The organism is Pseudoalteromonas sp. SG43-1 (genome assembly GCF_014164415.1).
In the GTDB taxonomy this organism is placed as follows: Bacteria; Pseudomonadota; Gammaproteobacteria; order Enterobacterales; family Alteromonadaceae; genus Pseudoalteromonas; species Pseudoalteromonas distincta.
On the sequence record NZ_JACJFD010000033.1, the window covers coordinates 1 to 48,508 of the forward strand.

The following is a 48,508-nucleotide window of genomic DNA, read 5'->3' on the forward strand; positions in this document are numbered from 1 at the left end:
AGTATGTTCGTTAATCATAATGTGCCCTCAAACAAGATTTGAAGATCTGATCATGACATTGAGATTTAGTTCAAAAAAATCCCCGCTAATTTCTTAGCAGGGATTTGTGTATAAGAGACAGCTTTTTAAGTGGCTTTGTTGTTTTTAATTTGTGTAAATTTATGAATAAGGAAGGCTCACTTGTACGTTTAAGCCGCCCTCTATTTTGTTATGTAAACTTATATGCCCTTGGTGCGCTTCTGCTATTTCTCTGCATAAAGCTAGCCCTAAACCACTCCCCGTACTTTTTGTAGAATAAAAGGGCACTAAAGCATTTACCATTACTTGCTCGCTCATTCCTTTGCCGCAGTCACTCACATTTATAACACATGCTTGGGGTACAAACTCGACCTGAATATGTATTTCATTGGCGTTGGAGCCTGACTCGTGTGAATTTTTTAATAAGTTTATCAGCAGCTGCTCGAGTTGTGTTTGATCAGCTTGTAATTCATTGTGTGAATTTTTTATTTCGTAGCTAAATTGCCAGTGGTTTTTTAAATTATTGAGGGTGTTTTGCCAGTTAACTCGCGTTTTTTGTGGCTGCGGTAATTTAGCAAACTTGCCATAGCCTTGTACAAATTCAGTTAAGTGACTAATTCGCTCATCAATAGTTGCAAATACACGGGCAAGACGAGGCTCTTCAACTTTATTTGCGAGCAATTGTGCGCTGTGTAGCATGGATGACATAGGGCCGAGTGAATTATTTAATTCGTGGCTAATAATGCGTATTACTTTTTTCCACACCGCAACTTCTTGGCGACTAAGTTCACGGGTTAACTGTTTAAATATATATAAATGATGCTTTTGATTATTGAGTAAAAACTCCCCAGTGGCTAAATGCCAAGTTTGCGAGTCTTGATTCTCTATTTCTATATTAAAGAGGCCATCAATACCGTGCTCTATAGCTGCTACTAATTGCAGAGGCGAATTTTCGAGTAATTTACTTAGTTGCATACCTTCAAGGCGAGTTGCGCTATTAAATAAACTACGGCTAATTAAATTACTAAATACCACCGTATTATTATCATTGACCAGCAATAACGCTTGCGGCGAGCTTTGCAATACTTTATCAAGCATTAACTCGCGCTGGTAAATCCATTGTTTTTCTTGGCGAAGCTGTTTTGCGGTTTGATTATAAAGTTGGCATAGTTTTCCAAGTTCATCATTACTTTTATACGCTAGTAAGCTGGAGAGCTCACCATCTTTAAAATTAAGTAATCCGGTTTCAAGCGATTGCATGCCAAGCTTTATTGGCTTGGTGAGAGTTCTTGAAAGCAGAGTGCTAAATGTAAGCGTTAGTAATATTAAAAACAGAGTGTAGTAAATATCAAAGCCACTTAGCGCGGCAATAATAACAACAGGCAGCGCGCTACAAAGCCCGCAAATTAATACAACCTTTTGGCTTAGGGTAAAGTGGTTAATAATGTTTGGCATTAATAATCAATACCCATTTTTTGTAACCGCCTGTAAAGTGCTTGTCGGCTTAAACCAAATTCACGGGCGACTTTGGCTATAACACCTTGATGAGCGCGCATTGCGTGTTCTATTTCCTGTTTGGTCGGCTCTGCTTTTGCTTCTTGTTGAGCAGTGACCGGTGACGATAGTGCAAAGTCATCGACTTTAAGCGCACCTGTAGGTTTTAGTACCGCTACACGCTTACAAGCGTTTTCTAGCTCTCGAACGTTACCTGGCCATTTGTAGTGTTGAAGTGCTTGCTCTGTGTTTATAGTCAGCTCTCGGTGAGGTAAAAAATGGCTAATAAGTGCTAAAACATCATCTTGTCTTTCGCTTAGGGCAGGCACATTGAGCTCAATTACATTAAGGCGATAATATAAGTCTTCCCTAAATCGACCTTGTTGAATTGCTTGTAGTAAGTTTTCGTTAGTGGCCGATATAACCCGCACATTTACCTTTCGTGTTTGTGTTGAGCCTAAACGTTCAAACTCGCCGGTTTGTAGTACGCGTAGTAATTTTATTTGTCCTGAAAGTGGTAAATTACCAATTTCATCTAAAAATAACGTACCGCCATCAGCTGCTTCAAATCGACCAATACGTTGTTTGGTTATCCCCGTATATGCACCGGCTTCAGCGCCAAAAAGTTCGGCCTCTATAAGTTCTTGTGGTAGTGCACCGGCGTTTACCTTAATAAAAGGTTGCGATACAAGCGGGGAGTTTTTTTGAATAATATGCGCAATACACTCTTTACCACTCCCATTAGGGCCTGTAATTAATGCAGATATATCAGATTTAGCCACTTGAAGCGCCATAGTAACCAGTCGTTCCATCGCAGTACTTTTAAATATTAGCCCAGCAAGGTCTGCATTTTTAAATGTACCTTCACGTTCTTGTTGATGGCGATTATGCGTCGCCATTATTTTTTTAGCACTGCCTAGCTCTATTAAATTACTGATACAAACTAGTAGTTTTGCATCATCCCAGGGTTTTGGTAAGTAATCAGCAGCACCTGCTTTTACAAGCTCAATGGCGGTGGCAAGTTCGGTCCAGGCTGTAATAAGTATAATAGGTAGGTGTGGGTTTATTTCTCGTAGTTCATAAAACAACGCTTTACCTTCTTCGCCAGAGGTGGTGTCGCTGGTAAAGTTCATGTCTTGAATTACAAGCTCAATTCGTTGATAGCGAACTATTTGCAGAGCATCAAATGGATTTGTTGCAGTGACTACCGAAAAGTCGTGGATCTCGAGCAACAATGAAAGTGCGTCGAGTACTGCTTGGTTATCATCAACAATGAGTATTTTATGAGTCATAGGTTATTTTTATAATTTTTTAATGGCTACACTGCCTTACTAAGCAGTGTAGCATAGTGATTTACATATTATTAAATAGTGCGAGTTGCGATACTGGGCGAAATATTGGCAGCGCGTTTGGCCGGCGCTAATACTGCAAGTAAACTCATTAAAAATACGGCAATGGCGGTAACGGCTATATAACTTGGCGGTAGTGCGGCTACAGAAAAATACTGCATTAACATTTTCCCAAGTAGTATTGCTGTTACTACACCTAAGGCTAAACCTAGGCTACAAATTAATGCATTTTCTACTAAAAAGTAGCTAACAATAGCTGACTTTCTTGCGCCAAGTGCTCTGCGTGTACCAATTTGCTTAGTACGTTTGCTAATATTAAATAAGGTTAAGCCAAAAATACCGAGAGCGGTTATAAGTACTAAAATAGTGATTAATACTATGAGCATGCGCATCATAAGGCGATCTTGAGCGGTATACTCATTTTTTAATTCATCAAGCCCTTTAATGTTGTTAATAACGCGTTTGCTGTAATTTTCGAGCATAGCATTTTCTATTTCTTTCATTACAGCTGCTCGCTGACCAGGCTTAGTACGAACGGCAACTTGTGCATAACTTGCTGCTTTAATATAAGGAATAAATGCAAGATTATCGGGTTTACTGTCTTTGAGCCACGGGCCTTTCATTTTTCCGATCACGCCAATAACTTTAAGTGGTAGGTCGCCAAAATAAACTATTTTCCCTAAACCATCTCCATCAGGGTAGAGCTCATCAAGTAAGGCTTTAGTGACTATAGTGACGTTGGTACGCTTTTGTGTAATTTCGTTTGTAACGAGCACTTCATCTTCGGTAAAGTTTCGCCCTGCAATTAAGTTAACGCCGTAGGTATTAATTGCGTGGTCATCTATAAAAATATAAGCGGTCCTGACACTTAGGCCTTCTTGTGGAGCAGGTTTTAAATTAAAGCTCGAAGCGCTGCCCCCCCCTGATAGCGGAATACTACTGCTTAATGCGGCATCAACTACGCCTGGCATTTTTCTAAGCATGCTTTCATCAAGCTCAAACTGCTGGCTTAAGTTAATATCAGTACCAAAGGTCATTACATTAAACTTAAATATATCTTGTTCAGGGTAGCCCGTTTCTTGGTTTAAATAACTAATTCTATCTTGAATGATAAATGCAGCATTACTGACGATAGCTGTGGTAATTGCAATTTGAATTAGCAGTAATACAGCGCCCACCTTTGAGCGGCATAAGGCGTTAAATATAGGTTTTATTTCTAACATTGTGACATTCCTTATTGGCTCTTAAGATAAATAGCAGGATTGGTTTTACACACTAACCAAGCTGGGTACAAACCAGCTAAAATGCAGGTTGTAATTGCAATCAATGGGGCGCTCAATAGCATGGTTAAATCCATTGTCGCTAAGTTTTCATAGTAGTCGTAGCTTTGCCCTACGCCCATTAAGCCAAGTTGTGCTAGTACAATTCCTAGCATGCCACCTATAAAGCCAAGCATGGCGACCTCAACTAAGTGCTGTAAAAATATTTGCCATTTACTAGCACCTAATGCGCGTCTTACACCTACTTCTGGCGCTCTGCGTAAAAACTTAGCTAAAAGTAAACCTAAAATATTGGCTAAGCAGACACCTAAGAACATAAAGCTCAGGCCCACTAAAATTTTATTGTCTTCGGTGACGACGTTGTTGTATTGCATCCATTGGTTTACATCGCGAAGTTTATACTCAAGTTCTTTACGATTAAATCGACCACGTTTTTGTTGTTCTTGCATATAGGCTAATAAGTAATTTTGATAGGCTTGTTTTTGTTCAAGCGTATTTAGCTCTGCCCAAAACTGAATCCATACTTGCTCAGATTGCAGTTTATCTGCAAAGGTTGGTGTGTTTTCGTGTTTCCATCCATTGCTATTGCCCCAACTTACTAGCTCTTTTGTCTTTATTAAGTTAAAGGGCATAAATAACTCTTCTACTTGATTAAATGCACCGTTATTTAAATCATAATATTTAATATTGAGAGGCCAATGGTTAATAACACCAACTACTTGATAGCTTGCATCATCTAAATAAATCAGTTCTCCGACAGAGTTTTTTCCTGCAAATAGTTTATCGTTTATCTCTTGGGTAATAACAACCACAGGTGCGGCAGAGTCTTCTTGCTCTTTGCTCCAAGCCCCTCCGTATAAAAATGACAAATTAAACATGCTAAAAAAGTCAGGCGTTGTCATGCGAGCATTACCTATAAAAGGTTTTATTTTGTCGGAGTCTAGATAAACTGAAAAGCCGGTACGCATCATAGCCACTTTTTTCTCTGGCGTGGGTGCGTTTAATAAGTTCTCTGCATCTTGGTAGGTCAATTGCAGTGGCATGTTATCTTCTGTCCACCACGTACTACCATCGTCCATTATTTGTAATTGCACACTGTAAAGTTGGCTGCTTTTTTCTGGGATAGGATCGGCCGACATCATGTGATAAACACTAAGGCTGGTCATTGTTATGCCTATACCTATCGCAATGGCCAGTACCATTAAAAAGCTAACCAGTGGGGTGCGCTTGAAGCTGCGCCAACTTAAATCTAAATAATGAATAAACATTAGTTAAACCCCCGATGCTGTTTTTATAGTTTGCGCGCCTTGATAAAGTGTAAAGTCGGCAAGTTGCCCATCAACTACTTGAATATTACGCGGAGCACGGCGGGCTAATTCGCTATCATGCGTTACCATTATTATAGTGGCACCGTCGCGATTTATTTGCTCAAGTAACTCCATAACTTGGCGAGCCATTAAGCTGTCAAGGTTACCTGTTGGCTCATCGGCAAGTAAAAAACGAGGTTCACCAGCAAGCGCACGAGCTATTGCCACACGTTGTTGCTGGCCACCGGAGAGTTGCTGAGGTAAGTGTTTAGCGCGAGATGCTAAACCAACTTGTTCAAGGCATTGCTCAATTCGACGTTTTCGCTCATTTGCTTTAATCCCTCTATAGCGAAGAGGAACTTCTATGTTTTCATATAAATTTAAATCGGGGATCAAATTAAAGCCTTGGAATATGAAGCCAATTTTTTGATTCCGTAAATCAGCACGTTGGTTATCGTTTAGGCTGCCAACATTAACGCCATCTAACAGGTACTCACCTTCGTTAAAAGGCTCGAGCATACCTGCAATATTTAAAAAGGTTGTTTTTCCTGAGCCGCTAGGACCGGTAACAGCAATAAATTCGCCTTCCTTTACTTGCAGGTTAAAGTCTCGAAGCGCATGGGTTTGTACCATTTCTGTTTGGTATACTTTACTTACATTGTTCATTTGTAACATGGTTGTTCCTAATTATTTTTAGCGTTGGTTGAGAACGTCTGTTTAATTTAATAAAATCGTATCGGCTTGCTTAAAGTCGCTGTAGCTTGAAATAATAATTTCATCGTTTTCTTTAACACCGCTTAAAAGTTCAACCGCATTAATGCTGGTGGCGCCGATTGTAATAGGTATACGCTTTGCAATATTGCCTTCTACCTTATAAGCAAAAATTCCGCCTTGCTGCATAAAAGCGCCGCGTTTTACCTGCATTACACCTTCTCGGTTGTCGAGTAAAATACGTGCAGTTAAGCGTTGGTTTTGACGGATGTTGTTAGTAACACCTTTAAATCGGACGCGTGCTGTTACTTCACGATTATTAACTTCTGGTGATATTGCGGATAAATTCCCCATCACTGTTTCATTGCCTAACTTAAGCTCTACTTCCATACCGAGTCCTAATTCGTTGGCGTAACTTTCAGGTACTTGAAGTTCCGCTTCGAAATTACTTAAGTCGACGAGAGTCATAAGAGGTTGGCTTTGCGTCACTGCGGCTTTTTGTTGCACTAATAGGTTACCCACGATCCCTGTAACGGAAGCCTTAATAGATAGGTTGCTTACTTTTCTGATTAAATCATCAACAATAAGTTGCTGGCGGGTTACATCACTTTTAGCTGCTTGTAGTTCAAAGGCGAGCGTGTCTTTGGCAAGCAATACCTCTTGTTGTGCATGCTTATATGTGAGCTTTGCACGTGATAAATCATCAACTGCTTTTTCAAGATCAATTTGGCTAATTAAGTGCTTTTGTATTGATAACTGCGCCCGGCGATTTTCGCGCTCAGCGGCGTTAAGCTCAACTTGTGCCATATCAAGTGTTTTATTTAAAGTGAGTGTTTGGCGTCTTGCTTGCAAATGCTGCCTTTGCTGCTCGCCTTGTAGTCGTTTAAGTACAGACTCCTGTTGCTTTAATTCGTTAGTTAACTCAGGGCTTTGCAGCAGAGCAAGTGTGCCCCCTTGCTTTACTGTATCGCCGGCCTTTACTTTTAAATCTATAAATCCACGTTCTGGACTGTAGATTTTAGGAGCATTAGCAGCAACAATTTTACCACTGGCGGCAATATCTCGAATGAGCGCTTTAACATGTACTTTTGCAACCTGTACTTTTGAGCGGCTAATAGAGCTTTTAGCGCTATGGTTAGTTAAAAAAATATAAGCAACTGTAGAGACCACAATGAAAACAATCGCAGTGATTATCGCGTATTTTTTATAGCTTATAGGTGCCTTTACTTGTACGTCTTGTGCGCTGGTATCTTTAATCATTTAATTCCCCCTACATTGCTTTTATGTATTTTTCGCACAGCAGTAATAAAGCTGCTGTGCAAATGGCGGCAATAGGAGAGAGCAAAAATAAGCTTAGAGTAAACATGGTAATTCCAATTAGCGATTATATGTAAAACTATACGATTAATATGCCAACTACTATCACATTGATATTAAAGTACTTTTTATTTTTTTTTTTGAAAATGATGTCCGCGGACAGTTTTTATGTCCGCATCGGACACCGCTTTAAATAAAAATTCACTATTAATGTACAAAAAAGGACATGAACTTTCATAACTATACTAATGAGCAGCAATAATCGGGGATGTTAAGCCATTAAAGTAATGAAATAGCATAAAACTATCTAAATGTTAACTGAATAGCTCTTCATTTATTGAATACTTATTCACTTTTGCTTGCCTTTACGTTTACGTAAGCTGCGACTTTGAGCGCTTGTGTTTTTTACAATATGTTAAACTTGACACCAGTGTCATGAAAAAATAGTGGTTAAAATAACGCTAAATGTTAAAAATAATGATAAAAAGAAATCTTGCTATGAAGTGAGAAATATTCAAGAATGTGAATATGTATTCAAAGTGCTATTGACTCTATTTAAGATAGAGGCTAGTTTTGTCCGTCTGTTAGCAAATCGTCGAGCAGTTCATCCACGCTAACAGTGCAGCAAGGGGAGGGGTCTATGTTATACGACTCAAAGTTAGAAAAAGAAAATTGTGGCTTTGGCTTAATAGCCCAAGTTAATGGTCAAGCTAGTCATAGGCTTATTCGTACTGCTATTACGGGGCTTGATCGCATGCAGCACCGTGGCGGTATATCTGCCGATGGTAAAACAGGTGATGGCTGTGGTTTATTATTACAAAAACCAGATAGCTTTTTCCGTGCAATTGCCAGTGAACATAATTGGCACTTAGGCAAAAACTACGCAGTGGGTATGATATTTTTAAATTCAGACCCTGTTTTAGCACAAGCTGCAAAACAAATACTTAGCGAAGAATTAGAAAAAGAAACGCTAAATATTTTAGGTTGGCGTGTTGTACCAACCGACCCATCTATGTTGGGTCCTATTGCTGTACAGCAATTACCAGGTTTTGAACAAATTTTTGTTAGCGCGCCAGAAGGTTGGCGTTCTAAAGACTTAGAGCGTCGCTTATATGTAGCACGCCGCCGCGCTGAAAAGCGCATTGTTGATGATGAAGCTTTCTATATCGCAAGTCTATCTGGTTTGGTAACTATCTATAAAGGCTTAATGATGCCTGCGGATTTACCTAATTTTTACCTAGATTTAGCTGATATTCGTATGACGAGTGCAATTTGTGTTTTCCATCAGCGCTTTTCTACTAATACTCAGCCGCGTTGGCCTTTAGCTCAACCTTTCCGCTATTTAGCACACAATGGTGAAATTAATACTATTGAAGGTAACCGCCAGTGGGCACGCGCACGTTCTTATAAATTTGCGTCACCGCTTATTCCTGATTTACAAAGCGCAGCGCCGTTTGTAAACGAAACCGGTTCTGATTCATCAAGCCTAGATAATATGCTTGAGCTATTTTTAGCTGGCGGCATGGATTTATTCCGCGCTATGCGTATGCTCGTGCCGCCTGCATGGCAGAAAAACCGTGCAATGGACGACGATTTACGTGCATTTTACGACTTTAACTCTATGCATATGGAACCATGGGATGGCCCGGCAGGTATTGTTATGTCGGATGGTCGTTTTGCGGCGTGTAACCTTGACCGTAATGGACTTCGCCCAGCACGTTATGTAATTACACAAGATGGTTTTATTACGCTTGCATCAGAAGTGGGTATTTGGGATTACACTGCCGATGAAGTGGTTGAAAAAGGCCGTGTTGGTCCAGGTGAATTATTAGTTATTGATACTAAACTTGGCAAAATCTGGCACTCGGATGAAATCGATCAAGATTTAAAATCTCGCCATCCTTACAAGTCATGGCTTGAAGAAAACGTTAAACGTTTAGTTCCATTTGAAGAACTTACTGAGCAAGACGCTGGTAATCGCTCATTTGATGACGAAACGCTAGCTAAATATCAAAAAATGTTTGGTTATACCAACGAAGAGCTTGATAGCGTTATTCGTGTAATGGGTGAAAACGGCCAAGAAGCGACAGGCTCAATGGGTGATGACACGCCATTTGCTGTGCTTAGTGAAGGGCATCGTTCACTTTATGATTACTTCCGCCAAAAATTTGCGCAAGTAACAAATCCACCTATCGATCCACTACGTGAAAACCATGTAATGTCGCTTGCAACCTGTATTGGTAGTGAGCAAAACGTATTTAACGAAACAACGGGCCACGCTAAGCGCCTACAGTTTGATACACCAATTTTAATGTACGCAGATATGCAGCAGCTATTAAATGCTGATGAAGCGCACTACAGCTACTGTAAAATTGATATTACCTACACAGTTGAAGAGGGTTTAGAAAACGCGGTTACGCGTATTTGTGACCAAGCACAAGAAAAAGCAGCTGCGGGCTGTATCATGCTTATTTTAACTGACCGTAACTTTGATGAAATAAATTTACCAATTCCAGCAGCTATGGCTGTAGGTGCGGTACAAAAACGCTTAGTTGATAACAACTTGCGCTGTGAATCAAATATTATCATTGAAACTGGCAGCGTGCGAGATGCGCACCAATTTGCTGTGCTATTAGGTTTTGGTGCTACGGCAATTTATCCATACCTTGCGTATGAATCGCTAGTTGCGATGAGCGACAGCAAAATTATTGATAAGTCGTATTGCGAAGTGACCCTTGCTTATCGTAAAGCCATTAATAAAGGCTTGTACAAAATTATGTCTAAAATGGGCATAAGTACGGTTGCGTCTTATCGTTGTTCAATGTTGTTTGAAGCGGTGGGATTATCTGATGCGATTATTGAAATGTGCTTTAAAGGCGTTGCAAGTCGCATACAAGGTGCATGTTTTACCGACTTTGATGACGATCAGCAAAGTTTGCACAAACTTGCTTTAAGTAAGCGTAAATTATTAAGCCACGGTGGTTTATTTAAGTACGTTCACGGTGGTGAGTATCATGCTTATAATCCAGATGTTATTCAAACACTGCAAAAAGCGGTTCGCTCAGGTGATTATAAAGACTACAGTGCGTACGCTGATTTAGTTAATAATCGTCCAATTGCGACTTTGCGCGATATGTTAGCGCTTAAATTACCTGAGCAAGGTATAAGCATTGATGAAGTAGAGTCTGCAGAAAACCTATACAAGCGTTTTGACTCAGCAGCAATGAGTATTGGTGCGTTATCACCAGAAGCGCATGAAGCGCTAGCAATTGCAATGAACCGCTTAGGTGGTTGTTCAAACTCGGGTGAAGGCGGTGAAGATAAACTGCGTTATGGTACAGAAAAAAACTCGCGTATTAAGCAAGTCGCTTCAGGTCGATTTGGTGTAACGCCTCATTACTTACGCAGTGCTGACGTTATTCAAATTAAAGTAGCGCAAGGTGCAAAACCAGGCGAAGGTGGACAATTACCAGGTGAAAAAGTAACGCCGTATATTGCTAAGCTTCGTTATTCGGTACCAGGTGTTACGTTAATTTCGCCACCACCGCATCACGATATTTACTCAATTGAAGATTTAGCACAGCTAATTTTCGATTTAAAACAAGTAAACCCTAAAGCACTTATTTCTGTAAAACTTGTTTCAGAGCCAGGTGTGGGAACCATTGCAACAGGTGTTGCTAAAGCATATGCCGATTTAATTACTATTTCTGGCTACGATGGCGGTACAGGCGCAAGCCCACTTACTTCTGTTAAATATGCGGGTAGCCCATGGGAGCTTGGACTTGCTGAAACACAGCAAGCACTAGTTGAAAATGGCCTTCGTCATCGCATTCGCCTGCAAACAGATGGTGGCTTAAAAACAGGTTTAGATATTATTAAAGCGGCAATTTTAGGTGCTGAAAGCTTTGGTTTTGGTACTGGTCCAATGGTTGCCCTTGGGTGTAAATACTTACGTATTTGTCACTTAAATAACTGTGCGACCGGTGTTGCAACACAAGACGAAACACTTCGTCAAAAGCATTATCACGGCTTACCAGAAATGGCGATGAACTACTTTAAGTTTATAGCGCAAGAAGCGCGTGAAATTATGGCTAGCCTAGGCGTTGCAAATTTAACTGACTTAATTGGCCGTTTAGATTTATTAGAAGAAATTGAAGGCAAAACTGCAAAGCAGAAGAAAATTGATTTATCGTCTGTTATTGCTCAGCCGAACAACCCAACTGGCGAAACGCTTTATTGTAGTGCGCCTAACAGTTCGCATTATCTAGGTAAGTTAAACGAAAGTTTATTAGCTAAAGCGCAAGAGGCAATTGATACGTCAAGCGGTATCTCGCTTGTGAGTCGTATTTGTAATACTGACCGCTCTGTAGGTGCAATGCTTTCGGGTTATATTGCTGATAAACACGGTAATCAAGGTATGGCGGCAGACCCCGTAGCAATTGAATTACACGGTACGGCGGGTCAATCGTTTGGTGTTTGGAATGCCGGTGGTCTTGAAATGACATTGGTTGGTGATGCTAACGATTACGTAGGTAAAGGCATGGCAGGCGGTAAGTTAGTTATTCGTCCACCACTTGGCTCATCTTTTGAAAGTCATAAAGCAACCATTGCTGGAAACACATGTTTGTACGGCGCTACAGGCGGAAAACTTTTTGCAGCGGGTTGTGCCGGTGAGCGCTTTGCAGTTCGTAACTCAGGTGTGCAAGCGGTTGTTGAAGGTGTAGGTGACAACGGTTGTGAATACATGACCGGTGGCGTTGTGTGTGTACTTGGTAATGTAGGTGTTAACTTTGGCGCGGGCATGACTGGTGGTTTTGCTTATATTTTAGATGAGCGAAATGATTTTGAAAAACGCATTAATCCAGAGCTTGTAGAAATAGTAACACTAGACGAATTAACGTCACATCAAGAGCATTTACGCGGCTTAATTGCTGAGCATTTAGAGCTTACGGGTTCGTGCAGAGCTGAAAGCATTTTAGCTAACTTTGAACTGTACTTACCGATGTTCAAATTAGTAAAACCAAAATCAAGCGACGTAAAAAGTTTACTCGGGCATCGCGCTCGCAGTAGTGCCGAACTACGTGTTCAGGCGCAATAAGGGGGCAGTATGAGCGAAAATGTATATCAATTTATAGACGTGCAGCGTGTAGACCCACGCAAAAAACCAATCTCGTCACGTAAAAAATCTTTCGTAGAAATTTACGAACCCTTTTCAGAGAATCAGGTTAACTCACAAGCTGATCGTTGTTTAGATTGTGGTAACCCGTATTGTGAGTGGAAGTGCCCAGTACATAACTACATTCCACAATGGTTAAAGTTAATACGCACAGGTCGTATTATAGAGGCAGCTGAGCTTTCACATCGTACAAACAGTTTACCAGAAGTGTGTGGCCGCGTTTGCCCACAAGACCGCTTGTGTGAAGGCTCGTGTACATTAGATGAAGAGTTTGGTGCGGTTACAATTGGTAATATTGAAAAATACATTACCGATGAGGCATTTAAAATGGGCTGGAAGCCTGATATGTCTTATGTAACTTGGACCGACAAAAAAGTAGCTATTATTGGTGCAGGCCCAGCTGGTTTAGGGTGTGCTGATATTTTAGTTCGTAACGGCGTAAAACCAGTGGTGTTTGATCGTCACCCAGAAATTGGCGGACTACTCACGTTTGGTATTCCTTCTTTTAAACTTGAAAAAGAAGTGATGCAAAAGCGCCGTGAAATTTTCACTGAAATGGGCGTGGAGTTTAAGTTAAATGTTGAAGTAGGTGTTGATATTACGCTTGATCAAATTTTAGCTGATTACGACGCCGTATTTTTAGGAGTTGGTACGTATCAAAGTATGCGTGCAGGTCTTGAAAATGAAGATGCACCAGGTGTTCACGATGCACTCCCGTTCTTGATTGGTAACACTAACCGTGTAATGGGCTATGACGAGACTAAGCAGCCGTGTATTGATATGGCTAACCAAAAAGTAGTTGTACTTGGTGGTGGTGATACAGCGATGGACTGTGTGCGTACGTCTATTCGTCAAAATGCTGCAAAAGTAACGTGTGCTTATCGTCGTGATAAAGAAAATATGCCTGGTTCTAAACGTGAAGTTAAAAACGCCAAAGAAGAAGGCGTTATATTTACCTATAACGTTCAGCCTAAAGGCATTGTATTGAACGATAAAGGTAAAGTAACTGGCGTTAGAATGGTTAAAACTAAATTAGGCGAACCTGACGCAAATGGCAGAAGTCGTGCTGAAGAAGTACCTGGTTCAGAGCATGTGATAGAAGCTGACCAAGTTATTATGGCATTTGGTTTCCAGCCTCACAAAATGGATTGGTTAGAAAAATACGATGTAGAAATAAATCACTGGGGCGGCATTAATGCACCAGAACAGGGTGAATTTACACATCAAACAACGAACCCTAAAATATTTGCTGGTGGCGATATTGTGCGTGGTTCAGATTTAGTGGTAACCGCTATTTTTGAAGGACGTAATGCTGCAGAAGGTATTATGGATTACTTAAAAGTTTAATTGTTCGTATTAATAAAATAAATAAGAAGCAAGCCAACTGGCTTGCTTTTTTTATTGTTTTATTCGAATGTAATGTCAACGTAGTTAGCCACAAACGGTATTATATTAATATCACCTGTAGCATAGCTTTCTTTAGCGACACCTTGAGCTTTTACCTTTAGTGTAACTACCAAGAGGGATTATTATGCTTTAGTGTGGGTGAGCTTGTTTCGAGCTAAATACGGATGCTTAGGGCATCTATTAAGCAGCCTTGAGGGTTAATTCATACATCAAACTTTACGCTTTACTTAACCAACTCAAGGGGGCAGGCATTTACTTATAGCAACTCGAGTTTTTTGGATTTTCAGTAGTACTAGCTAACGTTATTTGGCCATAATCTGTAGCTTCTTTTGTTGCTTAATATGCTATAACTCTTGTTTGCATCGTTGTATAAATACTTTGATTTGAAGAGTTAATTGATTGGTTGCTTGGCTCAATACATATATACAGCACCGTTAATACCATCTTTAACTACGTGTGTTATATCACTACTATTACTCAGTACTATTAGTGCGGGTAGTGCGGGAATAAAAAAGTAAACTTATTTATTTTTTAACTCTTAATATTATTGCATTATCCCTAACAAAGCTAAGTAATGGTTAAAGTATTCGCTTTTATCAACCCGAAATAACTAATCTTAAGAGTTGATTTAAATATAAAGTTGGTTCATTATCGCACGCTGTTTACGGTTTGCTTACTTTTTGTCTACAAGTAAGCTTTTATATATTAATAAAATAAATAGAAATTATGTACGAATATTCAAACAAGTCGGAAAGGAAACTCATTGTTCGATTCTTCTCTTCAATAGGGTTTATAGCAACGTTTTCTATGGCTAGCTTAGCATTTATTAATAGCAGTTATTTATTAGCGTGTACCTTGGTGGTTTCTTCGTTTGTTTATTTATTGGCATTTAGCATAAGTAGGGGAGTAGAGAAGTCAGGCACTGTAATTTTATACAACCTTTATGCACTAATGTTTTACCTAGTCCTCACTGGTGGAGCACAAGGAACAGGGCCTATATGGATATTCATAGTGTCTCCTGTTACTTATTCAATACGCGGACTTAAGCGAGGTACATTTGATATAATTTTGTTTTTATTAGCGATTGTTTTAGGCTTTTACTGCGCTGATACATTCAATATATATGACTATAGTCCGGAACAGTTTCCTATCAGAATTATACTCGCTTTTATAATTGTCGCGTCGCTGAGTGGCTACTACGAGTTTTCAAGAGAAAAATACAGCAGTAAAATAATTGCTTTGAGTCAAAAGAATGAATTTTTAGCAACTATAGATCCACTCACCAACCTGCCAAACCGTCGCTATACCATGAATAAGCTTGTGGCTTTCAAAAGTGAGCTGAAAGATAATCATACTCCTTTTGTAATTTTATTAGCTGATGTAGATAATTTTAAAAAGATTAATGATCAATTCGGCCATGATTTTGGCGATGAAGCACTTATTCAGTTAGCTAAAACCTTTGATAAAAGTATTCCAAAAAATGCGATTGCATCACGTTGGGGCGGAGAGGAGTTTTTAATTGTTATTCCAGATGCAACAGTTGAGCAGGGGGAGCAAGTTGCAGAAAAAATCCACAACACCCTTAAAGCTTCAGTTGTGAGCTTATTTTCAGATAGTACCAATATTACGCTAAGTATTGGTGTTATCTCTGCAAGTGCCGAACGCTCAATTGATCTTGATATCAAGCGTGCTGATGAACTACTTTATAAAGCAAAAGCGCAAGGTAAAAACAGAACGTGTTCTTCTTAAAAGTTTATCTACTTTAATCCATTGAAAACGAATCAAGTGATGGCTTTATTTTAGCCTTTCTGCGCTTTACGCTCATGTAACACATTGCATTACAGACAATCTGCATTGTAATTAATAGCCAATAACTTATGCCTAAGTCACTTAGGTTATTTATTTTTTCGCTAGTAAAGTAATAGGCTACAGCGATTATCTGAAGAACTAAAAAGCTATTTAAAAACCTCAGTAAACGCTGTTTAAAGTAAGTATGCTTATATTTACTAAAAATAATTAAACAGCTGCTTAGCGCTAATAAAAACCAACTTAAAATGATACAAAAATTAACTAAAGTACTGTGCATTATTTAATCCTTCAAAGCTCTATTAACCAATGTTAGGCATGGGCCATTATTAGTTCTTTAGCATTCGCTTTAGCTGTTTTACTGATATTATCACCACCAAGTAAGCGAGCTATTTCATTAATACGACCATCTTTATTCAAAGGCAGCATATGAGTGAACGTTTCGCCTTGTGCTATTTCTTTAGCTACAAAAAATTGTTGGTGTGCGCTACTAGCAACTTGCGGTAAATGGGTAACACAAATCACTTGAGTAGACTTACCTAACTGGCGCAATAGTTTGCCTACGGCTGATGCTGTAGGGCCAGAAATACCTACATCAACTTCATCAAAAATAAGCGTTGGGGTTGTTACTTTTTGGGCAATAATTACCTGTATAGCAAGGCTAATTCGCGAAAGCTCACCACCTGAGGCTACTTTAGCTAACGGCTGAAGTGGTTGCCCCGGATTAGTTGATACTAAAAACGACACATTATCGTACCCTAAGCTATTAGGTGCGCGGCTACTCTCTTGAGTTAAAGCTATTTCAAATACACCGTTTTCCATCGATAAATTAGCCATGCTTTCACTTATTAGTGTGTTAAGTGTATTAGCATACTCATAGCGACTTTTACTTAGTTCATCGGCAGCTTGCTTATAACTAATTAACGCGCTTTCTATTTCTGACTCTAGTTGCTCCAGACGATTACTATTATTACTTATTGACTCAAGCTCCTGAGCAATCGATTGATGAAACTCAACAAGCTGCTGTGGTTTTATGTGATGCTTACGCGCTAAATCCATCGCACCGCTTAGTCTATTTTCTACTTCACCTAAACGAGCAGGATCTAAATCTGCTTGCTCAGTATAATTTCGAACTTCACGGCTTGCTTCTTCAACTTGTACTGCGGCTTCACTAAGGAGCGCTGCTACGCCGGCTAAGCTTTCGTCGTATTGAGCCAGCTCAGCGAATTGTTGGGCACTGTGCTGCAGCATTGAACAAGCATTTTGTTCATCACTTTCATATAAGTATTGTAATTCACGTTGGCACGATTCTAATATTGTTTGGCTGTTACTAAGTTTGTAATGCTCGGCCTCAATTAAATCAAACTCACCTTCTTGTAAGGCAAACTCATCGAGCTCTGCAACTTGGTATTCTAACAATTGTTTTTGCGCTGCTTGTTGCTGCTGTTGTTGCTCTAAATGTTTAAATTCTTTTTGTAAGTTAGCAAACTGTTTATAGTTGTTATTTACATCATTTACTAAGTGGTGATGCCCTGCATAGGCATCTAAAAGCTGTAACTGATGCTCAGCTTTTAATAAGTGTTGGTGGGCATGTTGTCCATGAATAGATATTAAATATTGACCAAGTTCTTTTAATTGTGATGCGGTAACGGCACTGCCATTAATATAGCTTTTACTGCGTCCATTTTTGCAAACAACACGACGTAATAAACATTCATTATCGTCATTGTTTAGCATATGTTGCTCTAAAAACGATTGAGCTAGCGGTAAATCTGTTAGGTCAAATTGAGCGCATACTTCTGCTTTATCAGAGCTTGGGCGCACTGCTGATGCTTCAGCTCGTTCACCTAAACATAATGATAGCGCATCAATAGCAATAGATTTACCAGCACCTGTCTCGCCAGTGATCGCGGTCATACCGCTGCGCCATTCTGTGCTTAAATTACTAACAATTGCAAAATTTTTAACTTCTAAACCAATTAACATACTGTTTATCCATCCAGTCAATTAACTGTTAATTTATACAGTGTTTTGGTTTTTTGCAAATTAATTTTTTATTATTTATGCAACGCTTACATCTTGAGTAAATTGTGTATCAGAAGTTTTTGGGGAGGTATCAATTTGATCATCAACAATATCAGTAGCTTGTATAATGTCTTCGGTTTTAAGTAGCCCGATAAGTGGAGGTAAAGTATTTAGGTAAAAACTCTTATTGTATAAAATTCCTTGCTGAGGTAACTCAGATACAAAGTACTGTATATTATCAATCAATGGCTGGATTATATTCGTTTGATTAGTTTTAATTAACTCGTTGGACAACGTATTAATTAGTAGGTCAGCGGTATCTTCAAGTTGTTGCAAATTCTCGTCTGTATGCGATTGCACAACAAAAAAATTATTTACAATAGCTTGAATACGAGGAACGTATTTTGGGCGAATTATTTTAGCATCAAGAAGATCATTAAGCTTTGCTTTAAGGCGTGAATTTACATGCGAAACCCGTTCATTAAATAGTTTTTTTCTAGCTTCGATTGCTTTTTTGCGATTACTCTCAATTTTGAGGTAACTGTATAAAAGTGTAATTAATAGCAGTAAAGCAAAGAATACTACATAAGTCATTGCTACTCGTTCCTAAATTATTTGATTATTATTTTAAGCCGCCATTTTGCTTTATAGTACTAAATTTGGCAATAAAATTAGTACAAACGACTACCCCAATTTAATTTTGTACGTAAAACGTTGTAGTACGAGTAATTTTTTGGATGAATTAAGCGCAGTTGTTTATCCGCTTTTTTAATTACTACCTCATCGCCGGGTAATACGGCAAGCACAACATGGCTGTCGCAACTTACCTGTAGGCTATCTGTATTTTCTAGGCTTAGCTTTAAGCGTACTTCGTTATCGGCATCGACCACTAAAGGTCTACTAGATAAGGTATGAGGAAACATAGGCACTAACGATATTGCATTTAGCTCTGGCGTTAAAATTGGCCCGCCACCTGAAAGTGAATATGCCGTAGAGCCAGTAGGGGTTGATACTATTAAACCGTCAGAGCGCTGAGAAAACACAAAGTCATTATTTATAAAAGCTTCAAACTCAATCATATGCGCTACTTTATCGGCATGGAGTACCGCTTCGTTAACGGCTGAGTTTGCACTCTTTAATTCATTGTGGCGATATACTTCTACTTCTAATAAAAAGCGTTTTTCTTCAAGGTACTCACCACTGAGGACTTGCTCTAAGCTCGCTTCAAACCCTTCAGGGTTTAAATCAGTTAAAAAGCCAAGGTTACCTCTATTTACTCCAATTACAGCAATGTTAAAGCGCGCAAGCACGCGTGCAGCACCAAGCATGTTACCGTCACCGCCAACAACAATAGCTAAATCGGCTTGTTCTCCTAAGTCGACTAACTTAACAAGTTTGTCATGCGGGATATCGTCTAATTGACTCCCTGTACGTTTTTCTACTATTACCTCAAAACCAAGCGCAAGTAAAAATGTATGTAAGCGCTGAAGGGTAGCAGCGGCTCCCGGGTGATTAGGTTTGCCAATTAGGCCTATGGTATTAAAAGGAGAGTCCATAATGTACGCACAAAAAGATTTAATAATTGTAGAGTAACTCAAAACAGAAGTGTTTGAAAATACAGATTATAGCAATATTATAAACCTCCAATTTTATTCGCAGTCAGTTAACTGCACGACTTGAAAAACAACTAAACGCCCCGATATCTCTTTCATGCAACAAGATGTAGATACCATGAAACTAAACTCACGAGATCAGCAAATTTTTTCAGCTGTTATGAACATGTACTGTAATGGTGAAGGCTTGCCTGTTCCATCAACAAAAATTGCCAAGCTCAAAGGCATGGCAGTATGCTCGGCTACGGTTCGTAATGCTATGGCTCGCTTAGAAAAAGTGGGGCTATTGTATTCACCTCATACATCTGCAGGACGAGTGCCCACAAATGAAGGGTTTGATTATTGGTTTGACGAGTTTTTTCCACTCGCTGACATTGCTAATTATTGGCAACCAGAGCAATCACAACTCGTTGAACTAGCACATGGTTTGAGCCAAAAATACCAAATATGTTGTTGTGTTGGTTTACCACAAGTCAGCTCGCAGCAAGTGTTTAGAGTAGAGGTGCTTGATTTTGATTCTACCGACTGGCTTATTCTATTAATAGACAGGGCTGGGCAGAGCCACAACATTTGTATTGATAAACCTCATGATTCGTCAGATTCTGTTCGTTATCAGTTTGCAACATGGTTGAACACCGTATTTAGCCAACAAACTCTTATGGAGGGTTTGTATCGTATGCAGGCGATGGCAAATACAGCGCCTCGAAATTGTCATGATTCGCTTAATCAATGGACGCGACAGCTAAGTCAAAAATTAGGCTCAGATAATAGTATTGTAGTTGGCGAAAATTACCTCTATAAACAAATCGATTGTGAGCAAAGTTTAAATATTGGTGTTTCGTTTTTAAATTATGTAGAAGATAAACTCGCTTTTAAAAACGGTGTATCGGTACTTAATAGCGAAAAATTGCCTTTTACTGAGTGTGATGAATTGATCGTAATAAGCGTGCCGTACTTTCAAAATCAAGAATACCAAAGCCGCTTTTGTATAATTTGCCCTAAATCAGCGCAAATCGAAGAAATAATTCGAGAATTTAAATTAATTGAGGCATCTAACTCTTGAATCTTTTTATTCAATCCCCATAATTACCGCAGTTGTAAAGAATTGGAGCACGTATTTTATGTCTGAGCAGACACAAAACCCTGAGCAAGAAGTAGAATTAAACGAAGAAATTTCTAAAATGCAGGCTGATGTAGAAGCAGCAGTAGAAGCCGCTGATCAACATGCAGAAGAAGAGCAAAGCCCTGAAGCAGAAATAGCTATGCTATATGCAGAGCTTGAAGCTGCTAAACAAACTATTGCTGATCAAAAAGATGGTGTTGTTCGTGCTGCAGCAGACGTAGACAACATTCGTCGTCGTGCAGCACAAGATGTAGAAAAAGCGCATAAGTTTGCACTAGAAAAATTTGCTAACGAATTACTACCTGTAATTGATAATCTTGAGCGTGCTATTGAGTTTTCTGATAAAGAAAATGAGACTTTAAAGCCGTTGCTTGAAGGTATCGATATGACAGTTAAAAGCTTTAACGATGCTGTTGCAAAGTTTGGTGTTGAAATTGTAAACCCACAAGGTGAGCAGTTTAATCCAGATTTTCATCAAGCAATGTCAATTCAACCAAGTAACGATGTAACACCTAATACAGTACTTGCTGTTATGCAAAAAGGTTACACATTGAATGGTCGTTTATTGCGCCCTGCAATGGTTATGGTTTCTAAAGCTGCTGACGCTTAACTAATTTAAGGTTATTAGCTTTGATAAAATGCCTCATATTGAGGCATTTTTTTTGTCTATTTTATAGTGAATTAACTGTACGAGCATAGTAAGCAAAACAGCGCTAAACATTAAACTTGAAAACGGCACTGCGCTTTTTGCATGCATAATAGCCAGTAGTGGGCCAACTAATGCGCCACTGCCAAAACGAAGTGTGCCAATTACGGCCGTTGCCGTGCCTGTGTTTTTTTCAAACTTCATTAATATTAGCGAGTCAGCATTACTTGCAGTGACGCCTAAGCTCATCATTAATGGCGCAATAGCAGCCACAATATAATAAAGTGATAAATGCAATAAGCTAAATGTTAGCAAAGCCAGCCCCGATACAAATCCAAATGTAAGCCCAATATAGAGCATTTTCCGAGAGCCCAGCCTTGGTACAATTCGCGTATTTAAAAAGTTACCAAACATCAGCGCCATTACGTTAAAGGCAAATAACACACCAAATAATTGTTCTGACACTTCATATAAATCTAAATAAATAAATGGTACTGAGGTCAAAAAGCAAAAAAATCCAAACGATACAAACATAGAACTGAGTATGTCGGCACGTGCATCTTTATTACTGAGTACTGTTTTATAGCTATCAAAAAATAGAGCGAGACCCTTTTTTTCGTTTTTGTGAATAGGAATATCGATTAGATACACTTGCACAAATGCCAATATTAAAAAGCTATACCCAGCAAGAACCAAGAATATTGTTGACCAAACAGAAAATCCTAAAATAAACGAACCAACAGAGGGGGCAACTAACGGCGCTACCATCATAATCATCGACACATACGACATTCCCTTAGCTGTATTTTGCTGATAAATATGGCGAATAATACCCGGCACTACTACCGTTGCTGCCGCTCCCGTAAATGCTTGCACTGCTCTAAGAGTCCAAAAAGCATGGATTTCGGTGGTAAATGCCAGTGTAAGTGAGCTTGCACCAAATAAGGTTAAGCCGATACGTGCAAGCTTACGGCGGCCAATTTGATCGGCAATCGGGCCAAAAAATAGCATCCCTAATGAATAGCCTGCTAAGTAAATACTCAACGATATTTGTACATTGGGCATATTAGTGTGTAAATCGTTTGCAATTACCAGCATGGCAGGTAAGTACATATCTATCGCCAATGGCGTAATCGCCACGATACTGGCTAATAAAGGCAATAAAATACGGGTATTAAAAGACGAGGCTGAGGCGTCCATGTGTAAACTCAACAATCACTAAAAACAAGGGTTATAGTGTAACAGGGCATTGTATTTGGATAAACTTAGTTTGCCCGCTAAGTTTATCGTCATATTGCTTTTTTTTAATATAACGGTACATAAAGCAAATATTTTAAATTGGTACTGTGTTTGCTATTCTACAAGCAATAAAAAATTCATTACTTAAGAGAATTATCATGAAAAAACTAGTACTTGCAGTATTAGCGACAGCCGTTTTAGCCGGTTGTAAAACGTCACCAACAGGACGTACTCAAATAGCGCTTTACTCAGATCAACAAATGAGTGAAATGGGTACTGCTAGCTTTGCAGATATGAAAAAAAGCCAACCAATTAATAAAGATGCTAAAACAAATTCTTATGTAAATTGTATTGCTGAAAAAGTAGTGGCTGTATTACCAAAAGAATACGCGTCGCAAAATTGGGAAGTAGTAGTATTTGAAGATGAATCTGCTAACGCTTTTGCACTACCTGGTGGTTACATTGGGGTTCATACGGGCTTACTAAAAATAGCCACCAATCAAGACCAACTAGCAACAGTACTAGGGCACGAAGTAGGGCACGTAATTGCTGAGCATTCTAATGAGCGTGTTTCACAAAGCTCTATTTTAGATACCGGTATGCAGCTTGGTAGTGCTGCACTTGAAATGGGTAATATTCAATACCGTAACGAAATTATGCAAGGCTTAGGTTTGGGCGCACAATATGGAGTTGTTTTACCATTTAGCCGCTCTCACGAATCAGAAGCCGATACTATAGGTCTGGATTTAATGGCACAGGCGGGGTTTAATCCACAAGAGTCGGTTACACTTTGGGAAAATATGAGTGCAGCGGGCAGCGGTACAACCCCTGAGTTTTTATCTACTCACCCAGCGCCAAGTAACCGTATTAAAAATCTACAAGCGCAAATGAGTAAAGCACTTAGCGAGCAAAGCACTGCTAAAGCACAGGGTAAAAACCCACAATGCACACTGTAGTTAAGCGCTTTACTATTTGAAGTAGTGTACGTTTAGTATTAATGCGTAATTAAAATAAAACCCCTGTAAGTATTTTACCTACAGGGGTTTTATTTTAGTTTTTAAGCGTGGTTATTCAGCAGCAAGTGCTTGTTTAAATACATTTTTAAAGCGTTCGAAATCTTCAATGTGCGGCAAGTGCCCTAAATTATCCAGTTCAAATAATTGTGCGTCAGGGATAAGTGTGGCAGCGTGTTTGCCTAATTTATCATATCGACCAAGCTCGTAATCAACACCGTCTTTTTTCCAGTTACGGCCAGGGCCGGTTCTATCGCGTGTACCAATAATTAATTTAACCGGTACTGCTAAATCTTTAAATTCGGTTATTACAGGTTGAGTGAAAATCATATCGTATGTTTTTGCATTTACCCATGCCATTTGTTCTTTATCTGGGCCTTGTATTTGCCCTGTTATAAAGTCGGTTAAGGCTGAATATGTGGCATTCCACTTACCATCGTAGTAATTTTTCTGTTGGTATTTTCTTACGCCTTCTGGCGTTTTTGAAAATTCGTTTTTATAGAAAAAATTTGTATCTTTGTAATCAACATACTGCAGGTAGTTTTCAAGCCCAATAGGGTTAAGTAAAATTAATTTACTAGTTGTGTTTGGGTACATTAGTGCAAAACGACTCGCTAGCATCCCACCCATAGAGTGCCCTAATACAATTGACTCTTTTATATTAAGTGAGTCCATTAACGCATGAGTATGATGAGCAAGAGCCGCAAATGAATACTGGTAATTAGTTGGTTTAGATGATTTTCCAAAACCAATTTGATCAGGAATTAATACGCCGTAGCCTAAAGATTGCAGGTATTGCGCAGTGGTAGTCCAGTAATCTGCATTAAAATTTTTGCCGTGCATAAGCGTCACTGTAGGCATGTCGGATTTGGTAGGCTTTAAGTAAATATAGGCCATTTTAAGAGACTGTTTTTGTGACTCAATGTTAAAGTAATTTACTTTAAAGTCGTACTGGTAACTGCTTAAAAGCGCATCATAAGAAAGTGAAGAGGTATCTTGCGTTGTGCTCGCTAATGCATTGTTTGTTAATAACAATAAAGTAGAAAAGCAAATAACTTTAATCGACGACATTTGGTTACTCCAATTAAGGACAAATAATATGAGCTCTAATATATAAAACTCAGAATAATTCATTATAGTAACCAAACATTAAGTACTATTCAATTGAGGCTTTGTCATGCTCAACGTTGTTTAATTTGGAGATGAAAAAAGCGAAGCTAAAATAGAGCTTCGCTTATCAATGTAGGGTAAAACGAGTATCGTTAAAGCTTAAAACGTCCACTCAATATGGATTTGTGGCACTGACTCAGTGACTTCAGTACCTAGTTTATTGTGCCAGTATTGTAATTCCATACCCAACAGTAGTGTGTTTTCTTTCATTTGAAGAGCGTGGCCCATATCCCATACTAAAATAGGCTGTGCGAGTATCCACGCCTCTACATCGTTACCAAATTCATCTTCACGCTCTGCAATGTATTCAGCGTGGCCTTTAAAGCTAAATTTTTGTGAGCCAATATTAAAAGGGTATTCAAAGGCAACATCAAGCATCCAGCTATTTGTTTCAATAGGAGCCCCGCCTTTTGCTACACCTTCACTATCGTCAATGTAGGCTGTGAACAGCGTTTGAAAAAAGTTAAACCCAGGTACATCCCAGCTTAATTTAACACCAGGCAAGTATTTCATTACTTTAGCGTCGCCAGCAACGTTAATACCACCGGTAAGGCCCACATCTAATAATGCGCCTGCGCCAATTTTTTCGCCGCTAATGGCCGATAAGCTTACCGTTGAATACCACTCACCATAAAAATCAGCATCTTGGTAACTATCATCGGTATCGTCTTTACTGTAATCGATAAAAAAGAAGTTATCGCCGTAATCGTAACCCGATGCATGTTGAACCGAGTAAACAGTAGTGTTTGACTCTTGCTCAGTAAATGGGTCTTTTTGGTTGCCATTATTAATATGTAGTGCTGTGCTGCTCCAATTAGCCGCAAAAGCAGAAGACGATAAAGCAATTGATGTAAAAGTAACGAGAGGAAGTAATTTTTTAAATTTCATATCTGTATTTAACTATAATTTTAGTGACACGCGAAGGCGCGCATTATAGCAAAAGTGATTGATATGTAGAGTATTATTTTAACATATGTTGCAGCTTACTTATTAAGCTGCAACATAGTGTCGGTGTTTAAACTATGCTTTATTACGGCGTAAGCAAATAACTGCAATGGCTGTAAATGCTAAAATAAAGCAGTAATAAGAAGACGTTGATACTTCCCACGGGCTAATTTTAAACGTAGCACCTAATAACAATGCTTGGGCACCGTATGGCAATGAACCCTGTGTAACACAGGCAAATATATCAAGTAAACTGGCAGAGCGTTTAGAGCTTATTTCACCGTCATCTGCTAGCTTTTTAGCAATAGGGCCCGCGACAATAATAGACACTGTGTTATTAGCAATACATACATTACTTGTTAAAACTAACGCAGCGATACCTAATTGATCTGCCACTTTACGGTGCCATTTTGCAATGATTTTAGTAATCGCTTGAATTTTTTGAGCAATGTAATCAAGACCACCGTTAATACGAATAAATTCAGATAAGCCGCCAATAAACATAGAAAGTAAAAATATTTCCTGCATATCAGTAAAGCCTTTGTAAATGTCTTTTACAAAGCTTGCGCCTTCGTAACTACCGGTAAAGCCCATTAATGCGGCAAAAATAATACCGCTAAACAACACTACAAATACGTTCAAGCCAGCAACTGCTAACACTAAAATAAAGGCATAAGGAAGTACCAACCAAATATCATAATCTTTAGTTTCAACTACTTGTGCAGCAGGTGTTAAATAAAACAACAGGGCGATAGTTAGAATGGCTGCAGGGACTGCAATTTTAAGATTTTCTTTAAACTTGTCTTTCATTTCACAGCCCTGCGTGCGCGTAGCTGCAATAGTGGTGTCTGAAATAATAGATAAGTTATCGCCAAACATAGCGCCAGATACAATCGTACCGGCCATTAATGCTGGATCTATACCCGTTTTAATTGATACCGCATAAGCGATAGGGCCAATGGCGCCAATCGTACCCATTGACGTTCCCATTGCAGTAGAAACAACGGCCGCAATTAAAAACAAACCAGGGAGCAATAACGAAGGTGGAATAAGCGATAAGCCTGCATTTACTACCGCATCTACACCACCGGTTGCACTTGCCACAGCCGAAAAAGCACCTGCAAGTAAGTAGATTAAACACATGGTAATAATATTGTTGTGTCCGGCACCTTTAATAAAGGTCTCTACACATTGGTTTACCGTGCCTTTATTTAAAATAAACGCAAGCATGATGGCGGGCAATATAGCAACAGGTGCAGGTAGTTGGTAAAAAGCATAATCAACCCCTTGCGATTGCAAATACAAACCTGAGCCTAAAAATAGCGCTACAAAGGTAAGTAGGGGAAGTAAAGAAAGTATTGCTTTGTTTTTATTAAATGATGGCTGCATCATAATCCTCATAACCAGTAAAATTTATCACAGCCAAAACTCCTCTTTTAGCTGAATTTAGCAGTACAACTTTTTATTTTAAAAAGTTGTTAGCCGCAGCGTCCGCAAGCCAAAGACCAAATCGACGCGAAAGAGAAGTTTAAATGTATAGATGGCTAAAGTAAACTGGTATTGTTATTATTATTAAATTAAAAGGTCACCTGACTATTGCATGACTTTTAGATAATATCTATAAAGCAACGCGATTTTCAGCGATTAATATTTATCCAACTGCATAAAAATACCCACCTGCGTATTTTGCAATGTCCGGATATATAGCTAATAAACGGATTCAAATAAAATTAGGTAAAAACCATGACTACAAATCGAATAGGTGTTTTTGGTGCTAACGGCAGAATGGGCTTAGCCCTATTAGAAGCCGCGACAATTAAAGAGCAAACACAACTTACAGGCGCATATGTTCGTAGTGGTTCATCGCTATTGGGCATTAATGTAAATCAAGTAAATAGCGCAGCCGATAACAGTGTTAGCTTTAGCGACGAAAGTACAATAGATGATGTAGATGTTTTAATCGACTTTACGCTGCCAGCGGGTATGAAAAACCATTTAAAAACAGCTGTTGCACAAAAAATTCCTATGGTGATTGGCACAACAGGTTTAACAAATGATGATATGGCGCTATTACACGATGCCGCTAAACATATCCCTATTGTATTTGCGCGAAATTACAGCGTAGGTGTCAATGTATTACTTAACCTTGTGCAAACTGCAGCGACTAAATTTGGTGACGATTTAGATATCGAAATATTTGAAGCGCATCACCGTCATAAAATAGATGCACCATCAGGTACTGCACTGGCAATAGGTGAGTCAATCGCGCAAGCGAAAGGCTGGGATCACGACGAGGTTGCGGTATATGACCGAAGCCAAGTAGAAACAGCGAAATCTCAAAATGAGATTGGTTATTCTGTCCTAAGAGGGGGCGATATAGTAGGTGAACATACCGCATACTTCGCTACAATGGGCGAAAGGCTTGAATTAACACATAAAGCAAGTTCGAGAATGACGTTCGCTCTAGGTGCTATAAGGGCTGCAAGCTGGTTAAAAAACAAACCTGCTGGACTTTATGATATGCAAGATGTGCTAGATCTTAAGTAGTTTAGTTACTATTTTAACTGTTTGGGTCTAATTTTACCTACAGTGACTTATTTGTAACAATTAACCAAATAATGTTAGACCTAAATAGCAACTTCATGTAATATGCAGCCAATTTGCCAAAAATTACTAAATGCGTGTTTCCAATTATACCCAAGTGGCTAGTAAATCCAGGGTTTCAGTGGGAATGAAAATAGTTTTAGGCAAGAAAAATGATTGAAGGTTGAATGCTTTACATCTGCATCATTTAAGACTGCGTAAAACAATTTAAGCTCACAAAAATCTGGTTTTGACGATCCCTCTGGGTATTGGCGGGGTGTTAGGCAATTGCTTACTCCCGTTTTTTACTGTTAGGAGGTTTAACTTGACTAAATCCGCTCTGTTAGTCCTAGAAGACGGCACAGTGTTTCGCGGTACTGCAATCGGCGCTGACGGCATGTCAGTCGGTGAAGTGGTATTCAATACGTCTATGACTGGTTATCAAGAAATTTTGACTGATCCATCATACGCGGAACAAATCGTAACTTTGACGTACCCACATATCGGTAATACGGGTACCAACAGCGAAGACGAAGAAGCGAATCAAATTTGGGCTAAAGGCCTAGTGATCCGTGATTTGCCACTGCTAGCAAGTAACTTTCGTAACGAGCAATCGTTAGATGATTACTTAAAAGAACGTAATATTTTAGGTATTGCGGACATCGACACCAGAAAGCTAACTCGAATTTTGCGTGATAAAGGCGCACAAAACGGGTGTATTGTTGCCGGTGACGAGCTAGACGAAAATAAAGCGTTACAAGCCGCGCAAGCCTTCCCAGGCTTAAAAGGTATGGATTTAGCAAAAGTTGTCTCAACCAAGGAAAATTTTGAGTGGCGCGAATCAAGCTGGACATTAGGTGAAGGATTTAAAACCCTTGACGCTGCTGATGAAAAGTTTCATGTTGTTGCCTACGACTTCGGTGTAAAACGTAATATTTTACGTATGCTTGTAGACCGTGGTTGTAAACTTACAGTAGTACCAGCGCAAACTTCAGCCGCTGACGTACTTGCTTTAAACCCTGATGGTATTTTCCTATCTAATGGCCCTGGTGATCCTGAGCCTTGTACTTACGCTATTGAAGCCATTCAAGCCTTTTTAGAAACCGACACACCTATTTTTGGTATCTGTTTAGGTCATCAGTTATTAGCCCTTGCCTCAGGTGCTAAAACAGAAAAAATGAAATTTGGCCACCACGGTGGTAACCACCCAGTTAAAGACCTAGACCGTAATGTAGTTATGATCACAGCTCAAAACCATGGTTTTGCAGCTCAAGAATCAAGCCTACCAAGTACGCTTCGTGCCACGCATAAATCGTTATTTGATGGAACGCTTCAAGGTATTCATCGTACTGATAAGCCTGCGTTTAGCTTCCAGGGTCACCCTGAAGCAAGTCCAGGTCCACATGATGCAGCACCATTATTTGACCACTTCATCGATTTGATGCAAGCGCGTAAACACTAATTTAACTGGAGTAATAATGCCAAAACGTACCGACATAAAAAGCATTCTTATCTTAGGCGCAGGCCCAATTGTAATTGGTCAAGCTTGTGAATTTGACTACTCTGGTGCTCAAGCGTGTAAAGCACTTAGAGAAGAAGGCTATAGAGTTATATTAGTTAACTCAAACCCTGCAACTATCATGACCGATCCTGAAATGGCCGATGCTACCTACATCGAACCAATTCACTGGGAAGTGGTAGAAAAAATTATTGAAAAAGAAAAGCCAGATGCAGTACTGCCTACAATGGGTGGTCAAACAGCATTAAACTGTGCACTTGATTTAGACAAGCACGGTGTATTGGCTAAGCACGGCGTTGAGCTAATTGGCGCAACGGCGGATGCAATCGACAAAGCAGAAAACCGTGAACGCTTTGACGTAGCAATGAAAAACATTGGCCTTGAATGTCCTCGTGCTGAAATTGCTCACTCAATGGAAGAAGCTAAAGATACAATGAGCCGAATTGGCTTACCATGTATCATTCGTCCTTCTTTCACCATGGGTGGCACCGGTGGCGGTGTTGCTTACAACATGGAAGAGTTTGAAGAAATTTGTGAGCGCGGTTTAGACTTATCGCCAACAAACGAATTATTGATTGATGAATCACTGATTGGTTGGAAAGAGTACGAAACAGAAGTTGTACGTGATAAAAACGATAACTGTATTATTGTTTGTACCATTGAAAACTTTGACCCTATGGGTGTTCACACTGGCGATTCAATCACCGTTGCACCAGCGCAAACGCTAACCGACAAAGAATACCAAATTATGCGTAACGCCTCTATGGCGGTATTACGTGAAATTGGTGTAGAAACTGGCGGTTCTAACGTGCAGTTTGGTATTAATCCTGAAGATGGCCGTATGGTTATCATTGAGATGAACCCACGCGTATCACGTTCATCTGCACTTGCATCAAAAGCAACGGGTTTCCCAATTGCTAAAATTGCTGCAAAGCTAGCAGTAGGTTACACGCTTGACGAGCTTCAAAACGATATTACTGGCGGTAAAACTCCAGCGTCTTTTGAGCCTTCAATCGATTACGTTGTAACAAAAATTCCTCGCTTTAACTTTGAAAAATTTGCCGGTGCTAACGATCGCTTAACTACGCAAATGAAATCGGTTGGCGAGGTAATGGCGATTGGTCGTAACCAACAAGAATCATTACACAAAGCATTACGTGGTCTTGAAGTGGGCGCAACAGGTTTTAACCCAATAGTTGCACTTGATGACCCTAAAGCGAAAGAAAAAATCATCCGCGAATTACGCGAGCCAGGTGCTGAGCGTATCTGGTACATTGCCGATGCAATGCGCCATGGTATGAGCGTTGATGATGTTTATGAGCTGACTAAAGTTAATCGCTGGTTCTTAGTACAAATAGAAGATATTTTAAAAGACGAAGCAAAAATTGGTGAAGTAGGTATGGCTGGTTTAAATGCCGACTTCCTACGTAAACTTAAACGCAAAGGTTTCGCAGATCCACGTATAGCTGAAATTGCTGGTGTATCTGAAGCTGAAATTCGTAAAAAACGTCACTTATTAAACATCGTGCCAGTATACAAGCGTGTTGATACGTGCGCCGCAGAATTTAGCTCAGACACAGCTTACATGTACTCATCTTACGATGAAGAGTGTGAAGCAAACCCAACAGATAAAGACAAAATCATGGTTATTGGTGGCGGTCCTAACCGTATCGGCCAAGGTATTGAATTTGATTACTGTTGTGTACATGCCTCGCTTGCGCTTCGCGAAGACGGTTATGAAACCATTATGGTTAACTGTAACCCTGAAACGGTTTCTACCGATTACGATACATCTGATAGACTATACTTTGAGCCAATTACACTTGAAGACGTACTCGAAATCGTACGTGTTGAAAAGCCAAAAGGCGTTATCGTGCAGTACGGTGGTCAAACACCACTTAAATTAGCACGTGAGCTTGAAGCGAATGGCGTTCCAGTAATTGGTACTTCACCTGATGCGATTGACCGTGCAGAAGATCGCGAACGTTTCCAACAACTTGTTGAGCGTCTGAACTTACTTCAGCCAGAAAATGCAACAGTAACTTCAACTGAAGAAGCACTACTTAAATCAGTTGAAATTGGTTTCCCACTCGTTGTACGTCCGTCGTATGTACTAGGTGGTCGTGCAATGGAAATTGTATATGATGAAGACGATTTACGTCGCTACATGACCGAAGCTGTATCTGCATCAAACGAAGCACCTGTATTACTGGACCGTTTCTTAGATAACGCAATTGAAGTTGACGTTGACGCGATTTGCGACGGCGAGCAAGTAATTATTGGCGGTATCATGGAGCACATTGAGCAAGCCGGTGTTCACTCTGGTGACTCAGCATGTTCATTACCAGCACATTCTTTATCGCAAGAAGTGCAAGATGTAATGCGCAAGCAAGTAACCGATATGGCGCTTGAGCTTGGTGTTGTTGGCTTAATGAATACACAGTTTGCTGTAAAAGATGGCAAAGTGTACTTAATTGAAGTTAACCCGCGTGCCGCACGTACTGTACCGTTTGTATCAAAAGCAACCGGTGTAGCGCTTGCAAAAGTGGCGGCTCGTTGTATGGCGGGTCAGTCTTTGGCAAGCCAAGGTATCACTAAAGAAGTGATACCTCCTTATTACAGCGTTAAAGAAGTTGTTTTACCATTTGCTAAGTTTCAGGGTGTGGATCCAATTCGTGGCCCTGAGATGCGCTCAACGGGTGAAGTGATGGGTGTTGGTGATACTTTCGCCGAAGCATTCGCAAAAGCACAATTAGGTGCAAGCAACACTTTACCACGCGGTGGTCGCGCGTTATTATCTGTTCGTAATAGCGATAAGCCACGCATTGTTGAATTAGCCAAGATTATGACCGACTTAGGTTTTGAACTTGACGCAACGGGTGGCACGGCACAAGCTCTTGAAGAAGCTGGCATTGAAGTACGACGTGTAAACAAAGTATATGAAGGCCGCCCGCATATTCTTGATTATATCAAGAATAAAGAGTACAGCTATATCGTTAATACCACCGAAGGTCGCCAAGCGATCGAAGATTCGAAGGTGTTACGTCGTGGTGCATTGCAAAATAAAACCAACTATACGACAACCTTGAACGCGGCTTTTGCTAACTGTACTGCTAACAAAGCAGATGACCGTAGTAAAGTAACGTCAGTTCAAGAGCTACACCTGCGATTGAACTAAGGAAATGTGCCAAGGCCAACTAGGGCCTTGGTGTTAAGTGAGAAAAGTATGCAATCAATTCCGATGACAGTTCGTGGCGCAGACTTACTGCGCAAAGAGCTTAACGAATTAAAAACAGTTACCCGTCCAAAAATTATCGCCGACATTGCTGTTGCGCGTGAACACGGTGACTTAAAAGAAAACGCTGAGTACCACGCTGCACGTGAGCAACAGGGTTTTTGTGAAGGTCGTATTCAAGAAATTGAAGCTAAACTTTCAAATGTTCAGATAATCGACGTAACTAAAATGCCAAATACGGGCAAAGTTATTTTTGGTACCACAGTAACTATAGTAAATGTAGATACGGATGCTGAAGTAAAGTATCGTATTGTAGGCGATGATGAAGCAGATATTAAAAACAACTTAATTTCTGTTAATTCACCGATTGCACGTGGCTTAATTGGTAAACAAGTAGACGATGCAGTGTCTATCCAAACGCCAAAAGGTATCGTTGAGTACGAAATCATTGAAGTTGAGTATCTTTAACGCATAACTCACTTTAACGTTTTAAATAAAAACCGATGTATCTACATCGGTTTTTTTATGCCCTAAATAAATCACTATACTGATAAGGGTGTTCATATTGCATAAAGAGTGAGCATGATGATATAGGTACATAATCACTTCATTAAAAGGAACACTCAATGGCTAATATACTTTACCCAGCGCCTTTAAAAGTAGGCTCTAAAATTGCTATTTGCTCGCTTTCATCTGGGCTAAAAGAAAAGTATCACGGACGATTAGATATAGTTATAAATGGACTACAACAACGAGGGTATGATGTTGTTGAAGGCGAGTTTTTACGTCAAAACAAACCACGTGAACAGCTTAATGCTAAAGCGCATGCTAAGCAGCTAATGGGTTTTTTATTAGATGATGAAATAGATGCGATTATGCCGCCAATGGGTGGTGAGCTGGCAATGGAAATACTGCCACTACTTGATTTTAACGCCATTAAAGAAGCAAAGCCTAAGTGGTTAGTTGGTTTTTCTGATGTGAGTACTATTGCATGTGCACTCACTGCTAAGTGCCAATGGGCAACCCTCCACAGCGCCAATCTTATGCAGTTACACCCAGATGAAAAAAATCCGTACAGCTTACAAATATTTGAAACTCTGACCTACGAAGCCGGTAGTAAGTTTGAGCAAGGTCCTTCTTCTTTATACCAAAAAAATAAGCCTAATTACGCGCAAAACCCGAACGAATTACTCAGCCCGAGTGAGCCTACAAACTGGCAATGTTTAAACTATGCAGATAAACGTACCATAGAAATGTCTGGTCGGTTATTTGGTGGGTGTTTAGATACCGTAGGTTTATTGCTCGACTCGCCATTTTTAGCGCTGCATGAGTTTAAAAAGGACAGTGCGCCCGAAGGGCTTATTTTATACCTCGAAAACTCAGAACTTACACCAACAACCGTTGCACGATTTTTACTGTCATTAAAATTAGCCGGTATATTTGATGATATCAATGGATTGGTTTTAGGGAGAAGTGAAATAACACAAGGTCATTACGATGCCTTTGATTATCGCCATGCATTAGATGTAGCGCTAGGTGGGTGTTTATTTCCTGTAATTTTTGATGCCGATATAGGGCACGTTCAACCTAACTTAAATTTGGTCAATGGTGCTACCTGTACGCTAGTTGCTGATATAAACGAAGGTATAGTAGATCGCGCATCGTTAAATATTCAACTTTCGTAGTTTTTATTGTATTTAGTTTTGAAAAACAAATAAATACAAGCGTATAATATGCCTACAGTAAGTGCTAATGCTTACTGTAAATTCTCAGGGCGGGGTGAAATTCCCCACCGGCGGTATGTTTAATGTTTTTTATGACTTAAACGAGCCCGCGAGCGCTTTATTTAACTTATTTTAGGTTAAGTAAAGGTCAAGCAGATCTGGTGAGATGCCAGAGCCGACGGTTACAGTCCGGATGAAAGAGAATATGGCTTATTATACTAAAACCAATTTTATTAAAGACATGATCCTTGTATCGCGTTAAGTGAGCTATTTTTCTTTGCGCTATAATTAGTCACTAATTTAATGTTATTGGTATAACAGTGTGCGCTGCATTTTGCTGCGTGCTTTTTGTTATTCTATTTAAGCTATTTTTGTAGTGATCGCTTTAAATTTAAGTGATGTATTACTGATCCTTTCACAGTCCTGAATCTATTATTTTTATTTGGAATATAATGATGATTCAGTCTCTACTTACTCAATTCGGCGAAAGCCATACCCGCGTACAAAGCGCAATCACTGCAATACAGCAAGGCCAAGGCGTACTTGTTGTTGATGATGAAAACCGTGAAAATGAAGGCGACTTTGTTTTTTCAGCTGAGCATTTAACGACTTCTCAAATGGCCGAAATGATCCGCGAAGGCAGCGGCATTGTTTGCTTATGCATGGGGGAGGAACGCATTAAACAGCTCGATTTACCGCAAATGGTAGCTAACAATACGAGTCAAAATAACACCGCTTATACAGTCACTATTGAAGCTAAGCATGGCGTTACAACAGGCGTGTCTGCTGCTGATAGAGTAACTACTATAAAAGCAGCGACAGCGGATAATGCAAAACCAAGTGATTTATCGCGCCCAGGGCATGTATTTGGTTTAAAAGCACAAACGGGTGGCGTATTAGTGCGTCGCGGTCATACCGAAGCATCAGTTGATTTAATGCAACTTGCCGGCTTAAAACCATTTGGCGTAATTTGCGAACTTACTAATCCCGATGGTTCAATGGCGCGCTTACCTGAAGTGAGTGATTATGCTAATAAGCATAATATGACCGTGGTTTCTATTGAAGATCTCGTGCAATACATTCAAGCTGCGCAGCTTAAAGTAGGTTAAATTACTATTTTATCAGCCTTAGATATATTAAAAGCACGCACCTGTTGCGTGTTTTTATGGGCCTAACTTGCTCTTAAAATATAATAATCACTTGTTTTTATTTACGTTATTTAAGAAGCTTAGCGAAGGAATTGCACTTTCTGTAGCCGCTACATACAGTACTCTATAAGGAATTACCCCATTAAAATAGATTATTCTAACTATACACTTGAAGAATTGTTCGATGTAAAAGCTAATATAGATAAAGATAAATACACTGAGAATTTCAATGCATTAATGGCTGAATTTTTAAAAAGAGAAAACGAATTAAAACACTATAATGATGCGATAGAAAAAGAGGCTGAGGCTAAAAAAATATTACGAATGACCAGCTGCTCTAATAAAAGAATAGCGGGTGTGTTTTTATTTGGTTTGTGTATCAGTTTACCCTTATTGTTGTTCGCTGAACTGTCGATTTTAAGCACGATTAATCAATTTTACAGCGTGGTACTTTTACTTATGGTGGGGTTACCTTTATTGCATTCTTTTCGTTATGGCTGGACACTATCTAAATACGGTATAGTGACTGTAACCGACGATGTGTTTTCCTTCACTGTAATGCAATTTTTTTATAGCTGTACTTTTTGTTCAATACTTTTGCTTACCATATTAAGGTGGCCTTAACAGTTACTGCAGCACATTAGTACAGAGTAATATGCTTGGATCCTTTACTGAATATGAGTTGTATTTATAAATGTATAAGCGAAAAAATAGCAGCTGATATAAACCAGCTGCTTGGTTTGAAAAATTATAAAACTTGAATAACTTGCTCTTTAGCTAAACGTGATTTAGGTAATTTGGCATTATAATCTTCTGCGTCATCATGGTAGCCAAGCACTAAAGCTACATCACAAATGTAACCATCTATCTCTTTTTCAAAAACTTCGCCAATCAGCTCGGCATCTACGCCTTCCATTGGAGTTGAATCAATCCCTAAGCGTTCTGCTGTATGCATTGTATTACCAAGCGCTATGTAAGTTTGTGCTTTAGTCCACCTCGAATAATTGTTATTTTTTAAGAAAACTTCCAGACTTTATTTGAGAGGCTAATTAAAGTGTGTGACATTACATGTTAACTGTCAGTGCTAACGTTATAGTATAAGTGAAAGATAGTACGGCTTATTTTGCTTTTGTAAGCGAGTTAATGCCATGCTATATTGACGTTAACTTATATAAAAGGAATTAATAATATGATCGTTAAATTTAATAAACTTTGGTCTAATCATCCATATCCTGACGCACCTTGTGATAAATCTCTGTTTGGAAATCAATGCGCTATTCGCATGGGGGTTGCGCTAGAAAAGTCAGGAATAGATACTTCGTCTTTTGATAGTATGTATCCTCAACGCCGGTGCTACCCTGGTTTAAAGCATAGTCCTAGACATATCTTGGCAGCTCAGGAGCTTGCAAATTGGATTGACTCTCCTCGTAGCACTGCATTTGGTACTAAAAAAGTAATTAAAGGGGGCGCTTTATCCAAGTTGAAAGATAAAAAAGGAATTATATTTATAATGAATGGCTGGGGTAATACTGATCACATTGACTTGTGGGATGGGGAGTACCTAAAGGGTGGTAACACAGATTGGCTGAATTTAGGTGATGAGATCTGGTTTTGGGAAATTTTAGTATGAGAAATAAATTAACATTTAGCTCTATGTTACTTTTATTTTCTTGTTCAAATATAAACGCTGGCATACTTTTAGATGCTGAAATTTGCGAAGTTTCAATGGACAATAATAGTGAAAAACTACAGTTGTCACCTCCATGCTCATTAGTCAAAACTGAAAATGGCAAGAAAAATTTTTTTCAATTTAATGAAAGTAAAATTTATATTATTTCTGGAGCCCCGGCTAAATTAGAGAAATTAAAAAGATGGTCAGTAAAAGAGAGTGATAGATGTTCACTGGAATATCAGGCTGTTATAGTCGTTAGTAATAAATTTTCTCTATCTAAACTGAAAGATAAAGGTTTAGTGTGTCCTGATATTGGTTTAGATGAAAAGTTTTATCAACAATTTGTCCAATATTAATCTATGAAAGAGTAGTACAGTTTTCTCGCTTACTCCATATACCTTACGGATTATAAAAAACCACTTATTATAATAAGTGGTTTAATTGAAAACTGTTATTAATATAGTATTACTTATAAAACCTGAATAACTTGCTCTTTTGCTAAGCGAGATTTAGGTAATTTAGCATTATAATCTTCAGCGCTATCATGATAGCCAAGTACTAATGCGACGTCGCATACGTAACCATCAAGTTCTTTTTCAAAGACTTCGCCAATCAGCTCGGCATCTACGCCTTCCATTGGGGTTGAATCAATGCCTAAACGTGCAGCGGCATGCATAGTGTTACCCAGTGCAATGTAAGTTTGTGCTTTAGTCCACTCTTCATTAACGCCTTGCTCATCAGTATTCATATCAACAAACGCATAAGCACCAAAAGCTTGTTCGCGATTTTCTGCTTTAGTACGGCCATTTTTAATATCTGCATCAATAACTTGTGCGTAGTCATCGCGGGTATATTTAGGATTGTGAGCGAACAATATTATATGCGAAGCTGTTTTAATATGTGGCTGGTTAAACGCAAATTTATTAGCAAATGTACTATGCATACGCTCTTTAGCCTCATCTGATTCAATTACGATGAATTTCCAAGGCTGCGAGTTAATAGATGATGGAGATAGGCGCATAGCTTCGTAAATAACGGCTAAATCGTCTTGAGATACACGTTTCGTTGCATCGTAACGTTTTGCTGTGTAACGCTTTTCTAAGTCATTAATAATAGGGTGAGTCATTAGTTTCTCCATTGAATAGGTGTTTTACCAGTATTTACTATGTTGAGTCAGTTTTAGTAAAAACAAACCCTTTTAAAAATTTATTACAAAAATAATATCGTGTTTTTAAATCACTCTACTTATTTAATTCAATTGATATCTACGTAAAGTAAGGCCTATCAATATAGCTAGGTACGGATAGTAGTGGGTTATTACAATATGATAAACAGGTATATGGTTGAATCATTATCAAATATTATTAGGTAATAGTTTCTTTAATAAATATAAATACAGCCATAGCCACCCCGAAATATTGGCTGAAGACACCAATTACATTGGTGCCTTCAATTAATTCAGGCAGCGCGTATTTAGTATTTATGGAATTAAAAATCTTCCAACACTATTTTTCCAATAGAGCGACCTTCTTCAAGTTCTGCGTGTGCAATACGCAGGTTAGCCGCATTTATAACGCCTAAATTTTTACCAATCGTTGTTTGAATATGGCCCTGATCAATTAACTCAGCGACATGATTTAATAACTTGCTTTGCTCAATTAAATCTTTGGCATTAAACATTGAGCGGGCAAACATAAATTCCCAATGTAGCGATAAGCTCTTCATTTTTAATTTACTAACATCTAATGACTCAGGATCGTCAATCATTGCAATTTTACCAAAGGGTGCAAGTACCTCTGTATACGCTTCAAAATAAGTATCAGTACTGTGCAGACTTGCTACATGTGTTACCGAGCCAATGTTTAATGCATCAATTTGAGCGGGTAATGGTTTTGTATGATCAACAACATAATCTGCGCCTAGTTTTTTAACCCATGCTTGTGAGCTTTCACGCGATGCAGTGGCAATCACAGTTGCGCCAGTAATCGCTTTAGCAAGCTGGATAAAAATAGAACCAACGCCGCCTGCGGCACCTGTTACTAAAATAACTTCGTCTGATTTTGTTGTTGAATCAGCTGCTTGTTTTACAATGTTTAAATGCTCAAATAATAATTCGTACGCTGTTATTGCAGTAAGGGGTAATGCAGCAGCTTCAGCATCGTTTAAGCTTTGTGGTTTGAACCCTACAATGCGCTCATCCACTAATTGAAATTCTGCATTACTACCTGGGCGGGTAATATCACCTGCGTAGTAAACAGCATCGCCAGGTTTAAATGCCGTTACAGCATCGCCGGTGGCAACAACTTCACCAACGGCATCCCAACCAATAACTTTTACTTCACCATCAGCAGGGGGCATAGATGCACGCACTTTGTAATCTGCTGGGTTAACTGCAATAGCTTTAACTTTAATTAATAAATCGCGACCTGTTGCAACTGGCTGTGGTAATTCAACATCAATTAACGATTCAGGATTAGAAACAGGAAGAGATTTTTTATAACCAATGGCTTTCATAATAAGTGTCCTAATTTGTTTACATATAAGGTGCAAGCCATGCTTTGGCTAGCTGATGGATATATAGTAGACCTTGCTTTAATATAGATAAACCGCATAATTGTTGAATCATTATCAAATATAAATAGATAATATGAACATAGAAGATTTAAAACTTATTTTAAAAGTAGCTGAGTTTAGAAGTATTACGCTCGCAGCTGCTAAGTTAGATATGCGTACAGCCACAGCAAGCGCTGCTATTAAACGTGTTGAGGCAGCCCTTGGTAGCGAGCTGTTTGTTCGTACAACACGTCATTTAAGGTTGTCGGCTGCTGGGGAGCGCTACATACCACAATGTGAGCAGGCTTTAGCTGTACTTGAGCTTGCAAAGCAAAATCTAAAAGGTGAGCACGACGAAATTGAAGGGGAGTTGCGGGTTGCCCTTTCATCTGACTTAGGCCGTAACTTAGTGATCCCATGGATTGATGAACTCATGGACACTTATCCAAAGCTAAGTTTAAGAACGCATATAAGTGATAGTAATATCGACTTTTACCGTGACTCAGTTGATATAGCGCTTCGTTATGGCTCGCCTAATGATGCTAGCGTTTATGGATTCAAAATTTGTAACGTACCGCGCTTGTTATGTGCAACTGACGAATATCTCTTACAAAACGGGGCTCCCATGCATCCCGATGATTTAGCGTCGCATCAAGGTTTGTTTTATCAGTTGCAGGATATTATAAATAATACGTGGGAATTCACCGATGGTGAGTCAAAATATAAAGTTAAAATGAATGGCAGGCGCGCCTCAAACGATGGCGATTTAGTAAGGCGCTGGTGCGTTGCTGGTAAAGGCTTGGCTGTAAAATCAGCCCTTGATATAGCCGATGATTTACTCAATGACAGGGTGGTTACTGTAATGCAAAATTATCAACATGTTAATGGTGAACTTTGGCTTATTTGCCCAAGTAGGCAGTCAATAACCCCTGCGGTGCGTTTACTACGTGATGTATGCAGAGCAAAATCCCAAGCTATTCTGCAACAGTTGGTCAATAAAGGAATTATTGATAAAAGCGTACTGAGCTAATTAAGGAAGAGTTATGCAAGTTGATGATATTAGAGTTTTTATTCCCTGTAAAAATTATGAACAATCTCAGTGTTTTTATAAAGCGCTTGGATTTAAGATTGAAGATGCCTCAAATGATTTATGTGTGTGTACCTTTGGCGAATGTACGTTCTTTTTACAGCGTTATTATAATAAAACGTTTGCTGAAAACTTAATGCTGCAACTTTGTGTGTTAAATATAGATGAAGCATACGAACTCATTAGTAATCTAAACGGTTTTGATATCCGCTTTGAGGGTATAAAACAAGAACCTTGGGGTAGCGTTATTTACTTATGGGGACCATCGGGTGAGCTTTGGCACGTAACTGAATTAAATTAAAAACAAAAAGGAATAAATGTGAAATTTAATACATATATAATTATTTTTATGGCGACCTTACTTGCTTCTTGTAGTTCGTTTGTGAGTAACAATACAGGTAAAAATACGCAATCTAGTAGCTTAATGGACTTCTTATATCCTGATCAACAAAGCCGCTCTACCTATAAACCTGAAATACCTGTTTTAAAACTCCCTGTTACCGTCGGAATTGCATTTGTACCGTCTAAAAACTGGCAGCCAGACGGGTTAGAGACCCAAAACCAAGTCGAATTACTTGAAAAAGTAAAAAAGTCATTTCTACAATATGATTACATTGACCGCATTGAAGTTATACCAAGCACCTATTTAAAGGGTGGTGAAGGTTTTGCAACACTCGAGCAAGTCGGGAGGCTTTACGATGTAGATGTAATGGCACTGGTTTCATATGATCAAGTTACGCAATCGTATGAAAATAATGCAGCCTTACTTTATTGGACAATAGTGGGTATGTACGTTATTCCAGGTAATGAAAATACAATTCAAACCTTTGTGGATACAGCTGTTTTTGATATTAAAAGCAGAAAAATGCTATTTAGAGCACCAGGTATAAGTAAACTTGAAAAAAGAACAACAGCAATAGGTATTGATGAAACGTTATCTGAAAAGTCGGCAGAGGGCTTTAATCTAGCGGTTAGTGATATGAGTACTAATTTAGATGCAGAACTAGCAAGGTTTAAAACACGTGTTAAAGAAGAAAAAATTGCAAAAGTCGAAAATAAAGATGGCTCTAGTAGCGGTGGCTCTTTGAGTATTTATTTACTCGTTTTGTTGTCGTTATTAGTTATGCGTAGCAAAAAAATTTAAAGTTGATAAAAAACTAAGTATTTTTAATAATGCCACCGGCTTAGAGCTGGTGGCATTATTTTTTATTAGCTAACTTAGCTTTTTATTAAAAAACTCAACGGTACGTTGCCATGCAAGCTCGGCATTGTCTTTATCATATCGACCTGTAGAGTCGTTATGAAAACCATGATTTGCCTCTTTATACATATGCATAGTGTATTCAACGTTATTAGCTTTTAAATCTTGTTCGTACTGTGGCCACGATGCGTTTACACGTTTATCCAGCTCGCCTAATTGAATCATTAGCGGCGCTTTAATATTTTTACGTAAACTTTCACTGGCTGGGGTGCCGTAAAAAGGCACGCCTGCGCTGATTAAATCACTATCTACTGCCGCTAAATAATTAACAATGTAGCCGCCAAAACAAAAACCAACAGCGCCTAATTTACCGTTACTGTTAGCATGTGATTTTAAAAAGTGCGCTGCGGCAACAAAATCGTTTTGAATTTTAGCGCGATCCATGGTTTTTTGCATAGCGCGTCCTTCATCATCATTACCAGGGTAGCCACCCAGTGGAAAAAGCGCGTCGGGTGCAAATGCAATAAAGCCCACTTTAGCTAAACGCCTTGCTACATCCTTTACGTACGGGTTTAAACCACGGTTTTCGTGTATCACGAGTACAACGGGAAGCTTGCCTTCTATGTTTTTAGGGATTGCTAAGTAACCTTTGCCTTTACCGTGCCCATCTGGCGAATCGAATTCTTCGTACGTTGCTTTAATATCGTCGTCATTAAACGACACTTGTTCAGCCAATGCGTAATTAGGTAATAATGCTGATGTAAGTACAGCCATCGAAAAGCCAAGTGCAGCAAGGCCACCGAGTTTTTTCATAAAAGTACGTCGGTCCATTAAACCGTGGGCGTATTCGTCATACCAATCAAAGGCTTCTTGAGGAATGTGATCAGAGGGGGATGTATTCATGGCTGTTCCTTAACTTTATTATGTCTATTTATTATTTAAATACCATAACGTATTAGGGATAAAAAACGAGCAATATTTCTCTCAATTATTAGGATTGTTAATAAACCCTGCTTGTTAAACAATGGGTAGTAGAGACAGTATTAGCAAATAGGTGAATATTATTTTTAAGCTAAAAATAAAAAGCTCGGCATAATATGCCGAGCTTTTTTGGTTGGGATGTTACTTAATTTAGCTATTTGTAGGCGCTGGTTGGGCATCTAATAGTGGTGGCTTGCCACGCATTTTACGTACTAATCGTTTAGCATCTTCTAGTGCAACATACTGGCACGGTATAAGTATCAGTGTAATTACTGTGGCAAATAACACACCAAAAGCAAGTGATACAGCCATTGGGATAACAATTTTAGCTTGTAAACTCGTTTCAAAAATAATTGGCATTACACCAATAAAGGTAGTGATTGAGGTGAGTAGTATTGCTCTAAAGCGACGAGCACCGGCTTGTACTACAGCATCTTTAATTGCAACACCTTCGGCGCGGGCTTTGTTTACAAAATCAACCATAACGAGGGAGTCATTTACGACCACACCCGCTACAGCAATAATGCCAAACATCGATAAGCTACTCATGGTCATACCTAAAATCATATGCCCAAACATCGCGCCCACTACACCAAATGGAATAACCGACATTATAATGAGTGGCTGCGAGTAAGAGCGAAGTGGAATCGCTAATAAAGCAAATATAATCATCATTGATATACCAAAGTCACGAAGCTGTTCTGAAGCGCTATCCATCTCTTCTTGAATGCGCCCAGCTACATCACTTGTAACGCCAGGGTAGCTTTTAAGTAATGTTGGTAAGTATTCGTCACGAATTTCCTCAGCAATCGCAAATGGTTCGGCTTTGTCGGTATTTACCGCAGCCCATACGTTTACAGTACGTTTAGAGTTTTCGCGGCGAATACGGTTTACACCGTCAACCAGCTTAACTTCGGCTACCTCACTTAGCGGTACTTCAGCGCCAGTAGGTGTAATAATACGCACACTTGCTATGTCACTTATTGAATTACGTTCGTCTTCTGGATAGCGGATCATGACTTTAATTTCTTCGCCTTCACGCAATATTCGCTGCGCTTCTAAGCCGTAGTAACTAAAGCTAACTTGCGACGCTACATCAGCAAGCGTTAAACCCATGCTGTAAGCGAGTGGTTTTAAATCAAGTTGTACTTCGTCGGTAGCGCTTTGCATTGAATCGTTTACGTCGCCAACGCCTTCCATTGTTTGTAATTTAGCTTTTAATTTACCTGCTACTTCTTTTAGCTCGTCAGCATTTTTGCCTTCAAGTTTAAAGCTAACGTCGCCATCATCTCGACCGCCATTCATTATACTGTCTTGAATGGTCATGGTTTTAATGCCCGGTAAAGCGGGCATTTGCTCGCGCCATAATGCACTTAGAGCAAAGGTGTCGATAGGGCGTAAATCAGGCTCTACCAAAATAGCCATAATATTTGCTTCAGTTCGTCCGCGAAGGCTTACCGATAAATCGCGGATCATCGGTTTACCGTATTGCTCTTGTAGTTGCTGATCGACCTTTAATAACACGCTTTCTATTTTACGTGCAGTTTCAAGTGTTGCTTGCTCAGATGAAGCAAGGTTCATCTCTATATCAATACGTGGAAAGTCGTGCGGTATTTTAGGGTTTGGTACAAACTTAACTAAACCACCTGCAAACATACCTGCGCTTACAATAAGCAAACACATAAAGCCAACAATTACGGTATAGCGGTAGTGAATACAGCGGCCAACAAAAGGAAGGTAGTAGTTATTCACAAAGCCTTTTAAACCACTATCAATCACCATACGTAAGCGATGTAATAGATTTTTAGGATTTGGTTTACGCGGGTTCATTGCTGCAATATGCGCAGGTAAAATTAGTTTTGATTCAATGAGTGAAAAAATCAAACATAAAATAATCACGCCACCAATGGCCTTAGAAAAAGCAGCGCCAGGGCCTGTTGCCATTGTTTGCGGTAAAAATGCCGCAATGGTAGTTAATACACCAAAGGTTGCTGGCATCGCAACACGTTTAACACCGCGTACTACGTTATCAAGTGTGTGGCCGTATTTTTCTATTTCGGCACTGGCTGACTCGCCCACAACTATGGCGTCATCAACAACAATCCCGAGTACAAGTATAAAGGCAAAAAGAGAGGCTAGGTTAATTGTTACATCTAAAAAGCCAATAGGCATAAACAAAAAGGCGCCCAGAAAAGACACCGGTAAGCCCATCATTACCCAAAATGCTAAGCGTAGCGGTAAAAATAGTGCCAGCACTATCATTACTAACAAGCCACCCCAAATCATGTTATCGACCATCATATCGAGTCGACCTTCAAGGTAGTAAGTTAAATCAACAATAGGAGAGAGCTTAACGCCTGCAGGTAAAAGTGGCTCTTTAGTTGCCATGTAGCTTTTAAGTACTTTTGCTACATCGGTAATGTCTTGATCTTTTGATGCGTTTACTTCAAACGAGAGTGAATTCTTACCATTGTATTTTGAATATTGTAGACCTTCTTCAAAGCCATCATTAATAGTTGCAACATCGCCTAAATAAATTTGTGCGCCATCAGCAAGGGTAATAAGTGGCAGTTTTTCAAACTCAAAACCACGGTAGGCTTGTTTTTCAACACGCATCGAAATATAACCATTTTCAGAGCGTATTTGTCCCGCCGACATATTTGCCGAAAAGTTTTGCACCGCGCCTGCAATATCTCTAAATGTTAAGCCATATTCGCGCAGTTTATCGGGGCTGACTTCTATACCAATTTCGTATTCTAAGCCGCCGTTAAAATTAACAAGATTCACGTGAGGCAGTGCTTGTAGCTCGTCTTTTATATCGTTGCCAAGCTCTTTTAACTGGTAATTACTCATGTCGCCGTAAAGCGCGAGTATCATTACCTCTTGCTCAAACTTATCGCGGCGCACAACAGGGCGCTCCATCCCCGCAGGAAAGGTGTTTATTGAATCAACTTGTACTTTAATTTCATCAAGTACTTCTTGTGGATTGTATTGCTCTTCTATTTCAATCCAGGCTTGTGAAAAACCACGGTTAGAGTAAGTAATTAGGCGTTTAATGCCTTCAATACCTTCGAGGTTTTCTTCAACTTTTATGGTTATGCCTTCTTCAACCTCTTGCGGGGCTGCACCTGGGTAAACTGCTTGTACGCTTATCCAGTTGCTTTCAAACTGTGGGAACATTTGTTTGCGAATGGTCATCGCCATTAAAATACCGCCCACTAATATAAATATCATTAGTAGGTTGGCTGCAACGGGATTTCGGGCAAACCATGCTATTAACCCTGTTTCACGAGTGTTCATGATTATTCCTCTTTCAGCGCAAGTTGAGTTACATCAGTTTTATCAGGCGCAATATCTTCAATTTTTACTGCCATACCTTCAGTTGGGTATTCAAGCGCTGAGGTAACAATTTGCTCGCCATTGTTTAACCCTTGGCTGGCTATAATCATGCCGTTTTGTTCGCGTATAATATTGAGGGTTTTAAACGACAATGTTAAATCGTCATTTAAAATTACAATTTTATTATCTTTAACTAAATGGTGCGCAACAATAATTGCGTTATCAAGCGGGCGACCTTCAATGGTAGCGTTAATGTACGAACCAAAACGAAGAGGGCGTGTTTTATCGCCATAAGGTGTTGCAAGTTGTGCTACCAAATAGCTCATGCGGCTTGTTTGATCAACCACACCTTCGGTGCGAATTACTTTGGCTTGCCACATTGTTTGTTTACCTGCGTATTCTGCGTTAAATGTAACATTTGAGCCTACGCCACCATTTTTTAAATATTGCAGTTCTTGATCGGCAACCGGTAAACGTACCTCTGCAACTGAGGTTGCACTCAATGCACCAAAACTATTACCTGGGTTTACTACTGAACCCAAGCTAATTGTGCGCTCATTAATAATGGCATCATAAGGGGCTTTAATATAAGTACGCTCAAGATTGCGGCTAGCACGCTTAACACTTGCTTGAGCAGAGCGGTAACGCGCTAATTTTTCTGCCAGCTGTGGTTTTCGTAAATAAAGTTCTGATGCAATAGCGTCGCTTGAGTCTGACTTAATGCGCTCCCACTCAGCTTGAGCGACATGTGCTTGCGCGCGTTCTATTTCAAGTGCTGAGCTTGCTTGTGCTAAACCTGCTTGTGCTTCAATAAAGTCTGCCTCGTAATCATTTGCATCAATTCGTGCTAAAATATCGCCTTGCTTTACAAACGCGCCTTCAACAAATTGATCCGATACCGAAATAACTTGCCCGCTAACTTGTGCTATTAGCTCGGTACGATACTTGGGTTTAACAATGCCGTACGATTTAACATCGAGCGTTATAGAATCTAAAAGTACGCTTTGTGTTGCTACTAAAGGACGTAAATCTTGCTCTGGCTTTTCTTCAGGTGGCTGTTTCATCATCTTAAAGGCTATAGCTAGCGCAATGCCGCCTGCTAAAACAGCGATTGGGAGTATTATTTGTTTTGTAGTAGCCACAAGGCATTCCTTCATAATTGGTGGTGACAGAGCAATAATACGCAATAAAGTGTTTACAAGCTGTTTTAAGATGTAACAAAGCATTACATATGTGTGTTACAACTCGCTATGCGACTAATTAAGTTCCTAAAAAGAAATTAAAGTAAGTGTTTTTTATTCAGAGGAAATTATGAAAACCGAATCGATGAATTGCAGGCTAGGCTGCGGCGCATGTTGTATTGCGCCAAGTATTAGTTCGCCTATTCCAGGTATGCCAAATGGTAAAAAAGCCGGAGAGCGCTGTATTCAGCTAGACGAACGTAATTTATGTAAGTTATTTGGTGATGAAAGTCGGCCTAAAGTGTGTAGCGATTTTAGCGCCACGTTTGATGTGTGCGGGTCAACAAACGCGCAAGCCCTAGCGCTTATTACAGAGCTCGAAGAGCTCACTTAGTGAGCTATTAAAATACACATATATTTACACTTATTTATTACTGTGTTTTTATTTTAAGTAATTAAAAGCTGCGCTTTTCACGCGAGCAAGCTCTGCGTTTACCGCCAAGGTGTAGGTTTGTGTCTGTTTTGTAGATACCATCTCTCATTTTAAGCTTCAAGGCCGTATTTAACTTTCTTGGAGCTTAAACGCTTCCTGGTTTTTTATTACACCAAAACATATATGAATTAGCTTTCGCATATTTGCACACAC

Annotated in this window: 38 protein-coding genes, 1 pseudogene and 1 riboswitch; of the genes and pseudogenes, 19 read left to right on the top strand and 20 right to left on the bottom strand. The window is 39.4% G+C overall.

Annotated features, from left to right (window positions below):
* Positions 1-159: 159 nt before the first annotated feature.
* From H5159_RS18380 to H5159_RS18405, 6 genes are all read right to left on the bottom strand, one after another.
* Positions 160-1,473 carry a PAS domain-containing sensor histidine kinase gene (locus H5159_RS18380; RefSeq protein ID WP_182780808.1) on the bottom strand — a complete coding sequence of 438 codons (1,314 nt, stop codon included), beginning with the start codon at positions 1,471-1,473 and terminating at the stop codon, positions 160-162.
* Positions 1,473-2,804, bottom strand: a complete 1,332-nt coding sequence (locus tag H5159_RS18385; RefSeq protein ID WP_182733687.1) for a sigma-54 dependent transcriptional regulator — start codon at positions 2,802-2,804, stop codon at positions 1,473-1,475. Before H5159_RS18385 ends, H5159_RS18380 begins: the two co-directional genes overlap by 1 nt.
* A 71-nt stretch (positions 2,805-2,875) precedes the next feature.
* A complete protein-coding gene (locus H5159_RS18390) occupies positions 2,876-4,084 on the bottom strand; it encodes an ABC transporter permease (protein ID WP_182673517.1) in 1,209 nt (402 codons plus the stop codon).
* A gap of 11 nt (positions 4,085-4,095) precedes the next feature.
* Positions 4,096-5,409 (bottom strand): ABC transporter permease, encoded by a 1,314-nt coding sequence (locus H5159_RS18395; protein ID WP_182780809.1) that lies wholly within the window; start codon positions 5,407-5,409, stop codon positions 4,096-4,098.
* Positions 5,410-5,412: 3 nt separating this feature from the next.
* Positions 5,413-6,123, bottom strand: coding sequence for an ABC transporter ATP-binding protein (locus H5159_RS18400; RefSeq protein WP_182780810.1), 711 nt, complete (start codon positions 6,121-6,123; stop codon positions 5,413-5,415).
* 42 nt (positions 6,124-6,165) lie between these two features.
* On the bottom strand, positions 6,166-7,419 hold the full coding sequence (locus H5159_RS18405) for an efflux RND transporter periplasmic adaptor subunit (protein WP_182780811.1): 1,254 nt from the start codon (positions 7,417-7,419) through the stop codon (positions 6,166-6,168).
* 697 nt (positions 7,420-8,116) lie between these two features.
* On the opposite strand from H5159_RS18405, the gene gltB reads away from it, so the two are divergent.
* The 3 genes from gltB (at position 8,117) to H5159_RS18420 (ending at position 15,808) form a co-directional block, all read left to right on the top strand.
* Positions 8,117-12,574 carry a glutamate synthase large subunit gene (gene gltB / locus H5159_RS18410; RefSeq protein WP_004335377.1) on the top strand — a complete coding sequence of 1,486 codons (4,458 nt, stop codon included), beginning with the start codon at positions 8,117-8,119 and terminating at the stop codon, positions 12,572-12,574.
* Between the two features lie 9 nt (positions 12,575-12,583).
* Positions 12,584-13,999: an FAD-dependent oxidoreductase gene (locus H5159_RS18415; RefSeq protein WP_004335378.1), complete on the top strand. Its 1,416-nt coding sequence runs from the start codon at positions 12,584-12,586 to the stop codon at positions 13,997-13,999.
* Positions 14,000-14,785: 786 nt separating this feature from the next.
* Positions 14,786-15,808 (top strand): GGDEF domain-containing protein, encoded by a 1,023-nt coding sequence (locus H5159_RS18420; RefSeq protein ID WP_335680954.1) that lies wholly within the window; start codon positions 14,786-14,788, stop codon positions 15,806-15,808.
* Positions 15,809-15,821: 13 nt separating this feature from the next.
* Here H5159_RS18420 and H5159_RS18425 read toward each other — a convergent pair whose 3' ends face one another.
* The 4 genes from H5159_RS18425 to nadK all read right to left on the bottom strand — a co-directional run bounded on the left by H5159_RS18425 (position 15,822) and on the right by nadK (position 19,446).
* Positions 15,822-16,145 (bottom strand): hypothetical protein, encoded by a 324-nt coding sequence (locus H5159_RS18425; RefSeq protein WP_182715811.1) that lies wholly within the window; start codon positions 16,143-16,145, stop codon positions 15,822-15,824.
* A gap of 32 nt (positions 16,146-16,177) precedes the next feature.
* Complete coding sequence (recN, locus tag H5159_RS18430; protein ID WP_182711572.1) at positions 16,178-17,851, bottom strand: DNA repair protein RecN; 1,674 nt, start codon at positions 17,849-17,851, stop codon at positions 16,178-16,180.
* 75 nt (positions 17,852-17,926) lie between these two features.
* Positions 17,927-18,484, bottom strand: a complete 558-nt coding sequence (locus H5159_RS18435) for a hypothetical protein (RefSeq protein ID WP_024597393.1) — start codon at positions 18,482-18,484, stop codon at positions 17,927-17,929.
* 77 nt (positions 18,485-18,561) lie between these two features.
* Entirely contained in the window at positions 18,562-19,446 is an 885-nt protein-coding gene (gene nadK, locus H5159_RS18440) for an NAD(+) kinase (RefSeq protein ID WP_004335384.1), read from the bottom strand.
* A gap of 154 nt (positions 19,447-19,600) precedes the next feature.
* Between nadK and H5159_RS18445 the strand changes: the two genes are divergently transcribed.
* The gene (locus H5159_RS18445) at positions 19,601-20,566 is read left to right on the top strand and encodes an HrcA family transcriptional regulator (protein WP_024604215.1); all 966 of its coding nucleotides are present in this window, start codon (positions 19,601-19,603) and stop codon (positions 20,564-20,566) included.
* A gap of 58 nt (positions 20,567-20,624) precedes the next feature.
* Entirely contained in the window at positions 20,625-21,236 is a 612-nt protein-coding gene (gene grpE, locus H5159_RS18450; RefSeq protein WP_024597391.1) for a nucleotide exchange factor GrpE, read from the top strand.
* Positions 21,237-21,269: 33 nt separating this feature from the next.
* Here the strand turns inward: grpE and H5159_RS18455 are convergent, their stop codons facing one another.
* A complete protein-coding gene (locus tag H5159_RS18455; protein WP_182780813.1) occupies positions 21,270-22,472 on the bottom strand; it encodes a Bcr/CflA family efflux MFS transporter in 1,203 nt (400 codons plus the stop codon).
* 197 nt (positions 22,473-22,669) lie between these two features.
* Between H5159_RS18455 and H5159_RS18460 the strand changes: the two genes are divergently transcribed.
* Entirely contained in the window at positions 22,670-23,467 is a 798-nt protein-coding gene (locus H5159_RS18460; RefSeq protein ID WP_004335391.1) for a M48 family metallopeptidase, read from the top strand.
* 111 nt (positions 23,468-23,578) lie between these two features.
* Here H5159_RS18460 and H5159_RS18465 read toward each other — a convergent pair whose 3' ends face one another.
* The 3 genes from H5159_RS18465 to H5159_RS18475 form a co-directional block, all read right to left on the bottom strand.
* A complete protein-coding gene (locus H5159_RS18465; protein WP_182673508.1) occupies positions 23,579-24,595 on the bottom strand; it encodes an alpha/beta fold hydrolase in 1,017 nt (338 codons plus the stop codon).
* A 198-nt stretch (positions 24,596-24,793) separates the two neighbouring features.
* Entirely contained in the window at positions 24,794-25,582 is a 789-nt protein-coding gene (locus H5159_RS18470; protein WP_182780814.1) for a nucleoside-binding protein, read from the bottom strand.
* Positions 25,583-25,714: 132 nt separating this feature from the next.
* Positions 25,715-27,028: a Na+/H+ antiporter NhaC family protein gene (locus H5159_RS18475; protein ID WP_182711679.1), complete on the bottom strand. Its 1,314-nt coding sequence runs from the start codon at positions 27,026-27,028 to the stop codon at positions 25,715-25,717.
* A 354-nt stretch (positions 27,029-27,382) separates the two neighbouring features.
* On the opposite strand from H5159_RS18475, the gene dapB reads away from it, so the two are divergent.
* The 7 genes from dapB (at position 27,383) to H5159_RS18510 (ending at position 36,472) form a co-directional block, all read left to right on the top strand.
* Positions 27,383-28,186 (top strand): 4-hydroxy-tetrahydrodipicolinate reductase, encoded by an 804-nt coding sequence (gene dapB, locus H5159_RS18480; protein ID WP_004335398.1) that lies wholly within the window; start codon positions 27,383-27,385, stop codon positions 28,184-28,186.
* Positions 28,187-28,547: 361 nt separating this feature from the next.
* The gene (carA, locus tag H5159_RS18485; RefSeq protein ID WP_004335400.1) at positions 28,548-29,684 is read left to right on the top strand and encodes a glutamine-hydrolyzing carbamoyl-phosphate synthase small subunit; all 1,137 of its coding nucleotides are present in this window, start codon (positions 28,548-28,550) and stop codon (positions 29,682-29,684) included.
* 16 nt (positions 29,685-29,700) lie between these two features.
* Positions 29,701-32,919, top strand: a complete 3,219-nt coding sequence (gene carB / locus H5159_RS18490) for a carbamoyl-phosphate synthase large subunit (protein WP_039487473.1) — start codon at positions 29,701-29,703, stop codon at positions 32,917-32,919.
* Between the two features lie 48 nt (positions 32,920-32,967).
* Positions 32,968-33,444 (top strand): transcription elongation factor GreA, encoded by a 477-nt coding sequence (gene greA / locus H5159_RS18495; protein WP_004335404.1) that lies wholly within the window; start codon positions 32,968-32,970, stop codon positions 33,442-33,444.
* Positions 33,445-33,602: 158 nt separating this feature from the next.
* On the top strand, positions 33,603-34,661 hold the full coding sequence (locus tag H5159_RS18500) for a S66 peptidase family protein (RefSeq protein ID WP_182780815.1): 1,059 nt from the start codon (positions 33,603-33,605) through the stop codon (positions 34,659-34,661).
* Between the two features lie 76 nt (positions 34,662-34,737).
* Positions 34,738-34,909: riboswitch (FMN riboswitch) on the top strand.
* Positions 34,910-35,155: 246 nt separating this feature from the next.
* Positions 35,156-35,809, top strand: a complete 654-nt coding sequence (gene ribB, locus H5159_RS18505; protein ID WP_182780820.1) for a 3,4-dihydroxy-2-butanone-4-phosphate synthase — start codon at positions 35,156-35,158, stop codon at positions 35,807-35,809.
* Between the two features lie 276 nt (positions 35,810-36,085).
* Positions 36,086-36,472 (top strand): hypothetical protein, encoded by a 387-nt coding sequence (locus H5159_RS18510; protein ID WP_096792863.1) that lies wholly within the window; start codon positions 36,086-36,088, stop codon positions 36,470-36,472.
* A gap of 124 nt (positions 36,473-36,596) precedes the next feature.
* Here the strand turns inward: H5159_RS18510 and H5159_RS18515 are convergent.
* Positions 36,597-36,848 (bottom strand): annotated as a pseudogene (locus H5159_RS18515) (NAD(P)H-dependent oxidoreductase); the annotation flags it as partial.
* A 189-nt stretch (positions 36,849-37,037) separates the two neighbouring features.
* Between H5159_RS18515 and H5159_RS18520 the strand changes: the two are divergent.
* Positions 37,038-37,478 carry a T6SS effector amidase Tae4 family protein gene (locus tag H5159_RS18520; RefSeq protein ID WP_232525520.1) on the top strand — a complete coding sequence of 147 codons (441 nt, stop codon included), beginning with the start codon at positions 37,038-37,040 and terminating at the stop codon, positions 37,476-37,478.
* Positions 37,475-37,876 carry a hypothetical protein gene (locus tag H5159_RS18525; protein WP_096792864.1) on the top strand — a complete coding sequence of 134 codons (402 nt, stop codon included), beginning with the start codon at positions 37,475-37,477 and terminating at the stop codon, positions 37,874-37,876. The genes H5159_RS18520 and H5159_RS18525 overlap by 4 nt, the downstream gene beginning before the upstream one ends.
* A 113-nt stretch (positions 37,877-37,989) precedes the next feature.
* Here the strand turns inward: H5159_RS18525 and H5159_RS18530 are convergent, their stop codons facing one another.
* Both H5159_RS18530 and H5159_RS18535 read right to left on the bottom strand, forming a co-directional pair.
* Positions 37,990-38,646 (bottom strand): nitroreductase family protein, encoded by a 657-nt coding sequence (locus H5159_RS18530; RefSeq protein ID WP_004335410.1) that lies wholly within the window; start codon positions 38,644-38,646, stop codon positions 37,990-37,992.
* Positions 38,647-39,008: 362 nt separating this feature from the next.
* Positions 39,009-40,034 (bottom strand): zinc-binding alcohol dehydrogenase family protein, encoded by a 1,026-nt coding sequence (locus tag H5159_RS18535; RefSeq protein ID WP_182780816.1) that lies wholly within the window; start codon positions 40,032-40,034, stop codon positions 39,009-39,011.
* 133 nt (positions 40,035-40,167) lie between these two features.
* Between H5159_RS18535 and H5159_RS18540 the strand changes: the two genes are divergently transcribed.
* From H5159_RS18540 to rhlP, 3 genes are read left to right on the top strand one after another with little or no spacing between them, the layout of a single operon-like run.
* Positions 40,168-41,103 carry a LysR family transcriptional regulator gene (locus H5159_RS18540; protein WP_182780817.1) on the top strand — a complete coding sequence of 312 codons (936 nt, stop codon included), beginning with the start codon at positions 40,168-40,170 and terminating at the stop codon, positions 41,101-41,103.
* A 13-nt stretch (positions 41,104-41,116) separates the two neighbouring features.
* Positions 41,117-41,461, top strand: a complete 345-nt coding sequence (locus tag H5159_RS18545; protein WP_138489301.1) for a lactoylglutathione lyase — start codon at positions 41,117-41,119, stop codon at positions 41,459-41,461.
* Positions 41,462-41,479: 18 nt separating this feature from the next.
* A complete protein-coding gene (gene rhlP, locus H5159_RS18550; RefSeq protein ID WP_409072622.1) occupies positions 41,480-42,304 on the top strand; it encodes a rhombotarget lipoprotein in 825 nt (274 codons plus the stop codon).
* A 69-nt stretch (positions 42,305-42,373) separates the two neighbouring features.
* On the opposite strand, the gene H5159_RS18555 is transcribed toward rhlP, so the two are convergent.
* From H5159_RS18555 to H5159_RS18565, 3 genes are all read right to left on the bottom strand, one after another.
* Complete coding sequence (locus H5159_RS18555; protein ID WP_182780818.1) at positions 42,374-43,264, bottom strand: dienelactone hydrolase family protein; 891 nt, start codon at positions 43,262-43,264, stop codon at positions 42,374-42,376.
* Positions 43,265-43,492: 228 nt separating this feature from the next.
* Positions 43,493-46,642 carry an efflux RND transporter permease subunit gene (locus H5159_RS18560; protein ID WP_182780819.1) on the bottom strand — a complete coding sequence of 1,050 codons (3,150 nt, stop codon included), beginning with the start codon at positions 46,640-46,642 and terminating at the stop codon, positions 43,493-43,495.
* A gap of 2 nt (positions 46,643-46,644) precedes the next feature.
* Positions 46,645-47,823: an efflux RND transporter periplasmic adaptor subunit gene (locus tag H5159_RS18565; protein ID WP_024597428.1), complete on the bottom strand. Its 1,179-nt coding sequence runs from the start codon at positions 47,821-47,823 to the stop codon at positions 46,645-46,647.
* A 169-nt stretch (positions 47,824-47,992) separates the two neighbouring features.
* On the opposite strand from H5159_RS18565, the gene H5159_RS18570 reads away from it, so the two are divergent.
* Positions 47,993-48,256 (top strand): YkgJ family cysteine cluster protein, encoded by a 264-nt coding sequence (locus tag H5159_RS18570; RefSeq protein ID WP_008134548.1) that lies wholly within the window; start codon positions 47,993-47,995, stop codon positions 48,254-48,256.
* Positions 48,257-48,508: the final 252 nt, after the last annotated feature.

Excerpts from the sequence above, each read along its gene's own strand:
- H5159_RS18455 (WP_182780813.1), bottom strand. The coding sequence starts at position 22,472 with ATGGACGCCTCAGCCTCGTCTTTTAATACCCGTATTTTATTGCCTTTA.
- H5159_RS18420 (WP_335680954.1), top strand. The coding sequence starts at position 14,786 with ATGTACGAATATTCAAACAAGTCGGAAAGGAAACTCATTGTTCGATTC.
- H5159_RS18415 (WP_004335378.1), top strand. The coding sequence starts at position 12,584 with ATGAGCGAAAATGTATATCAATTTATAGACGTGCAGCGTGTAGACCCA.
- H5159_RS18445 (WP_024604215.1), top strand. The coding sequence starts at position 19,601 with ATGCAACAAGATGTAGATACCATGAAACTAAACTCACGAGATCAGCAA.
- H5159_RS18470 (WP_182780814.1), bottom strand. The coding sequence starts at position 25,582 with ATGAAATTTAAAAAATTACTTCCTCTCGTTACTTTTACATCAATTGCT.
- H5159_RS18510 (WP_096792863.1), top strand. The coding sequence starts at position 36,086 with ATGGCTGAATTTTTAAAAAGAGAAAACGAATTAAAACACTATAATGAT.
- H5159_RS18400 (WP_182780810.1), bottom strand. The coding sequence starts at position 6,123 with ATGTTACAAATGAACAATGTAAGTAAAGTATACCAAACAGAAATGGTA.
- carB (WP_039487473.1), top strand. The coding sequence starts at position 29,701 with ATGCCAAAACGTACCGACATAAAAAGCATTCTTATCTTAGGCGCAGGC.
- H5159_RS18530 (WP_004335410.1), bottom strand. The coding sequence starts at position 38,646 with ATGACTCACCCTATTATTAATGACTTAGAAAAGCGTTACACAGCAAAA.
- H5159_RS18475 (WP_182711679.1), bottom strand. The coding sequence starts at position 27,028 with ATGCAGCCATCATTTAATAAAAACAAAGCAATACTTTCTTTACTTCCC.
- recN (WP_182711572.1), bottom strand. The coding sequence starts at position 17,851 with ATGTTAATTGGTTTAGAAGTTAAAAATTTTGCAATTGTTAGTAATTTA.
- H5159_RS18545 (WP_138489301.1), top strand. The coding sequence starts at position 41,117 with ATGCAAGTTGATGATATTAGAGTTTTTATTCCCTGTAAAAATTATGAA.
- dapB (WP_004335398.1), top strand. The coding sequence starts at position 27,383 with ATGACTACAAATCGAATAGGTGTTTTTGGTGCTAACGGCAGAATGGGC.
- gltB (WP_004335377.1), top strand. The coding sequence starts at position 8,117 with ATGTTATACGACTCAAAGTTAGAAAAAGAAAATTGTGGCTTTGGCTTA.
- H5159_RS18460 (WP_004335391.1), top strand. The coding sequence starts at position 22,670 with ATGAAAAAACTAGTACTTGCAGTATTAGCGACAGCCGTTTTAGCCGGT.
- H5159_RS18425 (WP_182715811.1), bottom strand. The coding sequence starts at position 16,145 with ATGCACAGTACTTTAGTTAATTTTTGTATCATTTTAAGTTGGTTTTTA.
- H5159_RS18540 (WP_182780817.1), top strand. The coding sequence starts at position 40,168 with ATGAACATAGAAGATTTAAAACTTATTTTAAAAGTAGCTGAGTTTAGA.
- H5159_RS18560 (WP_182780819.1), bottom strand. The coding sequence starts at position 46,642 with ATGAACACTCGTGAAACAGGGTTAATAGCATGGTTTGCCCGAAATCCC.
- grpE (WP_024597391.1), top strand. The coding sequence starts at position 20,625 with ATGTCTGAGCAGACACAAAACCCTGAGCAAGAAGTAGAATTAAACGAA.
- H5159_RS18380 (WP_182780808.1), bottom strand. The coding sequence starts at position 1,473 with ATGCCAAACATTATTAACCACTTTACCCTAAGCCAAAAGGTTGTATTA.
- H5159_RS18385 (WP_182733687.1), bottom strand. The coding sequence starts at position 2,804 with ATGACTCATAAAATACTCATTGTTGATGATAACCAAGCAGTACTCGAC.
- H5159_RS18520 (WP_232525520.1), top strand. The coding sequence starts at position 37,038 with ATGATCGTTAAATTTAATAAACTTTGGTCTAATCATCCATATCCTGAC.
- H5159_RS18555 (WP_182780818.1), bottom strand. The coding sequence starts at position 43,264 with ATGAATACATCCCCCTCTGATCACATTCCTCAAGAAGCCTTTGATTGG.
- H5159_RS18535 (WP_182780816.1), bottom strand. The coding sequence starts at position 40,034 with ATGAAAGCCATTGGTTATAAAAAATCTCTTCCTGTTTCTAATCCTGAA.
- H5159_RS18500 (WP_182780815.1), top strand. The coding sequence starts at position 33,603 with ATGGCTAATATACTTTACCCAGCGCCTTTAAAAGTAGGCTCTAAAATT.
- nadK (WP_004335384.1), bottom strand. The coding sequence starts at position 19,446 with ATGGACTCTCCTTTTAATACCATAGGCCTAATTGGCAAACCTAATCAC.
- H5159_RS18405 (WP_182780811.1), bottom strand. The coding sequence starts at position 7,419 with ATGATTAAAGATACCAGCGCACAAGACGTACAAGTAAAGGCACCTATA.
- H5159_RS18570 (WP_008134548.1), top strand. The coding sequence starts at position 47,993 with ATGAAAACCGAATCGATGAATTGCAGGCTAGGCTGCGGCGCATGTTGT.
- H5159_RS18395 (WP_182780809.1), bottom strand. The coding sequence starts at position 5,409 with ATGTTTATTCATTATTTAGATTTAAGTTGGCGCAGCTTCAAGCGCACC.
- H5159_RS18390 (WP_182673517.1), bottom strand. The coding sequence starts at position 4,084 with ATGTTAGAAATAAAACCTATATTTAACGCCTTATGCCGCTCAAAGGTG.
- H5159_RS18465 (WP_182673508.1), bottom strand. The coding sequence starts at position 24,595 with ATGTCGTCGATTAAAGTTATTTGCTTTTCTACTTTATTGTTATTAACA.
- ribB (WP_182780820.1), top strand. The coding sequence starts at position 35,156 with ATGATTCAGTCTCTACTTACTCAATTCGGCGAAAGCCATACCCGCGTA.
- H5159_RS18525 (WP_096792864.1), top strand. The coding sequence starts at position 37,475 with ATGAGAAATAAATTAACATTTAGCTCTATGTTACTTTTATTTTCTTGT.
- H5159_RS18435 (WP_024597393.1), bottom strand. The coding sequence starts at position 18,484 with ATGACTTATGTAGTATTCTTTGCTTTACTGCTATTAATTACACTTTTA.
- greA (WP_004335404.1), top strand. The coding sequence starts at position 32,968 with ATGCAATCAATTCCGATGACAGTTCGTGGCGCAGACTTACTGCGCAAA.